The 57,671-nt window shown below is 61.8% G+C and carries 48 protein-coding genes, 2 tRNA genes and 2 pseudogenes (1 of these 52 running past the window's edge); 29 read left to right on the forward strand and 23 right to left on the reverse strand.

What is annotated here, in order from left to right:
- Nucleotides 1-260, reverse strand: the 5' portion of a protein-coding gene (locus ACYSM9_RS09655; RefSeq protein ID WP_461856757.1) for a hypothetical protein. It extends 190 nt beyond the left edge of the window; the window shows 260 of its 450 coding nt (coding positions 1-260); the start codon lies at nucleotides 258-260; the stop codon falls past the left edge of the window.
- A gap of 1,593 nt (nucleotides 261-1,853) precedes the next feature.
- Between ACYSM9_RS09655 and ACYSM9_RS09660 the strand changes: the two are divergent.
- Nucleotides 1,854-1,946, forward strand: a pseudogene (locus tag ACYSM9_RS09660) (hypothetical protein); the annotation flags it as partial.
- 112 nt (nucleotides 1,947-2,058) lie between these two features.
- A complete protein-coding gene (locus ACYSM9_RS09665; protein ID WP_461856800.1) occupies nucleotides 2,059-2,148 on the forward strand; it encodes a hypothetical protein in 90 nt (29 codons plus the stop codon).
- Nucleotides 2,149-2,917: 769 nt separating this feature from the next.
- Here ACYSM9_RS09665 and ACYSM9_RS09670 read toward each other — a convergent pair.
- The 8 genes from ACYSM9_RS09670 to ACYSM9_RS09705 all read right to left on the reverse strand — a co-directional run bounded on the left by ACYSM9_RS09670 (nucleotide 2,918) and on the right by ACYSM9_RS09705 (nucleotide 11,022).
- Nucleotides 2,918-4,282 (reverse strand): MFS transporter, encoded by a 1,365-nt coding sequence (locus ACYSM9_RS09670; protein ID WP_461856758.1) that lies wholly within the window; start codon nucleotides 4,280-4,282, stop codon nucleotides 2,918-2,920.
- Between the two features lie 33 nt (nucleotides 4,283-4,315).
- Nucleotides 4,316-5,425 (reverse strand): zinc-binding dehydrogenase, encoded by a 1,110-nt coding sequence (locus ACYSM9_RS09675; RefSeq protein WP_461856759.1) that lies wholly within the window; start codon nucleotides 5,423-5,425, stop codon nucleotides 4,316-4,318.
- A gap of 72 nt (nucleotides 5,426-5,497) precedes the next feature.
- Nucleotides 5,498-6,877: an MFS transporter gene (locus ACYSM9_RS09680; protein ID WP_268003023.1), complete on the reverse strand. Its 1,380-nt coding sequence runs from the start codon at nucleotides 6,875-6,877 to the stop codon at nucleotides 5,498-5,500.
- A gap of 172 nt (nucleotides 6,878-7,049) precedes the next feature.
- A complete protein-coding gene (locus ACYSM9_RS09685; protein WP_461856760.1) occupies nucleotides 7,050-7,928 on the reverse strand; it encodes an alpha/beta fold hydrolase in 879 nt (292 codons plus the stop codon).
- A 5-nt stretch (nucleotides 7,929-7,933) separates the two neighbouring features.
- Nucleotides 7,934-8,308 carry a hypothetical protein gene (locus tag ACYSM9_RS09690; RefSeq protein ID WP_268003021.1) on the reverse strand — a complete coding sequence of 125 codons (375 nt, stop codon included), beginning with the start codon at nucleotides 8,306-8,308 and terminating at the stop codon, nucleotides 7,934-7,936.
- Nucleotides 8,301-9,206 (reverse strand): NAD(P)-dependent oxidoreductase, encoded by a 906-nt coding sequence (locus ACYSM9_RS09695; RefSeq protein WP_461856761.1) that lies wholly within the window; start codon nucleotides 9,204-9,206, stop codon nucleotides 8,301-8,303. The genes ACYSM9_RS09690 and ACYSM9_RS09695 overlap by 8 nt, the downstream gene beginning before the upstream one ends.
- On the reverse strand, nucleotides 9,203-9,601 hold the full coding sequence (gene pcaC / locus ACYSM9_RS09700; protein WP_309108648.1) for a 4-carboxymuconolactone decarboxylase: 399 nt from the start codon (nucleotides 9,599-9,601) through the stop codon (nucleotides 9,203-9,205). The genes ACYSM9_RS09695 and pcaC overlap by 4 nt, the downstream gene beginning before the upstream one ends.
- Nucleotides 9,598-11,022, reverse strand: a complete 1,425-nt coding sequence (locus tag ACYSM9_RS09705) for an NAD-dependent succinate-semialdehyde dehydrogenase (protein WP_461856762.1) — start codon at nucleotides 11,020-11,022, stop codon at nucleotides 9,598-9,600. The genes pcaC and ACYSM9_RS09705 overlap by 4 nt, the downstream gene beginning before the upstream one ends.
- A gap of 281 nt (nucleotides 11,023-11,303) precedes the next feature.
- On the opposite strand from ACYSM9_RS09705, the gene ACYSM9_RS09710 reads away from it, so the two are divergent.
- Nucleotides 11,304-12,197, forward strand: coding sequence for a LysR family transcriptional regulator (locus ACYSM9_RS09710; RefSeq protein ID WP_268003017.1), 894 nt, complete (start codon nucleotides 11,304-11,306; stop codon nucleotides 12,195-12,197).
- A gap of 126 nt (nucleotides 12,198-12,323) precedes the next feature.
- Here ACYSM9_RS09710 and ACYSM9_RS09715 read toward each other — a convergent pair whose 3' ends face one another.
- From ACYSM9_RS09715 to ACYSM9_RS09750, 8 genes are all read right to left on the reverse strand, one after another.
- Complete coding sequence (locus tag ACYSM9_RS09715; protein WP_268003016.1) at nucleotides 12,324-12,533, reverse strand: hypothetical protein; 210 nt, start codon at nucleotides 12,531-12,533, stop codon at nucleotides 12,324-12,326.
- Nucleotides 12,534-12,623: 90 nt separating this feature from the next.
- Nucleotides 12,624-12,929, reverse strand: a complete 306-nt coding sequence (locus ACYSM9_RS09720; RefSeq protein ID WP_268003015.1) for a putative quinol monooxygenase — start codon at nucleotides 12,927-12,929, stop codon at nucleotides 12,624-12,626.
- Nucleotides 12,930-14,493: 1,564 nt separating this feature from the next.
- The gene (locus ACYSM9_RS09725) at nucleotides 14,494-15,243 is read right to left on the reverse strand and encodes an SDR family NAD(P)-dependent oxidoreductase (protein WP_268003014.1); all 750 of its coding nucleotides are present in this window, start codon (nucleotides 15,241-15,243) and stop codon (nucleotides 14,494-14,496) included.
- A gap of 141 nt (nucleotides 15,244-15,384) precedes the next feature.
- Nucleotides 15,385-16,380: a Gfo/Idh/MocA family protein gene (locus ACYSM9_RS09730; protein ID WP_268003013.1), complete on the reverse strand. Its 996-nt coding sequence runs from the start codon at nucleotides 16,378-16,380 to the stop codon at nucleotides 15,385-15,387.
- Nucleotides 16,380-17,279, reverse strand: coding sequence for a sugar phosphate isomerase/epimerase family protein (locus tag ACYSM9_RS09735; protein ID WP_461856763.1), 900 nt, complete (start codon nucleotides 17,277-17,279; stop codon nucleotides 16,380-16,382). The genes ACYSM9_RS09730 and ACYSM9_RS09735 overlap by 1 nt, the downstream gene beginning before the upstream one ends.
- Nucleotides 17,276-17,851, reverse strand: a complete 576-nt coding sequence (locus tag ACYSM9_RS09740; RefSeq protein ID WP_268003012.1) for a VOC family protein — start codon at nucleotides 17,849-17,851, stop codon at nucleotides 17,276-17,278. The genes ACYSM9_RS09735 and ACYSM9_RS09740 overlap by 4 nt, the downstream gene beginning before the upstream one ends.
- On the reverse strand, nucleotides 17,848-18,843 hold the full coding sequence (locus tag ACYSM9_RS09745; protein ID WP_461856764.1) for a LacI family DNA-binding transcriptional regulator: 996 nt from the start codon (nucleotides 18,841-18,843) through the stop codon (nucleotides 17,848-17,850). Before ACYSM9_RS09745 ends, ACYSM9_RS09740 begins: the two co-directional genes overlap by 4 nt.
- Nucleotides 18,830-19,738 carry a Gfo/Idh/MocA family protein gene (locus tag ACYSM9_RS09750; RefSeq protein ID WP_461856765.1) on the reverse strand — a complete coding sequence of 303 codons (909 nt, stop codon included), beginning with the start codon at nucleotides 19,736-19,738 and terminating at the stop codon, nucleotides 18,830-18,832. The genes ACYSM9_RS09745 and ACYSM9_RS09750 overlap by 14 nt, the downstream gene beginning before the upstream one ends.
- 231 nt (nucleotides 19,739-19,969) lie before the next feature.
- Between ACYSM9_RS09750 and ACYSM9_RS09755 the strand changes: the two genes are divergently transcribed.
- The 24 genes and pseudogenes from ACYSM9_RS09755 (at nucleotide 19,970) to ACYSM9_RS09870 (ending at nucleotide 50,043) form a co-directional block, all read left to right on the forward strand.
- Nucleotides 19,970-20,617, forward strand: a complete 648-nt coding sequence (locus tag ACYSM9_RS09755) for a bifunctional 4-hydroxy-2-oxoglutarate aldolase/2-dehydro-3-deoxy-phosphogluconate aldolase (RefSeq protein ID WP_268003009.1) — start codon at nucleotides 19,970-19,972, stop codon at nucleotides 20,615-20,617.
- The gene (locus ACYSM9_RS09760; RefSeq protein ID WP_461856766.1) at nucleotides 20,614-21,228 is read left to right on the forward strand and encodes an AAA family ATPase; all 615 of its coding nucleotides are present in this window, start codon (nucleotides 20,614-20,616) and stop codon (nucleotides 21,226-21,228) included. The genes ACYSM9_RS09755 and ACYSM9_RS09760 overlap by 4 nt, the downstream gene beginning before the upstream one ends.
- A gap of 277 nt (nucleotides 21,229-21,505) precedes the next feature.
- Nucleotides 21,506-22,921, forward strand: a complete 1,416-nt coding sequence (locus ACYSM9_RS09765; RefSeq protein ID WP_461856767.1) for an MFS transporter — start codon at nucleotides 21,506-21,508, stop codon at nucleotides 22,919-22,921.
- A 183-nt stretch (nucleotides 22,922-23,104) separates the two neighbouring features.
- Nucleotides 23,105-23,917 carry a sugar phosphate isomerase/epimerase family protein gene (locus ACYSM9_RS09770; RefSeq protein WP_461856801.1) on the forward strand — a complete coding sequence of 271 codons (813 nt, stop codon included), beginning with the start codon at nucleotides 23,105-23,107 and terminating at the stop codon, nucleotides 23,915-23,917.
- Between the two features lie 172 nt (nucleotides 23,918-24,089).
- Nucleotides 24,090-24,881 (forward strand): SDR family NAD(P)-dependent oxidoreductase, encoded by a 792-nt coding sequence (locus ACYSM9_RS09775; protein WP_461856768.1) that lies wholly within the window; start codon nucleotides 24,090-24,092, stop codon nucleotides 24,879-24,881.
- 446 nt (nucleotides 24,882-25,327) lie between these two features.
- Nucleotides 25,328-26,140 (forward strand): DeoR/GlpR family DNA-binding transcription regulator, encoded by an 813-nt coding sequence (locus ACYSM9_RS09780; protein ID WP_461856769.1) that lies wholly within the window; start codon nucleotides 25,328-25,330, stop codon nucleotides 26,138-26,140.
- A 2,075-nt stretch (nucleotides 26,141-28,215) separates the two neighbouring features.
- Nucleotides 28,216-29,724, forward strand: coding sequence for a glycoside hydrolase family 32 protein (locus ACYSM9_RS09785; protein WP_461856770.1), 1,509 nt, complete (start codon nucleotides 28,216-28,218; stop codon nucleotides 29,722-29,724).
- Nucleotides 29,724-30,720 (forward strand): annotated as a pseudogene (locus tag ACYSM9_RS09790) (aldo/keto reductase family protein). Before ACYSM9_RS09785 ends, ACYSM9_RS09790 begins: the two are co-directional and overlap by 1 nt.
- 259 nt (nucleotides 30,721-30,979) lie before the next feature.
- Nucleotides 30,980-32,050, forward strand: a complete 1,071-nt coding sequence (locus ACYSM9_RS09795; protein WP_461856771.1) for a LacI family DNA-binding transcriptional regulator — start codon at nucleotides 30,980-30,982, stop codon at nucleotides 32,048-32,050.
- 78 nt (nucleotides 32,051-32,128) lie between these two features.
- Nucleotides 32,129-33,802 (forward strand): ABC transporter substrate-binding protein, encoded by a 1,674-nt coding sequence (locus ACYSM9_RS09800; protein WP_461856772.1) that lies wholly within the window; start codon nucleotides 32,129-32,131, stop codon nucleotides 33,800-33,802.
- A 186-nt stretch (nucleotides 33,803-33,988) separates the two neighbouring features.
- Nucleotides 33,989-34,966, forward strand: coding sequence for an ABC transporter permease (locus tag ACYSM9_RS09805; protein ID WP_461856773.1), 978 nt, complete (start codon nucleotides 33,989-33,991; stop codon nucleotides 34,964-34,966).
- Between the two features lie 32 nt (nucleotides 34,967-34,998).
- Nucleotides 34,999-35,925: an ABC transporter permease gene (locus ACYSM9_RS09810; RefSeq protein ID WP_461856774.1), complete on the forward strand. Its 927-nt coding sequence runs from the start codon at nucleotides 34,999-35,001 to the stop codon at nucleotides 35,923-35,925.
- On the forward strand, nucleotides 35,922-36,875 hold the full coding sequence (locus ACYSM9_RS09815; protein ID WP_461856775.1) for an ABC transporter ATP-binding protein: 954 nt from the start codon (nucleotides 35,922-35,924) through the stop codon (nucleotides 36,873-36,875). The genes ACYSM9_RS09810 and ACYSM9_RS09815 overlap by 4 nt, the downstream gene beginning before the upstream one ends.
- Nucleotides 36,872-37,945: an ABC transporter ATP-binding protein gene (locus ACYSM9_RS09820; RefSeq protein ID WP_461856776.1), complete on the forward strand. Its 1,074-nt coding sequence runs from the start codon at nucleotides 36,872-36,874 to the stop codon at nucleotides 37,943-37,945. The genes ACYSM9_RS09815 and ACYSM9_RS09820 overlap by 4 nt, the downstream gene beginning before the upstream one ends.
- Nucleotides 37,946-38,253: 308 nt before the next feature.
- Nucleotides 38,254-39,687, forward strand: coding sequence for a glycoside hydrolase family 32 protein (locus ACYSM9_RS09825; RefSeq protein WP_461856802.1), 1,434 nt, complete (start codon nucleotides 38,254-38,256; stop codon nucleotides 39,685-39,687).
- Between the two features lie 98 nt (nucleotides 39,688-39,785).
- The gene (locus ACYSM9_RS09830) at nucleotides 39,786-40,757 is read left to right on the forward strand and encodes a PfkB family carbohydrate kinase (protein ID WP_461856777.1); all 972 of its coding nucleotides are present in this window, start codon (nucleotides 39,786-39,788) and stop codon (nucleotides 40,755-40,757) included.
- 64 nt (nucleotides 40,758-40,821) lie between these two features.
- Complete coding sequence (locus ACYSM9_RS09835) at nucleotides 40,822-42,282, forward strand: extracellular solute-binding protein (protein ID WP_461856778.1); 1,461 nt, start codon at nucleotides 40,822-40,824, stop codon at nucleotides 42,280-42,282.
- On the forward strand, nucleotides 42,279-43,208 hold the full coding sequence (locus tag ACYSM9_RS09840) for a carbohydrate ABC transporter permease (RefSeq protein WP_461856779.1): 930 nt from the start codon (nucleotides 42,279-42,281) through the stop codon (nucleotides 43,206-43,208). The genes ACYSM9_RS09835 and ACYSM9_RS09840 overlap by 4 nt, the downstream gene beginning before the upstream one ends.
- Before the next feature lie 8 nt (nucleotides 43,209-43,216).
- Entirely contained in the window at nucleotides 43,217-44,128 is a 912-nt protein-coding gene (locus ACYSM9_RS09845; protein WP_461856780.1) for a carbohydrate ABC transporter permease, read from the forward strand.
- A 1,231-nt stretch (nucleotides 44,129-45,359) separates the two neighbouring features.
- Nucleotides 45,360-45,521: a hypothetical protein gene (locus ACYSM9_RS09850; RefSeq protein ID WP_461856781.1), complete on the forward strand. Its 162-nt coding sequence runs from the start codon at nucleotides 45,360-45,362 to the stop codon at nucleotides 45,519-45,521.
- A gap of 59 nt (nucleotides 45,522-45,580) precedes the next feature.
- Nucleotides 45,581-46,969: a hypothetical protein gene (locus tag ACYSM9_RS09855; protein WP_461856782.1), complete on the forward strand. Its 1,389-nt coding sequence runs from the start codon at nucleotides 45,581-45,583 to the stop codon at nucleotides 46,967-46,969.
- 86 nt (nucleotides 46,970-47,055) lie between these two features.
- Nucleotides 47,056-47,823 carry an AAA family ATPase gene (locus ACYSM9_RS09860; protein WP_461856803.1) on the forward strand — a complete coding sequence of 256 codons (768 nt, stop codon included), beginning with the start codon at nucleotides 47,056-47,058 and terminating at the stop codon, nucleotides 47,821-47,823.
- On the forward strand, nucleotides 47,820-48,872 hold the full coding sequence (mcrC, locus tag ACYSM9_RS09865) for a 5-methylcytosine-specific restriction endonuclease system specificity protein McrC (RefSeq protein ID WP_461856783.1): 1,053 nt from the start codon (nucleotides 47,820-47,822) through the stop codon (nucleotides 48,870-48,872). Before ACYSM9_RS09860 ends, mcrC begins: the two co-directional genes overlap by 4 nt.
- A 784-nt stretch (nucleotides 48,873-49,656) precedes the next feature.
- Nucleotides 49,657-50,043, forward strand: a complete 387-nt coding sequence (locus ACYSM9_RS09870; RefSeq protein WP_461856784.1) for a hypothetical protein — start codon at nucleotides 49,657-49,659, stop codon at nucleotides 50,041-50,043.
- Between the two features lie 1,453 nt (nucleotides 50,044-51,496).
- Here ACYSM9_RS09870 and ACYSM9_RS09875 read toward each other — a convergent pair.
- The gene (locus ACYSM9_RS09875; protein ID WP_461856785.1) at nucleotides 51,497-51,655 is read right to left on the reverse strand and encodes a hypothetical protein; all 159 of its coding nucleotides are present in this window, start codon (nucleotides 51,653-51,655) and stop codon (nucleotides 51,497-51,499) included.
- 12 nt (nucleotides 51,656-51,667) lie between these two features.
- Nucleotides 51,668-52,039 (reverse strand): hypothetical protein, encoded by a 372-nt coding sequence (locus ACYSM9_RS09880; RefSeq protein WP_461856786.1) that lies wholly within the window; start codon nucleotides 52,037-52,039, stop codon nucleotides 51,668-51,670.
- A gap of 210 nt (nucleotides 52,040-52,249) precedes the next feature.
- On the opposite strand from ACYSM9_RS09880, the gene ACYSM9_RS09885 reads away from it, so the two are divergent.
- On the forward strand, nucleotides 52,250-55,180 hold the full coding sequence (locus ACYSM9_RS09885; protein WP_461856787.1) for a DNA methyltransferase: 2,931 nt from the start codon (nucleotides 52,250-52,252) through the stop codon (nucleotides 55,178-55,180).
- Between the two features lie 94 nt (nucleotides 55,181-55,274).
- Here the strand turns inward: ACYSM9_RS09885 and ACYSM9_RS09890 are convergent.
- The 4 genes from ACYSM9_RS09890 to ACYSM9_RS09905 form a co-directional block, all read right to left on the reverse strand.
- Nucleotides 55,275-55,348, reverse strand: a tRNA-Met gene (locus ACYSM9_RS09890).
- Nucleotides 55,349-55,408: 60 nt separating this feature from the next.
- Nucleotides 55,409-55,479: transfer RNA gene (locus tag ACYSM9_RS09895), tRNA-Thr, on the reverse strand.
- A gap of 205 nt (nucleotides 55,480-55,684) precedes the next feature.
- Complete coding sequence (locus ACYSM9_RS09900; RefSeq protein WP_461856788.1) at nucleotides 55,685-56,131, reverse strand: hypothetical protein; 447 nt, start codon at nucleotides 56,129-56,131, stop codon at nucleotides 55,685-55,687.
- Between the two features lie 7 nt (nucleotides 56,132-56,138).
- Nucleotides 56,139-56,834: a hypothetical protein gene (locus ACYSM9_RS09905; RefSeq protein WP_461856789.1), complete on the reverse strand. Its 696-nt coding sequence runs from the start codon at nucleotides 56,832-56,834 to the stop codon at nucleotides 56,139-56,141.
- Between the two features lie 427 nt (nucleotides 56,835-57,261).
- Here ACYSM9_RS09905 and ACYSM9_RS09910 point away from each other — a divergent pair, with 427 nt between their 5' ends.
- Entirely contained in the window at nucleotides 57,262-57,522 is a 261-nt protein-coding gene (locus ACYSM9_RS09910; RefSeq protein ID WP_461856790.1) for a hypothetical protein, read from the forward strand.
- The last annotated feature ends 149 nt before the right edge of the window (nucleotides 57,523-57,671 follow it).

Consider the following 57,671-nt stretch of genomic DNA (forward strand, 5'->3'; position numbering starts at 1 on the left):
TCGGATACGAAATTTGGCGTGTAGGCCGCTTCCCACGTCTTCGCCGCCTGCTCTTCCGCAAGTCTCTGCTCCGGCGCGAGCTCGCTACCGTACTCATCGATGTGAAAGAACCGCACGGCAGCCCTGCCGAGTGCATCGGCAGCCTTACTAACATCGTCGCTCACCACGAGAAATGCTGGAGATGTTTCCCAGCCGTCGCCGAGACTCGCTTCGTACTTCTCGCCTTGCCGGTCGAAGATGTCCGGCTCAGCAGTCACCACAGGAGCCTCTTCCAGCGCACTGCCACTGGAAGCACCCACTGGCGCTGAGGCCGACGGCTGCTGCGAAGCAGGGGGCTGTGCGCTGGCCGACCCTTCGATTGTTGCGGTTGGCGACGCTGCAGGGACTGCGCGATGAACGTCGGTCACGGCCCCAGTGTTTGGCGAAAGCGAACAGCCCGCCGCAACAAGACAGAGCCACACGATCGCCGACACGGCCACGGGCGCACGCCACCCTGTGCGTGCCGTAACTCCTATGGTGGGGCCGTCGCGCCAATGGGAGGGGTCATAGCCATTGATGCCGAGCAAACGTGTCACCGGCTGGCCATTGGGCTCCCCGACGGCGGTGTTATGTGAACCAGCAGCATCATGTGAAACGGCAGTTTCTTGTGAGCCGACAATGTCTTTTGAAACGGCTTCGTGCTTGCCTACGGCGCCGTCCGAGTCCAGTTCCCGACCGTCCTTCCGGACATCCCTGGCCCGCTGCCTCACAGCCATGTCAGCTCTCCCATCGCAGACGAGGGTCCGGCTACCTGACCCACTAGTGGCAACCCTAGACCCGCGCCGCCGCCCAAACCGCTGGACCCTATCAAGAAATGTGCAATTTCTCCCTGCCAAACCGACGGGAAATGCCGTCAAGCATCCTCGTACATCGTCCGATTAAGAATCCCTTAAGAGCTTTGAATCATCCTTGAACACATCGGACCCCATGGATGCAAAACGTAAGCGAAGCAACCAGTACCCAGCCGATGACCAGCCATTGAAATCGCTGATCATGGTCCATCAGCACGCTGATAAATCGTTCCAGCCATATCAACCACATTGATCCGAAAGGATGAAGATGTCGCAAACAATTGCTACTAAAGGAATCGCTGCTTCCATGCTCATAACAGGACTGGTGAGCTCGGGTCTGCTTAGTTTTGCACAACCCGCGCATGCCGGATACTGCACATATAACTGCCCAACCGGAAGCTCGGGTACTGGCACCGTCGCTCCGCCCAAAACGCCGGTCATAGGTGTCGCAACGTCGGGTGTACCCGGCGGGGCCATCACAGCGACGGCCAACTGGAGCGCTCCGCCTGCCGATTCCGATCCCGTTTTTCGGGCGGAGGTCAATGGCTATCGAGTCCTCGCAAAGCGGTGGCAGCCAGTTTATGACACGAACACTCAAACAACACGATGGGTGGTTGTAGGCACTACGACTTCAGAGGTTCTCGCCTCATCGGTTTATGCCACTCCCCCAAAAACTCTCTCCATGACTCTTCCAGGAACCGGCACGTACTCGTTCCAGGTCCAAGCGATGAGCGGAGCGGGCGATAGCCCCTACTCGGCTGCTTCAAATCTTGTAACGGGCCAGTAATCGAATTGCAGCATACTAATACGAAGACGGTCGGTCCGGCTCTAGGCCGCGGCCGACCGTCACCCGCGCCCAAGCTATGCTGGCACACAAGAGATCAACGAATCTCGGGTCAAACATCGTCAAATGAGTTGGTCAGGACCGCGGAGCCGCAGTGGGTAGCGCCGTGCCAGTTCCGGTACCGAGCGCCGAGATTCCAAACGAACAAGACTGATTCTTGTTGGCTTAGCAAATGTTCGTTGCGAATTACCTCTTCGGCTCTGGCCCTGCGCATCCTGGAATGGAGCCACCGGAAAGAAACCCTCGTCGTCTGCGGACCCTCCGCAACAGGGAGGACCTTTCTCCCTCGAAGCCTCGGCCAGCAGGCCGTCGAAGAAGGGATGCGCGTCGCGGCTTTGACGAGCTCATGCCCAAACCCTCGCCACCGCGACCGTCGACCGGCTCCTGCACCACGCCCACGTCTGCCAAACAACTGGCGATTCCATCCGCCTCACCCAGGCCCTGGCCGGAAAGGGCGTCATGCCGCTGAACTAAACCCCAAACCGGTGGCCAGCACACCCCACCCCGAACTCGGGCAAACCTCCTGGCCACCCCTGGGCAGCTCTACTGGCCAGTGGTGGGCAGAAATGCTGGCCAACTATGGGCACTTCCCAATGGCCGTTGACAGCGGGAGGCCGAAATGCCAAGCTCGCCAAGTGACCTCTTCACCCGAGGAGATCAGGCCGGACGTCACACCATCTATGGCCTCTTCACGAGATTTCGACGTAAGCGATGGATAAGTCCGCGCATCAGGCCAAACGAGTTGCGTTGACGGGCCAGCGTTAGGATCACCTGAACCCAACCGCGCTTTCGGCATTTCCTGACTTAAGGGAAAGGCCCCGAGGTAGCCCGGGCACTGTGTTGACCCCCAACGCAGTGCCGGGAGGCTAATCGGCCGCGTCGCGGTCTTAACCAGCCCCGTGGATGGTCAGCCTGGTGAACGAAGCCGGGGGCTTAGGCGAGAAACCCCTTCAGTCCTGGACGCGGCAACAGTTCGGTGTTGCCGTCCATGCGACCCGCATGCGCAAGGTGTGGAGTTTGCCGATAAATGGCGGCGTTTTGTGATCGATCTTTGTCGCACTACTGCACCGGCTGCCTTGAATCTCTAGGGTTTTGAGGCGCAAGGGTTTCGAGACAACGGGCTGGTCGAGAGGTTAGAGGTTATACGGAACAGACGACAGCCGGCCCCACCCTCCGGCTTGCCGTGCGGGAGCAAGAGGGTGGACCGGCTAGTTCGGGTCTTACCTGGATGCGGCAGCGGACTTCAGCGGGTGCGTGTTCTGTTTTTACCTTCGTCGGCGAAATTCTGTGGGGACTTTCCGATGGTGTCCAAGTCGAGGTCCTTTGACTCCTTGGCTGCGGCGACCGCGGTGACAGCGATGAGGGTTGTCAGGACGATGATGGCGACCAGCGGCCAGGTACCGCCTGACCAGAGGACGAGGGCGCTGGCGATGACCGGGGTAAACCCGGCCAGAAGGATGGCTGCGGTCTGGTAGCCGACGGAGATTCCTGTGTAGCGGACTTCTGTGGGGAACAGTTCGCAGTAGAAGGCGGGGAGCACGGAGTAGACGGCGGCGTGGCCGAGGGTGAGGAAGATGGCTACGCCGGCGATGATCGCGAACGGGTTGCCGGTTTGGATCATGGCGAAGATGGGCCAGGCGCTGACGATGATGACTCCGGCGCCGAAGAAGAACGTGTTCTTGCGGCCGATGCGGTCGGAGATGGCGCCGAAGACCGGGATCATGGCGATGTTCAGTGCCGAGCCGATCATGACGGCCACCAGGCCGTAGGATGCCGGCAGCTTCAGCGTTGTGGCCACGTAGGAGAGCAAGAAGACGGTGAAAAGGTAGTAGTTTCCTGCTTCGGCAAAGCGTGAAAAGAGGGCAATGACCAGGGACCTGCGGTGCTCCTTGAAGACAACCGGGATTGGCGCTTTTTGCTTTTCCTGTTTCTGTTCGGCTTTGGCGGCGAGGAAGGCTGGGCTTTCGGAGGCATTGAGCCTGATGTACAGGCCGACAGCAGCCAGCAGCACGCTGAGAAGGAAGGGCAGGCGCCAGCCCCACTCGATGAACTGGTCCCCTGAGATGGCCTGGGAGATGGCGACGGCTCCGGTGCCCAGGAGCAGGCCGCAGGAGACGCCGATCTGGGGCCAGGCTCCGAAGAATCCGCGGCGTCCCTTCGGGGCGTTTTCGACGGCGATGATCGCGGCGCCTCCCCATTCGCCGCCGACGGCGAAGCCCTGGGTGAGGCGGAGGATGCACAGCAGGACCGGCGCCCAGAAGCCGACGCTCTGGTAAGTGGGGAGCAGGCCGATGGCGGCCGTGGACGCGCTCATGATGAGGAAGGTCAGGATCAGGGTGGATTTGCGTCCGATCCGGTCACCGAGGTGGCCGGAGACGAAGGCGCCGACGGGACGGGCGAGGAAGCCGACGCCGAAGCTCGCGAGTGCAGCGATCTGGGATACGCCGGGTTCGGTGGAGGGGAAGAACAGTGTGCCGAAGACGAGGGCGGCGGCGGTGCCGTAGACGGTGTATTCGTACCATTCGATGATCGCTCCGACGGTGCCGGAGATCAGGCTTTTGCGGCGGATCTGGTTAGGGGTCAGGCCGGCGAGGTGCGCTGTTGTCATGCAGGTTCCATTTCAGGATTGTGGGGCGGCAGGTCAGGCAGTTGTCTCGTCGATGAGTATCGCGGCGCGGGTGACTTCGCGGGCGAGTGACTTTTCGAGGGCCTCTTCGACACCGTCGAGGGTGAAGGTCGCGTCGATCATGGCATCGAAGGGGTACTTGTCTTGGTGCTCCGCGAGGAAGGCCAGGGACTTGTAGAGGTAGCGGCCTTCATAGCGGTCCACGTGCTTGATGGTCAGGGCTTTGCGGGTGACGTAGCCGGGGTCGAACGGGATGGCCCTGCCGGGAGAGAGGTTGCCCATCACCAGGTAGCGTCCGCCGCGGCGGATCTGCCGCAGCCCCTCGGCGAAGGCATCGGGGACACCGGTCAGCTCAATGGCGACGTCGGGGCCCTGGCCGCCGGTGAGGCGCTGGATAGCGGAGATCCTGTCCTCGAGGTCCGGGATTTCTGCCATGTTGATCGTGTGGGCGGCCCCGAAACGCCGGGCCTGTTCGAGCCTGGGTTCGGAAGGGTCGATGACGATGACGGTCGCGCCGCGCTCCACGGCGACGGCGACGGCGTTCAGGCCCAGTCCGCCGGCCCCCTGGATGAGCAGGGTTTCGCCGTACTGCAGGCCGATCTGGTCGATGCCGAAGGTGACCTGGGAGAGGGCGCAGTTGGCGCTGGCGGCCACGGAGTCGGAGATTTCGTCGGGGACTTTGTAGACGTGTTGGCGGGGGTGGATGTAGTAGTGGGTGCCGAAGGCGGCGTGGAAGTGGGGCGCTTCGGTGGGCTGTTTGCCAAAGAATTCGTAGGCGTTGTCGCACAGGTTGGGCTGTCCGCCCAGGCACCTGGCACAGCGGTCGCAGGTTTGGAAGTAGGTGGCGACGATGCGGTCTCCGGGGCTGAGTGGTTGGCCAGCGTTATCGGTGGGACGGCCCTCGCCGATGGCGGCGACGGTGCCGACCATTTCGTGGCCGAGGCCGCCGCTTTTCTTGACGGGGTGTTTGCCGTTCCAGATGTGCAGTTCGGAGCCGCAGACGTTGGCTCTGGTCACTTTCATCAGGATTGCCCCGGGTTCCGGGGCGGGAAGCGGGTACTCGGTGTAGTCGAGTTCGCGTGGGCTGGTCATGACGGCAATGCGGCCGTAGGCGGTTTCAGGCATTGGGGGTCCGTTTCGTTGGACGGCAGTTGCCGGGGGCTCGTGGGCGCCCCCGGCAACTGCCCGCATGTGTTGTTAGTGGGCTGTCTCGTCCGCGGGTGCTCCGCCGGCGACGGCCGGAATGTGTACGGGGTCCGCGACGTGCTGGTGCTTGCGGGAGAACAGGACCGCGACGCCGGACAGGACACATGGGATTGCTCCGAAGAGGAACGCTGCGGTGGCCCAGTTGCCGCCGTTGGAGAGCAGGGTTGCGGCCAGGGCGCTGGAGATGATGGCGCCGATGGGTCCTACTGCTGCAACGAAGGTGGCTCCGCGGCCGCGGATGCGGGTGTCGTAGCTTTCGCCGACGAAGAACAGGACGCAGGAGTACGGTCCGATGAGGAAGAACGTTCCGAGGCTGTAGAGGGCGACAACAGTCCAGAAGTCGCTGGGTCCGAAGATCATGGCGGTGAAGACGATGCCACCGGTGATCCAGCCGAATGCGATGACGTTGCGCCGGCCGAACTTGTCGCCGAGGAATCCGTGGGTGAGGTAGCCGAGGTAGGCGATGAGGTTGGACATCAGGAGGATGGCCAGGGAGTTGGTGAAGGACACGTTGTGGACGCTGACCAGGACGGTGGTGCCGAGGACGCTGAAGACCTGGACGGGGAAGTAGTTCAGGATGTGCCCCAGCGCCAGGGACAGGGTCGTGCGCAGGCTCCGGCCGCGGAAGACATCAGCGAGGGTGCTGCGGGTTTCGTGCTCTTCGATGCCGAGGGCCGCGGAAAGGTGTTCTGCGTCGGCGTGGTGGCCGGCCTTCTGGAGCTGGCGGATCTTTTGGATGGATTCGAACTGGGGTGATTCGCGCAGCTTGCGGGCCAGAGCCGCGACGATCAGGGACGGGACCGCTGCGAAGACGAAGCAGCCGGCCCAGCCGATGGTGGGGAGCAAGACGGCGGTCAGCGCTGCGGCGAGGATGGCGCCGATGGGCCATCCGCCCTGGACGAGGGAGTAGATGAAGCCCTGCCGCTTCTTGATCCGAGGGTCATCGGACGCGCCGTAGAGTTCGCTGAGGTAGGCGCCGTTGACGCCCTGTTCGGACAGGCCCAGGCCGCTGAGGGACCGGATGGCGACCAGGGCCGCGACGGGAACAATGCCGCCCAGGGCGGTCAGTGCCGAGGCGATGCCGGCTCCGGCGGTGGTGAAGGCGAGCCCTGCCTTGCGGCCGAATTTATCGACGACGGGTCCGGCGAGCAGGCCCAGGGCGACGGCGCCGACGGACATCCAGGTGACCATGGTGGCCTGTTCGGCTTCGTTCAGGCCGAGGTCTTTGCCGAGTTCGGGCAACAGGGTGCCGAAGAGGATAAAGTCGTAGACCGCGAACGCCCAGGCCAGGAAGGCCAGGATGGTCGCGAATTTGATCTGCCGATTAGTGACGTGCGCCGGCCGCCAAGCCGTGCTGTTTGTTGAGGACATGTTCCAGCTCCATTGATGGGTACTGATGAATGTGATGGGGGTTACACCTGTTTTTGGGCGTGACTGCCTAAGGACGTGGCGGCAGCAGGGCCCTGCAGTGCGGTGATACGCCGAATGGTCGGCGCTGTGTCCGGCGGGCCGGTCAGTTCCGGCCCGCCGTTAAGGCCGGGTCCTAGGCGGACTTACCTTCGATTTCTTCGAGGATCGGCAGGAGGAACTTGCGGAACTCGTCGTAGTTTTCGGTGACCGGGAAGTGGCCGAGCTTGGGCATTTCCCAGAACTTGGAGCCCTTGACCAGGTTGGCGGCTTCCTTGGTGTCGGCCGGGGAGGTGTTGGGGTCGTATTCGCCGGTCAGGAAGTAGAGCATGCACTTGCTGGTGTCGATTGCTGCGGCTTCTTCGGGGCTGACGTTGTGGTCGTAGTAGTAGTAATAGAGGTCGCCGGCGAAGATACCGGGTCCGCCGCACTGGTACTCCCACTGGATTTCTCGGACGTTCTCCTCCGGCGAGTACGGGGAGATGTTCAGGAGCATCGCCGCGCCGGTGGAGGTGCGTGAGACGTTGGGGTTGTCGAACTCGCGGCGGATGCCGTCCATGCCAACCTCCACATACTCGGCCGCGGAGCGAAGGGCGCCTTCGACGGAGATGGTGGCGCGGTAGCGGTCGTTGAAGTTGGAGGCCAGGTCGATGGCCAGGTGACCGCCCATGGAGCTGCCCATGTACACGGGCCGGTCCAGTTCCAGTGCTTCGGAGAGCGCGTTGGGGAAGGCCATCATGCGGGACTTGGTCATGTTGTATTCGCGGGTCCACCATTTGTCTCCGTGCGGAGGCAGTGATTTGCCGTGGAAGGGCAGGTCGAAGGCGATGACGCGGTAGCGGGAGGTGACTTCTTCGTCGTTGAGCAGGTGCCGGTACTGGCGGCCGTCGGAGCCTGCGGTGTGCCCAACGATCAGCGGGATGCCCTGACCGGCTTCTTCGTAGTAGACCCGGTATTCGATGTCCTCGACGGTGAGGTAGACGTAGCCACCCTTGATGGGTTCGAACTTTGCCATGGCTGTTACGCTCCTTCGCGGTTGAGCTGGCGGAAGATTTGCATGAGCCGGTTCAGCGCCGGCAGGTAGGCGTAGAGCTGGTGGGTGTTACTCAGCAGCACACCGTGCTTGGCCGAGGAGCTCTGCAGGGACTGGAAGAAGGGCCGCGGATGCTCGGCGGTCATGTCTTTCCACTGCTCGTCGGTGCCTTTGATCCAGATCGCCGCGTCCTGCGGGTCCGTGTCGGCGGGTTCGACCGAGAGGAACTTCCCGTCGTCGTAGGCGGCCAGCCATGCCTTGTCGCCGATGGAGACGTGCAGTTTGCCGGTGTAGTAGCGCATTTCGCGGTTGAACTCGAAGTCCTTGGTCGCGGTCTGCAGCACTTGTGCGAAGTCACGCATGGATTTGCCTTTCATCATTAAAAGCAGGGGTGGTGGGGGTGGCGAGGTATTCATACATCCTCGTGTGGTCTTCGGCACCGTGACCGGCGTCGAGGACGGACTGCCAGATGGCTTCGCAGTCGTGGCTGAAGCGGGCATCAACGCCCAGTGAATCGGCGAGGGCGGTGGCGATCTTGATGTCTTTGGTCATCAGCCCGATCGGGAAACCCGAACCGAACGTGCCGGACAGCATGAACTGTGCAACCTTGTTCTCTGACGTGTTGCTCCGGCCCGAGGAGGCGTTCAGGACCTGGGTCAGGGTTGCCGGGTCGATGCCGAAGCGTTCGCCGACGCGGAGCGCTTCGACAGTGGCGGCTACCGAGGCGGCAGAGACCAGATTATTCAGGGCCTTGGCCGCGTGGCCGGAGCCGGCGTCACCAACGTGGATGACTGATTTACCCAGGACATCGAAAATATCCGTGGCCTGGTCCAGGTCGTGCCAGCGGCCGCCGACCATGATGGCGAGTTGACCGTCTTGGGCTCCGCGCACGCCGCCGGAGACGGGGGCGTCCAGGTACCGCATGCCCCGCCGTTCGAGCCGGGCGCGCAGGTCGCGGGAGCGGATCGGTTCGGAGGAGGACATGTCGATGAACAGGGTGTTCAACGAGGCGGCCGCGGCCACTCCCCCGGTCAGGACTGCTTCGACGATGTCGGAGTTGGGCAGCATCGTGATGATGATGTCGGCATCCTGCCAGGCTTTTGCGTCCGTGGCCGCCCGTGATGTGGGGTGCTGGTCCTGGAACCGCTGCACGGCACCCTGGTCGCGGTCGTCCACGATGAGGCTGTGGCCCGCAGCGGCGAGGCGGGAGGCCATGGGGAAACCCATGTTGCCCAGGCCGACGAAGCCGATGGTGCTCATGCTTCGGCCTCCATCTCCTTGAAGACCTCACGGGCGAGGCGGAAGCTCTCCAGGGCGGCCGGGGCGCCGCAGTAGATGGCGACCTGAAGGAAGACTTCCTTGATCTGTTCCTTGGTGACGCCGTTGCGGACCGCGCCGCGGACGTGGACCTTCAGTTCGTGGGGCCGGTTCAGGGCGCTGATCATGGCCAGGTTAATCAGGCTACGCTGGGCGCGTTCCAGGCCTGGGCGGTTCCAGACATCGCCCCAGCAGTACTGGGTGACAAGTTCCTGCATCGGCATGGAGAACTCGTCCGCGCTGTCCAGGCTGCGCTGGACGTACTCGTCGCCGAGGACCTCCCGGCGGGTGGCCAGGCCCTTGTCAAAGAGTTCCTGGTTGATGGTGGTGGTGCTCATTGTGCTACTCCTTGTGCTGCTTCCTTGGCGGCGTTTAGCGGGGTCTGGTCCCAGACGGCCTGGATGTTGGTGAATTCGTGGACGCCCAGGTAGGAAAGTTCGCGGCCAAAGCCGCTCTTCTTCACCCCACCGATCGGGATGCGCGGGTCCGAGACGGAGAGGCCGTTGATGAAAACCCCACCGGCGTCGATCTTCCGGGCCATGGCCCGGGCCTTCGCATTGTCGGCGGTCCAGATCGCGGCGCTGAGCCCGAATTCGGAATTGTTGGCCTTTGTCAGGGCGTCCTCGGCGTCCTCGGCAGCGATGACGGTTGCCACCGGGCCGAAGATCTCCTCTTTGAAGGCCGTCATGGCTTCGGTGACGCCGGCCAGGACCGTCGGGGCGTAAAAGGAGCCGGGACCGGGGATGCGGTGACCGCCGGTCAGGAGCTCGGCGCCTTCAGCGACGGAGCGCTTGACCTGGTCATCCACGTCCAGCAGGGCCTCTTCTTTGGCCATCGGGCCGACGAAGGTGTCCGGGTCGGTGGGGTCACCGACCTTGAAGCTTTCAACCCGGCGGGCGAGCTTGGCGGTGAACTCGGCATAGACGGGCCGTTCGACGATGATCCGCTTGGCCGAGATGCATACTTGGCCTGCGTTCACCATCCGGCCGGTAGCTGCGGCGTCGACGGCCCTGTCCAGGTCGGCGTCGGCCAGGACGATGAACGGGTCCGATCCCCCGAGTTCGAGGATGACCTTCTTAAGCGCTCGGCCGGCTTCGGCGGCGACGCTCTGCCCGGCGACGGTCCCGCCGGTCACTGCGACGCCCGTGATCCGCGGGTCGTGGATGATCGCAGGGACCTGGTCACGGTCGCAGTTCACGACGGCGAAAGTACCCCTCGGGAGCCCCGCCTCCTGCCACAGGGATTCCAGCGCCAAGGCGCAACCGACCACGTTTGAAGCCGGCTTCAGGAGGTAACCGTTGCCGCCCAGGATGATCGGGGCCGCGCCGCGGAAGATCTGCCAGACCGGGAAGTTCCATGGCATGATCGCCAGCACCGTGCCGGTGGGCAGGTAGGAAACGTAGGCTTCCGGGCCGATTGTTGTTGGCGTGTCGGCCAGCATGGCCGGGCCGTTCTCTGCGTACCAGTCCAGCATGTTCGCGCACTTGGTCACCTCAGCCTGCGCCTGCGTGACGGGTTTGCCCATTTCGGCTGTGATCACCCCAGCGAGCTTCGCCGTGTCTCGGCGCAGCAGTTCGGCAAGACGGCGGAAAACCTCAGCACGCCGGACCGGGGATGTCTCCCGCCACTGGGCAAAACCTTCGGCGGCGGTCTGGACAACCCCCGCGACGCCCCGCTCATCCAGATAGGGATAGGCCGCGACCTCCTCGCCGGTGGCCGGGTTCGTCGACTTAGCAACGGCAACTTCGATGGTGCCCATAATTGTGTTCCTTCAAGTTCGTATGTGATGGGACTAACAACGACTCTAGAAGCCCGGGACACTTTGATAAATAAGAAGTTTCCGAAGCTTCACTTCTCAAAAACAGAAGGGTCTGGAGCGTACTTCGGGCTTCCCGGTTTGCCCTTCTCTCTCAGGGCGGCTTGCGACCGAAGAGGCAGGTATATGGGCCCAGTGCGGTTGAAAAGAATCTCGAAGACTGTCATCATTCTGTGAACGTGATGCTTCGGTGTGCATCACTTCGCTCAGAGAGAATGAGGACGATGGAGATCTCGCAGCTGGAAATCTTTCTTGCCGTGGCGGAGACGGGCAGCATCACCAAAGCCGCCAACAAGCTTCTTCGTGCCCCCTCCAACGTTTCGACGCGTATTCAACAGCTGGAGCGGGAACTTGGTGTCAAGCTCCTGGTCCGGGATAAGCGGCAAAGCTCCCTTTCGGCCGATGGGGAGATCTTCCGCGATCATGCCCAGAAGATCATCGACCTGTGCAACGACGCTAAAGCCTTCACGGCACAGGGCGAGCCCCGCGGCAAGTTCCGTCTCGGCGCCCTTGAAAGCACGGCTGCAGTCCGGATACCACCCATTCTGGCAAGCTTCCATCTCCGCTACCCCGCCGTTGACGTGGAACTCGAAGCCGGCTCCTCGGGAGTTCTGTTCGACCACCTGTTGAACGGGCAACTCACGGCAGCATTTTCTGACGGAAAGCCGGCTGTACCTTCACTCACCGGCATCAGGGCCTTTGCGGAGGATCTGGTCATCCTCACTCCGCAGACTGTCACCGAGATCAATGACGACTTCAAGGCATCCCACCCGACCGCCTTCATGTTTGGCACCATCTGCTCTTACCGCCAGCGCTTTGAGGACTGGCTCGAGTCTCAAGGAATGGTCCCGGGACGAATCGTCGAAATCTCCTCGTACTACAGCATGCTCGCCTGCGTCGCGGCCGGCGGTGGCATCTGCATGATGCCCAAATCCCTCCTCGAAACGCTGCCCGGAGCAAGCCGCGTCCAGGTTCACGGGATAGAAGGCACTCTCGGCACCGCGGAAACCTGGCTGATGTGGCGGCGGGACTGCCGGTCCGCGAACCTCAAAGCCTTCATCACCGAACTCAAGGACCACCTCAACCCGGCAGGGCAGACCGTGTCTGCGGCTGCCTAAGGGCCGTCACCAGGATCCGCAGCGTCGGACCATCGCTACTGAAAAGCCCCGCTATGTTGCCGGCATTGGCGGCGCCCCTCCGGCTGGCTCCGGACAGACAGTACTGCTGCCGCCCCGGCCACGGAATCACGGGAAAGCAGCGAGCTCGACGCCTTCCCTGTGGTCAAAGGCACGCCGTTGCCCGCCGTCATCGATCACCCATACAACGGCCGAATCAGCCGTTTTCGTATCAATCGTCGCCGGGTAGCCTTGGCGGCCGGGCTCCGTCACGACCACCTTGTCTTCCGGGGACAGGCCGGACCAGTCCCGCACGAGGCGGTCCTGATATGCCGTCACGATCTCGGCTCCATAAAAGTAACCGGCATCGACATTCCCAAGCCATCACACCAGGCGTCGAGCACTGCACCTGCCAGTCGACGGATCCGTTCACGGAACTTCATGCGGCACATCCTCTGAGGTGTAGGTGGAGACGTGGCGGTAAACTAGCCGGGGAATGATCTGACGGACGCCTACGTCCAGGAAATGTGGACTTTCCCTGTGCCGGTCGAAATCTTCCGCCTCGTGGTAGGACTCGAGAATCACGATCTGTTCCGGATCCTCCCCGCCGCGATAAAAGTCATAGGAAAGGTTGCCCGGTTCCCTGCGGGTAGCGGCTGCCATTTGCGCCAGGAGACCGAGAACGTCCTCCGTCATCCCCTGCTTGACGCCATACTTGGCGACTACGTTGAACAAAAAACTCTCCCTTGAGCATGGTGTGAAACAGAATCGGGACCTCCGTCCGGTGACACCAGAATATTTGGGCCCCAGACTTCCTTGTAGACGCACTTTGCCAACATTTACTTCTCCCAAAGAGAACACCTCGCACTTAGAAGGATGATTCGAACCGGGCACCGGGGCGAAGGAGCAGAGCCTGGGCCTCATCGAGGCGCTTCGTCTAAACGAACTTCTTAAGGCCGTTTTGGCAGGAGCTGCAGAGAACCAATTTCGAGGCGTCTCGAAACCCTTGCGTTTCAAGACAGTCGACCGGCGCGTGCCGTGAGTGTGTGCCTCGAGCGGTGCGTGCTACAGCATCTGAAGGATCGGCCTAGCGATCGAGGGTGGCATTTAGCGCTGCGAAAAGACGGCCATTTATTGCTGCGGCGCACAGCGCAAAAAGCGCCGAAGACAGCAGACGTGAATGTTGACTCTGTCAACACCATCTTTGACAGGACTACGGCCGGGATGGGACTCCCAGGGGCTCCCACGATCGCACCGAAGAATTGCCTGCACAGAAAATCGGCGCGGTCATGTCGTCTTCGATCTCTCGGCACATGAATAGGTGTAGGCCAGCCTGGGCATACCCGACAGAACCGGAAGGAGGAACAGCATAACCACATGTCAGCAGGCGGAGCGCTCACCAGCCAGGACACTGAGCCCGCCACCCCCCACACCTGCATAGGCTCCGCGGCAGCCAGGCCAACGCCCGCACCCCTAGCGTCAGAGGCGCACCAGCGCAAGCTTTGTCAACACATCAAAGCAAAAAGCTCTCTGCCGAGGGAATATGCCGTGCCCGAGGTGGGACTCGAAACTGAATTCCCGCCCTTGCAATGACCGGGCATCCGCGAAAACATCCGGAATCCGGAGCAGTCCGGAGCCGGTAGGAGACGATCCGAAGCTGAGACTGTGGACAATGTGCACACACCCCGATTTCACCTCCTGCCGACGATCAAACCAGAAGACCGCGCTCTCCGACGAATGGGTACGTTCCTCTTCCCGGTACCACGAGGTGCCGAGGCGCAAAACCCTGCTATGCAGTGATTCACCTACGAGGAAGAATTACGCTGCTGGGCAGACAGGCTTGGCTAGCTTTGGAAGTCTGCTCGCAGTAACCAAACCTGGTCCTCCGAAATTGATGCCTTTGTTCACGCTGGTACTCCGGACACGTCCCGCGCTTGTCAGGTGTGGCTGGAGATCCAGTTCGACAATGGGGTGCCAGTCATCGATTGGCGGGACGCCTGGCAGCCACAGCGGCTGATAATGTATGTTCCCCGAGACCGAATTGCGGACTTATGCGGGACGGGAAGAGCCATACAAGATCGGTCCCTTGCAGGCTGCAAGGGACCGATCTCTTGTGGATATAAGGCGAATGCAAACACGGATCCTCGAAAAGCTCACACTCAAAAGACCGTCAGACTTCCTCGGGATCAGCACGGAGAACAGGCACCAGTACCTTCGCCAGGCCAAGTTTTCCTGCGCCTTACCCTTGGCTTGGTACCAGATGTCCAGTTTGCCTCAATGGGGCGACGGGCTTAGCTATTCAGGTGCCCATCCCGAGGTGAGCGCCGCCAGCCACATCCAGAGACACGCCGGTGATGTAGCGGTTCTCCGGGTCAGCGAGGAAGAGGATGGCGCGGGCAACTTCGTCCGACTCGGCGAAGCGGCGCATCGGGAGCTGCGCTGCCCGTTTGGCCCTGTTCGCCGCCGCATCCGGTCCTGAGTCTTTTGCGAATTGTGCCCACATGGGAGTGTTCACCGGTCCCGGTGCGATGGCGTTAACCGATATGCCGTCGGGGCCAAGCATCTCGGCGAAGGACCACATGATGTGAAGTACCGCGAGTTTGCTTGCATTGTAGGGCAAGTAGTTGAGGCGGGCTTCTTTGGCTGCCACGGAAGAGAGGATCACGATCGCGCCCCGAGTTCCAGTCCCGCGCATTGATTGTGCGGTTTCCCGGACCATGGAGAACGTTCCGGAGCCGTTGATCCGCATGATGGAGTCGAACTCTTCGGTCGTTGTTTTCATGATGTCGGCCGTCGGGCCCAGGACGCCCGCTGCGTGGACGAGGGCGTCAATGCGCCCGTACTTCTCTGTGGTGTCGCGGACGACTGTGGCGCACTGTTCTTCAGAGGTGATGTCGAGCGGGAAGAAATCGGCCAGCTCCTGGCCTTCCTTTGGCGCGCGGTCGGCACCGATGACGCGGGCCCGTTCGGCGTTGAGTGCGTCGACGACTGCATTGCCGATTCCGCCGCTTGACCCGGTTACCAGAACAACTTGGTCTTTGAGGCTCATCTGACGACTCCGCTCGTCTCTTGCTGCCCTGCGGTTGGCTTATGGGCTGCTCGTTTCATCTTTCCAGGTCCTTAGTTGAGGTGTTGAAGCGCGGGTTGTTTGCCATCCCAAACCAGGGGATGGATCACGTGCCCGTGCTGTTTAGCTGTTGCCGCTCGTGGCGTGGCTTGCCCATAGCCGGCCTTCTTGTTCTTCTGTGGGCAGTCCGGAGGCGGCAAGGATCCGGTCGAGCAAACGCTGGGTATGAACAGCTTCGCGACCGGACGTGAGCGGCTGTTCGCGGTCAGCGACCCGGTCCAGGAAGTGGTGGACGGCGGCGGAGAATCCGAGTGTATCGGTCGCTGTTGCCCAGCCGTAGGCCTCGGCGCTGAGTTCGCGTGATGTGGTGACTCCTTTGACGGTGGTCGACACGGTCTCGGGTGCACGCACTTCCACGGTCTTGCCGTCGCCGTAGGCGTCGAGTTTTTCGTTCCAGGCACCTGCTGTTCGGGCCGCCATCAGTACCCCCGTGTTGCCGGTGCTGAAGCGGATCATGGCTGTGGTGCCGTCTTCTTCCCACGGATCATTACCGGCCGCGTGGGCGGTCACGTCCACGGGTTCGCCGCCGCAGTACCAGCGCAGCAGGTCGACCATGTGGATGGCGTTCTCGAATGTGGCGCGGTATTCCGATCCCGGGCGGTTCTTTTGGGCGACGCAGAAGGTAGCGCCCTTCGTGCCAAACACTTCGCGGCCGGCGGTGTAGACGGGTGCGTAGCGGCGGTTGAAGTCGACCATCAGGATGCGGCCGCGTTCGTCGGCAAGGTCGGCCAGACGCTCGGCATCTTCCGTGGCGGGCGCCAGCGGTTTCTCACAGAACACATCGACGTCGTTCTTAAGGCACAATTGGACGGCGTGGGCGTGTTCGGAACGGGGTGTGAGGACAAAGACGGCGTCCAAATCCTGGGCGTCAAGCATGTCTTCCACGGACCGGTAAGCGGCGCCGAACCCCCAGCGCCGGACCAGGTTGCCCGGGTCTTCGCGCCGGGATACCAAGGCTGCCAGCTCGATATCATCGCGCTGGACGAGTGTGGGCAGTTGGGCGATGGTGGCGATGTTGCCGGCGCCGATAACGCCGACGCGGAGGCGCTGGCCGTTCATCAGGCGTTCTCCATTTCTGCAATTTCCGCGAGCATGACGCGCAGTGCGTTCGCGGATTCCCGGAATCCGTCCTCGGGGGCGGGAAGGTCTTGCGGGTGCCAACGGTATTCGTACTCGATGCTCAACAGGTCGTCGTAGCCGTGTCGCAGCAGGGCCGCGAGGATCTGGGGCCAGGGAAGGACACCGGTGCCGATCACCTGCGATCGAACGGCACGCTCCGATGCGTCGACGCGGGCTGTTTCCGTCGCGCGGAAGGCTGCGTTGGGGTCTGTGAAGACGAGGTCTTTCGCGTGGACGTGACCGATGAGGTCGCCTTGGACGGCAAAGGCTTCCTCGACTGATTCATCGTGGGTGAAGGTGAGGTTGGCCTGGTCGTAGAGGACACGTATGGCCGGGTGGGCAATCTCCCGGACGAGCGCGGCAGTTTCTGCCGCGGTCTGGGTCATGGTGCCGAAGTGGTTTTCCACGCACAGCCGCACGCCGGCCTGTTCCGCTTCGGGTGCCAGGACCTGCAAGGCCTCCCGGAGTTTCTCCCATCTCCGGTCGTGGTCGGTGTCGCCCGGATGCCAGGCTCCGGCGTACACGCGGACCCGGTCGGCGCCGAGCAGATGCGCGGTTTCAATCGCGCCGCGGAATTCGTCGACTCCCCCGCGCCACTCATTCCCGTCGAGGGAGTTAATGGCGGTGGTGTAGGGGGTAAGACCGATGATGGGCAGGCCCTCGCCTTCTGCGGCCTTCAGTGCCTCCAAGGCAGCGCGGCGGTCTCCCTGAGGCAGACCTGAGGTGTAGCCGTCCTGGTAGATGACTTCGGCGGCATCGAGCCCCGCGGCCCGAAAAAGCTGTAGCGCCTGGGGAACCGTGTGGTGTGGAGTGCCCAGTGTGTGACCTGCAAGCCTCATTGTTGAATGTCCTTCCTGGAAATGTCTTGTGTGGCCGTCCAGTCCGCTGGACCGACGAGCCGGGGTGGGGATGCGACGCGGGAGCGGTCGACTATTTCCATCAGCAGCCCCCACGGGGTAACGAAGTAGGTCCAGCGGTTGCCCGCCACGCGCGGACTGTCGCCCGCGACTTCCTTGCGCTCCCCCAGTACGCGCACGCCGGGCGTCTCCTGGAGCACGCCGATCGCTTCGTCGACGTCATCGACCACGAAGCACAGGTGGTGCCCGCCGGCGTCGCAATGCCGTGGCGCGGTGACGCGCCGCTCAGCGCTGCTCCACTCGAACAACTCGATGTTCAGGTTTGGGGGAAAACGGAGCATAGCGAGAGTGAGCCGGGCATCGGCAGGGACATCGAAGTTCGCGGGCATGAACTTTTCGTCGGGTCCGCGCTCGGAACGGTACAGCTCTTCGGCACCGAGCACCTCGACGAAGAACCTGATGGCGTCCTCGAGGTTCGGAACGGTCAGCCCGACGTGGTCGGTGTACTGCAACCCAGGCAGCCGCCGACGGGCCCGCGTAGTGGTTTCGGTCATTTGCGTGGTCCTGCCGTTGAGGAGCGCACCAACAGTTCAGGTTCCAGGACGACGTGGTCCACCGAGCCGTTAAGATTCTGCTTTTCCGCCAGTTCGATGGCGATGTTTCCCATGTCTGCGATCGGCTGCCGCACGGTAGTCAGGGCCGGGTTGAACCGTGCCCCCAGGGCCAAGCCGTCAAAGCCAATGACCGACACATCCTCCGGCACCCCCACGCCGCTTTGCCCCAAGGCCGAGATCACCGCGAAGGCGACCATGTCATTGGCGGCGATGATCGCCGTCGGCGGATTTTCCATCTCCATGTAGTGTTGCGCCGCCCGGGCTCCTGCGTCCGGATCGGAGCCGCTGTCGAGAACAAGCGGTTTGCTGTCACCCTGCGCGGACAGCTCCAAGTAGGCGTCCATCCGGTCCTGCGCGGTGTGGGTTCCTGCGATGCCGGAGACGTAACCGACGGACGTGTGCCCCAACGACCGCAGGTGCTCCAGGGCCAAGGTGATGCCGCGGCGGCTGTCGACCGTCACCGTTGGAACAGATGAATCCCCTTCGACCCGGTCGATCACAACCACCCGGTGGCCAAAATCAAAGCGCTTCAGGGCCTCTGTGTCGACCTTCGTTGAGGGAGCGACAATCCCGAAGGGCGCGTACATGGCCTGCATCGCGGTGAAGTACCCCTCGGTCTTGGCAGGGTCACCGTTGGTGACGCACAGCAGCAGCTGGTAGCCGCGCTCATCGGCCGCCTGCGTCATGGTCTTGGCGAGTTCTGCAAAGAACGGGTTCGTGATGTCGGGCACGATCAGGGGGACGAAGGTGCTGGTCTTTCGGCGCAGCGCCTGGGCCAGCGGGCTCATGGTGTAACCAAGCCCTTCAGCGACTCGTAGGATGTGTTCGCGGGTTTCGCTTTTCACCGCTTCCGGCCGGGAGAATGCCCGGGACACCGTTGAGCGGTGGACACCGGCAGCCTTCGCGACGACGTCAATGCTAAGGTCGGCCATTTTCTTTTCCTCCGTGCTGGTCGTCATATGCCTGCCAAATCGGGCGCATCACATCTTCGAGCTGGGCCAGCGTAGTCAGGCCCCGGAATCCATCTTCCAGCGTCCGGGCTACGCTGCGCACGAACGGATCGTAAAGGGGGTCGCTGTCCACGTCGATCCTGTCGACCTCCGTGGTGCCGTCCAATGCCGTGAACGCAGCTGTGCCGTCCGAATTAACGGCGGCGAACCCTGCCTCACCGGCCGAGGTAAAGCTGCAATAGCGCTTCAGCGGCGAACCAGGGAAGGCATAGCCGACCTCCACGATGGCCTCGCGTCCCTCCGGGGTGGAAATGATGAGACTGGCGTGATCCTCAACAGCCTGATTGTGAAGAACCGATGAGAGCCGGGAGTCCACATGGGCTGCTGACTCACCGCTGCCCTGAAGGAAGAGGTCAACAAAATGCGGCGCCAGGTTGGCAAGGCAACCCCCGCCGGCCTTATCGGGGTCGAGCATCCAGGGATTGGCGTTCTCGAGATACCGGGATGGTGGGCCGGCAATGAATGTACTTCGTTGGTAAGTGGGTCGGCCTGCCTTGGCAAGCCAGCGCTGTGTGGGCCCGCCGCGCTGGACCAACGGGACAGTGACAGGGACGCCAGCTGCCTCGGCGGCTCGACGCACAGCAGAAAGCTCCGCAAGGGATGTGCCCAGCGGCTTTTCCACGACGAACGGTATACCGCGCTCGATCAGCGCGAGACACTTCTCGGCCATACCGTCGTGGGGGCCGAAGACGTAGGCAAGTCCAACGTCGGGGAGATTAACCAGCTTCTGCCAGTCGGCTTCGACCGGCGCACCCCAGCCTTCGGCCAGGTCCTGCACCTGCACTCGTAGTACGTCGTCGTCACCGACTCCGACCACCTCGTGTTCTTCGGCAATGGCCCGCGCACAGAGCGGAACATGCCAGTGGGAAGCACCCAAAACGATTGCGCGTATGTGTGTCAACCGCAATACCCCCTTGTATGAGATCGGTTGCTGAGATCGGTTGCAATAACACTATGGATGGTGGCAGAGTTTGTCAACGGATACCACATACCGACCCGTGCCGGGCCACCCGGAAAGTCCCGGGCACCCGGCCAATGAGAGGCCATCATGTATAGGAAACTTCGCACCCTGCAAACCATCGAGGAATCGGGCGCCGTGCTTATCGTGCGACTGGAAAACGCCGACGTCGCAGAACGCGTGGCGGAGGCGGCGATCGCCGGAGGCTTCCGCGCCCTGGAAATCACGCTCTCGATCCCGGGCGCCGTTGAGGTGATCAGCCAACTTTCGACCAAGTACAGGACCGATGGAGTAGCGGTCGGAGCCGGAACGGTTCTGGATGAACACTCAGCCTACGAATGCATCCGGGCCGGCGCCGATTTCCTGGTCAGTCCCCAGTTGAATCCGGCAATGATCCGCACCGCCAACCGATACCAGATACCGACCATCAGCGGCGCCTACACACCCACTGAGCTTGTCAACACGGCGGAGGCAGGCGCTGACATTCTCAAACTCTTCCCCACCGAGGCCGGCGGCATCCCCTACGCCAAGTCGGTACTCGCCCCGCTTGCACACCTGCCCATCATGCCGGCCGGCGGCGTCACGGTAGAGAACGTCGGCGAATGGTTTGCCGCCGGCGTGGCCGGTGTCGGCGTCGGAAGCTATGTGACCAAGGCATGGCAGCCGGACGGCGACTTCTCCCGCGTCACCGAAGCCGCAAAAGAGTTCCTCTCAGCGGTAGCAAAGGCACGCCAATGACAGCTCCGCAAGTCTTCATCGTCATTGGCCCTGCCGGCTCGGGAAAGACAACGACTGCCCAGCAAACAGCAAAAGAGCATGGGGCTGCATACCTGGACAAGGACAGGGTCAGTGGCCGCTTCGTCGAATTTGCTCTCACCGCGGCCGGGCACGACCCCACCGACCGCGAGTCCAACGACTTCTACCGCGACAACTTGCTGCCCCTTGAGTACGAGACCCTCATGGATGTGGCAGGGATAAACCTGCGCCTCGGTCGATCCGTAGTCCTCGACGCTCCCTTTGGAGCCTATTTCCGGGAACCCGACTACCTACGCCGCGTGGCAGAAGAATTCCAATGGCCATCGCCGAAGATCACCGTGATACGGGTCCGGGTCCCCCGAGACGTTCTACGTACCCGGCTCGCCCTGCGGGGCCTTGACCGGGACCAATGGAAGCTTGCGCATTGGGACGAGTACTGGGCCTCCTACGGCAGCTTGGACTGCACATGGTCAGGCGTCACATTCCTGGATCTCAATAACGAAAAGTCCCTGCCGGTTCAGCCAGAACCCTTGCAGGCCACACGCTCGGTTGATCCCCCACCCCCACCGCTCACTGCCCGTGAGGGTTTCTGACCCAGCTATTTGCAACCCAGAAAATACCGTTGACAGGACTGTCCAGTCTCCGTATTGTTGCTTGCAACCGATCTCAGCAACCGATCTCATTCGTGAGGTTTACTGCAACCGATCTCAGGGAAAGACGCCCGGACCAGCTTCTTTCCCACAGCAAGTCAGGCAACGCCTACGCGTTTCGACGGCCGGGCTACGGCCGGACGAAACCGGGACCCATTCAGAGTGGTCCGCGCAAATTCCATTACCCCTCCGCAGCAAACGTGAAAATATGGAGAGTTCAATGAAGACCTCAAAAGAAGCCATCGGCAGTCCGCACCCTACGGGGCTTTCCGAAGCGCCGGGGCGCCCTCGCCGCAACGTCAATATGGTGGCGGGCACGATCGGCCACTTCGTGGAGTGGTACGACTGGTACATCTATGGGCTGCTCGCAGCAGTGTTCTCAACCCAGATATTTCCCAGCGAATCCCCGTTCGCATCCCTCATCGCAGCACTGCTCACCTACGCGGTCGGGTTTGTTGTGCGCCCGCTCAGCGGAGTCATCATCTCTCCGCTGGCTGACCGTTTCGGCCGACGGCGTATCCTCACACTGTCCATCTCCGGCATGGCGATGGGTGCGCTGATCATCGGCCTCACCCCTTCATTTGCGACCATCGGCTATGCAGCACCGATCCTCTTCCTGGTGGCACGCATTCTCCAGGGAATTTCCGCCGGCAGCGAGGCACAGAGCGCCATCGCCTTCATGGTCGAACACGCTCCCGCAAACCGGAGGGGCCTGTTCGGTTCCTTCTCCAACACTGCCAGCGGCCTGGCGACTCTCGCAGCGACCGGCGCCGCAGCAATGGTGACGTCAGCCTTTGCCCCGGCCGACCTCGCCGCGTGGGGTTGGCGCATCCCATTCATCGCAGGCGGCATCCTCGGCGTCGTCGGCCTCATCTTGAGGGCCCGGGCAGAAGAGACCCCCGAGTTTGAAGCAACTGCCCTCGTCGATCAAAAGTCCGCAGCAGCCCGCCTGATGGACCTGCTCCGCGAACACCCCAAGGCACTGCTGCAGGCAGCAGCACTCTCTGCCCCGGCCGTGGCCTACTACACCTGGGCCACCTTCCTTCCCACCTACGCCAAGCTGACCAGCGGCCGGGACCTGGCCTCCACCCTGACGGGGAACGTTATCGGGCTGGCCCTGCTCGTTGTCATCGTGCCGGTCTGCGGTGCACTCTCTGATCGACTCGGCCGACGCAAAATCTTCCCCATCGTCGGAGCCATCGGCATGATCGTCCTCTTCTACCCTCTGCTCCTTCTGCTGAACCAGCCAGGCTTCGGCGTCTACGTCCTGGTATCGGCCTCCGGTTGGGTGGTTCTCGCTATCTGGCAGGCCGTCTACCCGACCATCCAAGCCGAACTGTTCCCGGCCGCGGTCCGGGTATCTGGCATCGGGTTCGCCCACCAAATCGTGATCGCAGTCTTCGGCGGCACCGCGCCATTGATCGCCGCTGCATTCGTCGGCGCCGGCCAACCCATGTTGGTCGCGGTCTACATGATCGTTGTTGTTGCCCTCTGCCTTATCGTCTACTTCACCCTCCCGGAAACCGGCAGCCGGGCCGGACGCGCCACCGTGGCACTGGCCGACGCCGAGGTACTCGAAGGCGAACACCTCCTGCTGGGCACTTCGTCGGCCACCGAGGGCAAGCGTTCCCGCTAGCCACGCTTGTCCCTGGGACGCTGCGGCGGCTCGATCGGGCCGAGCGGGTCTACCCCGCTGGCCCGGTCGAGCCGCCCGGCGCGTTTCGATCCCTTCCGCAGGATAGACACCCACGGCGCGTTGTAAGCGGAACACTTCTTCTCCAGAGTCGAAGAGCAGAAAGGATGCCTTCAAGTGAGCCAAATGATTATCAATACTTTCTCCTACCTATGGTCTGCTACGGCGATCGATGCGATAGCTGAATTGGTCGACCACGGGTATGAAACCTTCGAAGTCCCGATCAGCTCACCGCATTGCTGGCCGGATGACATGTCCTACCAGGAGCGTTCGGCGACTCATGCCAGGCTCAAAGAATACGGCGCCAAAATCAGGTCGCTGAACGCCGGCGGGTATGACATCAATCTGGCCAGCCCGGGCGCCAATATGCGACGCAAAAGCATCGAGCACATCAAAGCGGTGATCAACCTGGCCGCAGCCTGGGATGTCCCCGACGTCGTGATATCCCCCGGTACACGGCGCCCCATGATCTCACCGTCACTCGAAAAGACCTACGGGTGGATGTACGAGAGTCTGGAGAATCTCATCCCGCTGGCCAAGCAGGCCGGCACCCGACTACTTTTCGAAAACACCCCCTACTGCTACACCCCTACCATCGAGGACCTGGCAGGCGTCGTCAGCACCATCAACGACGAAGCGGTGAAGATCGTGTACGACGTCGCCAACGCTGCCTACATCCGAGAAGACCCTGTAGAAAGTCTGCGCTCCCACCACCACGCAATAGGACTGGTGCATATATCCGATACGGGCACCGAAACCTGGGGCCATGATCCAATCGGCACTGGAATGATCGACTGGCGTGGACTGGGTAAGGCCGTCAAGGAAACATGTGGAGTCGATAACGTAGTCCTTGAGATCATCCGGGAAGAAAACCCTGTACAGGAATTCAAGAAAGCAATGCAGGACCTCAAAAATCAAGGCTGGGAACTGGAAAGCTGACTTCCCGCATCGCGAATAGCGTTGCGCCCCGAGTAGGTTTTATTTAGATATGCAGGCGGGTTCCAGGTCGGAGTGAACTGCAAAGCGACGCAAGTTTGCAGCCTCTGGCTGCCGATCAAAACCCGCAGCCAACAATGACCCCTGTAAGACCCAGTTGAAAGGAACGTGTGCAATGAGAGCACTCGTCAGTGGCGGAACGAGCGGCATAGGCGCAGCTGCATGCGTGAGAATCGCGGAGGCGGCTCTAGCAAGAGGCGAGCACCCAATGATTGCAGTGGCTGGACAGGAAGCCAACAGCAGCCAAGAACAAGTCGTTCGGTCAATCCAGACAATGGGCGGCACCGCCATCGCATTGGCAGGCGACCTCGGTGATCCCAATGTTCCAAGCCAACTGGTGGAAGCTGCGGCAACCAAATTCGGTGGCCTCGACACGTTGATAGCCAACGCCGGAATCGCCAACCCTGGCGCCATCTGTGACGTGTCCCTCGAAGACTGGGACAACATGTTCTCCGTCAACCTCCGAGGCGCCTGGCTTCTAGCCAAAGCAAGCTACCCGCACTTGAAGCAGAGCCGCGGTGCCGCTTGTTTCACCTCTTCAATGTCCGGCCAGCAGCCGCACGCCGGATCTGGCGCTTACAGCCCCAGCAAGGCCGCGTTAACGATGCTGGCCCAAACACTCGCATTGGAATGGGCGCCTGACGGAATCCGCGTAAATGTGGTCTCCCCCGGCATGACCCACACACGCATGACCGAAAAAATGTATGAAGACCCTCAAATCAAAAAGGCAAGGGAAGATATTATCCCGCTGGCAAGAATTGGCGAACCCATGGACATTGCCAACGTGATCGAATTTCTTGTCAGCCCGCTTTCTGGTTATGTCACCGGACAAGACATCTGTGTCGACGGCGGCTTCTCCAAGTCTATTCTCAGCCACATTCCTGGTCGACCCAGCTCCAAATCCTGAAGCCCCGGCTGTGCCGGCACCCCCGAAAGTGGCGCAGCCGTCGCCCCAATGCGGCAGCCCCACCACCGGCGACGCCATACCCAGGCGATGCCGTGACCGGCAGTAGCGGGCAGAGGACGGTAGCGCTCGGGACGATCCCGCTCGGCCGGCCCAGCGGTGACGGCGCCCGCCGCCGTACCGCCCGGGAAGCTGACGGTAGCAGGCCTTGCCCGACGAGTCCCTACTGCCACACCGGTCTCACTAAGTGCGGTGATCCAGCCCGGCGACGACCCTAGAGCCCGTCCGATAAGACGCAAGTGCTTCAGGTAAGAGTCTTCTGGGCGTGTCGCGCCCTCAGTTGCTCTCGGATCCCCAGTGGTCGCTGATCGGAGCTACCGCCACAGCCGACGCGTCGGAAAGTCCGCAGCAGCCCTCAATAGGAGAGCGCCCCACAAAAGGACCCCAACGTGAATCAAGCGGCCAGACCACTTATCCCGGAGCAGCGCCGTCAGGAAATTCTGCGGCTACTGCGGCGAGAAGGCATACTCAGCATCCGTAGCCTCACCGATTACATGAGCGTTTCCCATATGACCGTCCGACGCGATATCACTGCCTTGGAAAATTCAGGACAAGTCGTCTCCGTACAGGGCGGAGCCCGTCTCGCAGAACGGACAGGCAATGCCTTTCCCGGGGAGCGGGAGTTCACTGCCCAACTCGAATTGCCCCGCAAGCAGGCCATTGCACAACTCGCCGCCCGGTTCGTTGAGGACGACATGGTGATCTTCCTGGACGCCGGCACCACCTGCCAGTCGGTGGTAAATTACCTCGGCGCGCGCAAGAATCTCACGGTCGTCACCAACAACTTTCACGTCGTGACCAGCTTCTACGCCCACCCGCACGTCCAGGTCATTCACACCGGGGGCGCCGTAGATCCATCCAGCGGTTCCAGCGAGGGACGCATCGCAGCCGACACAATCAAAGGCGTCAATATCGACTTGTCCTTCCTCAGCACCGGAACCTGGAACATGCAGCGAGGGGTCACAACCCCATCAATGGACAAAGTGGAAGTCAAACTCGCCGCCCTCCAAGCCTCCACCTCCTCATTTCTTCTGGGCGACAGCACCGAGTTTGGAACGGTCTCAAAATTCCGCGTCGCCGCAATTGGGAAACTGGATGCAGTCGTCACTGACGAACAGCTCTCCCAGGAAATACAGGAGAATATCCGCGATCTCGGTGTTGCAGTCCATGCGGCTTGCCTGAGCAAGCGCAGCTTTCTGTAGGCGCGACCCTTCGAATCGAGGTTATCCAGATAAATCACACCCGACCCGGCGTCAGTCAGGTTGGGGTGCCACAGTCAGACTTGAGTCCAATTCGGACTTCTTGGGTACGGACTTCGAGACGACTTATGTTCCAAACTGGAACTCTTACGCGTCTGGCAAGCAGGCACGGCGGTTACGTGACGAGTGCCGTCCGCAGTCTGGGCAAGCCCTTCCGCAGCACCGCCGTTGCAACCTTGCCGGCAGGGTGATTCCCTGATTGCTCCCGGTCTCGCAATTTGCAAGTCAAACCAGTTGCCCCGAGATGACCCCGTTCTGAAAGCGACGGCTAACTCTTATAGATCCCCCCACGGCGGCCTCTAAAGGCGAAGAACCAACACGAAGCCGCAAGTAGCCGCGCTCGGCCACGACGCAAATATGCACGTTCCAACCTTCTAGCTGGCAGTAAGGTCGCCACCAATGGTCGACGTCGCATCCAGGACAATCGGTGCCGATGTGAGTAGTGGCTGTGGCTCCCCGGGGGCGGAGGTTCTGGGCAGCACCTCTCGGATGGCGTCCAGCGCCAGGAGCCCCAATGAAGCGGCATCCGGCACCCGCCCACAAAAGCACACGTAAGTGTGGACAGTGTCCACACCCTCTTTGACAGCACAAATGTCGGCGCATTGCCGCCTCGGGCCGTCCTGAACCTGCTTCTACAAAAACCCTAGGTCGAGGTCGTAGCAGTCATGTCGTTCCCACTCCCCCGGCTACATGAGTAGGTGTAGGCCACCCGGGTCTACCCAATAGAACCGGAACGAGGAACCTCAAGAACCCAGTCACAGCAGGCGGAAGGCCCACCAGCCAGGGACCTGAACCGCCACCCCACACACGTGCATAGGCTCCGCGGCAGCCAGGCCAAAGCCCGCGAACCATCCGTCAGAGACGCCTCAGCGCAAGCTTTGTCAACACATAAAAGCAAAATCGCCTCTGACGAGGGACTATGCCGTGCCCGAGGTGGGACTCGAACCGTCTTCCAGCCCCTGGAAACACTGGGAACCCGCGAAAACGTGCAGAATCCGAAGCAGTCCGAAGACAGTAAGACGCGCTCCAGAGCCGAGAGTGTGGACAATGTCCACACTCTTTCTTTTGGCTTGTGACACCCTGCTGAGGCTGACGGAATCACCATTTTGAAACTTCAAGCAATCCGTGTGCTAAAAGTCGGCATGTTCCTGCTGCCGCCGATGGGTTTTCGCGCCAAGGTTCCTTGCCAAAGAGGACTTAGCTGGAGACCAGTTCCGGCTTGCTGATCGTGCAGTGACAGGGATGTATGCTTTAGCGTTCAGGTTGAGTGCTTCTTAGGCCCCGAAGGCGCCAGGTTGCTGGTCGCCAACTGACGCAGGCGCCACCGGCGGAATTCGATGTCGTCTTGGCCGCGGCTCCTGGGGGCGTTTCGTGTCCAGTCAGCGCCGAAAGTGATGGATGACCCACGAAGCATCAAGAGACTCATTGACACCGATCAAGTAACGCGGGTAACTTAGATCACGATCGAAGGTAACGCGAGTTACCGGGGATCCCACGACAATCCACGACTAGCGTCAATCGTCCAGTTCAACGGAGACTTCTGGAGCATCAATGGCGGAGAACGCCTACTTAAGCCGGGCCCCGAATCATTCAGGCCTAACGTTGCCAGGAAGCTGCTGCTACACGTGGGGGTTGAGGACCCCTCGTAGACGCGGGTCCTGGTAAACAAGCACCCGGGAGTCCCTCCGCCTTTATAGCAGGACAGCCGACCACTGCCATCCGTCAGTTGATCGGCTGTCCGCTACGAAACGCTCTTCGGTCTGACCGCGAAATCAACGTCGAAGAACACAACCCAACCCACCCCTCACCTTGCTGATGAAGACAGGAAGAGATCACTCATCATGACACAAACCAGATTCGTTCTTCAGGTCGGGCCTGGCGTTCGCCGAACGCGATGAACCCGAGAGCACCCGGCTCCTGCAACCGCAGCCCTTTCGAGATCGCGGTGCTCCCCTTACGCCAGCCCATGCTTCCACCACAGGTCCGCGGACCTCACGCACGGCCATGAAAAGAGAACAATGAACAGCGTTACCACCACCGTTGATACCTACAGGCCGGCCATGCACTTCGCCGCCAAAGACACGTGGCTCAACGATCCCAACGGGCTTGTCTTCCACGAGGGCACGTACCACCTGTACTACCAGAACAACCCCTTCGGAAACGTCCACAGCAACATGTCCTGGGGCCATGCAACCTCAACCGACCTGGTCAGTTGGAAGGAACAACCGGTAGCGATCCCCTGCGATGACGTCGAGGAAATCTACTCCGGCAGCATCGTGGTGGACGCTGACAACACCAGCGGATTCGGCGCGGACGGGAAGGCTCCGCTGGTGGCTATCTACACCAGCGCGTACAAGCCGGGCTCCCTGCATCAGGGCACCCAGGCCCAGTCCATAGCGTGGAGCACGGACGGCGGCTACACCTGGACCAAGTACGTCGGAAACCCGGTCCTGACCCGGAACTCACCCGAGTTCCGGGACCCCAAGGTCTTCCGCTATAACGGCCCCGCGGGCAGCTACTGGGTCATGGCGGCCGTGGAAGCACACGACTTTACCGTCCTGCTTTACCGCTCCAACGACCTCAGGAACTGGGAATACCTCAGCACCTTCGGTCCCGCCAACGCCACCGGCGGGATTTGGGAATGCCCGGACCTCTTTGAGCTGCCCCTGGACGAAGACGTGGCAGCAATGAAGTGGGTGCTGACGGTCAACATGAACCCCGGCGGCCCTAACGGCGGGTCCGCCGGGCAGTACTTCGTGGGAGAGTTCGACGGCGTGACGTTCCGTTCCGAAACAACCCTCACCGAGGGGATGCAGGATCCGGAGCGCGTGCCCGACTACCAGTGGCTGGACTGGGGCCGAGACTACTATGCCGCCGTCTCGTTCAGCAACGTTCCGGACGGACGGCGGCTAATGATCGGCTGGATGAACAACTGGCAGTACGCCAACCACATCCCCACCTCGCCCTGGCGCAGCCCTATGAGCCTGGTCCGGGACGTATCCCTCGTTACCGTGAACGGGCAACCACGGCTCGTGCAGAACCCTGCGCCGGAAGTAAGGGCAACGTCGAAACCCGGTCCCGTGCACCGGGTCACCGTAGACGGGCTGACACCGGTTGAGGGCGGTGCGGCAGTACAACTTATTGACGTCACCTTTTCCCCTGGTGACGCCGAGGAGTTCGGCCTACTGGCCAGAGGGTCAGCCGACGGGACGGTCGGGACACGGATCGGGATCCGGCCCCGCAGCGGGGACCTCATCGTGGACCGAACCCACTCCGGTGACACCGGCTTCCACGAAGCCTTTTCCTCCACCAGCCGCGCCCCAATTGCAGCAGCGGGGGATGGTAACTACACCTTGCAGATCTTTATCGACCACTGCTCGGTGGAAGTGTTCGCGAATGACGGGCTCGTCTGCGTGACGGAATTGATCTTCCCGGATCCAGCTCATACATCCCTCGCCCTCTACTCAACCGGCGGCACAGCCAACGCCGTGCTTCAACTCACGAACTTCGGAAAGGACGATGCCTAATGGAATACCGCAAGCTGGGATCCTCCGGCATGTACATCAGCGAAATCGCCTACGGAAACTGGGTCACCCACGGTGAGCAGATCGACCAGGCCGCTGCGACGCAATGCGTCAAGCAGGCACTGGAGTTGGGCATCACCACCTTCGACACCGCCGACGCCTATGCCGGAACCCGGGCCGAGGAAGCCTTGGGTGAGGCGCTCAAAGGAACACGCCGTGAAAGCGTGGAGATCTTTACCAAGGCCTACTTCCCTACCGGGGATGGCCGGAACGACCGTGGCCTGTCCCGCAAGCACGTCATGGAGTCCATTAACTCGTCGCTGCGCCGGCTCCAGACTGACTACGTCGACCTGTACCAGGCGCACAGATACGACTACGAGACCCCGCTGGAAGAGACCCTGCAGGCTTTTGCCGATATTGTCCGGGCGGGGAAAGCCCTATATCGGGGTGTCGGAGTGGACGACGGACGAGATACGAGCCGGTGGTGCCCTTGCCAAGGACCTCGGGGTCCAGCTCATCTCCAACCAGCCGCAGTATTCGATGCTGTGGCGCGTCATCGAGCAGGAGATCGTTCCCCTGAGCGAAGAACTGGGCATTGGCCAGATCTGCTGGTCCCCGCTCGCCCAGGGAGTACTCACCGGCAAGTACACGCCCGGCGCGGCGGCCCCGGAAGGCTCCCGCTTCCGCGGCGACCACGGCGAGCTGAAAAATGACCACCGCTTTCTCAACGAGGACATCCTCACCCGCGTCCAGAAACTGAGACCCCTGGCCGAAGAGACCGGACTGTCCATGGCAGCCTTCGCGGTCGCATGGGTGCTCCAAAACCCCAACGTCTCGGCAGCCATCGTGGGAGCATCCCGGCCCGAGCAACTCGTCGACAACGTCCAGGCCTCAGGAGTCAAACTCGACCCGGAACTGCTCCTGAGGATCGATGACATCCTCGGCCCTGTCGTCGAAAAAGACCCGGGGAAGGTCGAGTCCTTCAAAACCCGCCCCTAACGGCCGAACGTCCCGGCCGGAAGACGGCGGGGACGTCCGCGCACCAGCGGCTATTCGTCCGGAGTGCTGCCGCAGCGCCCCGGACGAAGAGCGCCGAAGCCCAACCCGCCACTGAAGAATTGTGTTGACACCTTCTAGTAACGCGGGTAACTTGGATCACAGCACGAAGTAACGCGAGTTACTTGATTGACAACACCACCACATTACATTCGCATCAGCACTGGCAACCCCAACTCAATGAAGACCCCTGGAGCATTCAATGGCGAAGACCGCCTCCCCCGACAAAGCCGGCGCCACCCGGCAGCGTGGCGTCACCATGAATGACGTAGCCAAGCATGCCGGAGTGTCCCGGACAGCCGTTTCATTCGTGCTGAACAACCGCGAAGACGCCAGCATCTCGGAGGAGACCCGGATCCGCATCGCTGACGCGGTTCAGGCCTTGGGCTACCGTCCAAATGCCGGGGCGAGGGCGCTGGCATCCCAGCGCAGCGATTGGTACGGCATCGTCACGGAGATCGTCACCGCACCCTTCGCCGTGGACATCATCAAGGGTGCCCAGGACCAGGCCTGGATTGACCGTCGATTCCTCCTGATCGCCCCGTCGGACCAGGGTGATGCGGCCGGCCCCAACCAGGGGATGGAGGATGCCGCTGTTGAGAAGCTGCTGGAGCAGCGCGTGGAAGGGCTGCTCTACGCCGCAACACACCACCGCGGTGTCCACGTGCCCCGCAGCGCGCACGAAGTACCCACGGTTCTCGTCAACTGTTTCGACCTGGACGGGAAGCTGCCCTCAATCGTCCCTGACGAACGCGCGGGCGGCCGGGCCGCCGTCGAGCGCCTCCTCAGGGCCGGCCACACCAAGATCGGTGTGATCAACCTGGACCCGCGCATCCCGGCAGCTGTCGGGCGTCTGCAGGGGGTACGGGAGGCACTGGCCGCCGCCGGCCTGGAACTTGATCCGGAGCTCGTAGTGGCAGGGTATGCAACCGCAGACGGAGGCTACGAGGCTGCCTGCCAAATCCTTGACCGGTACCCAGCCAAGGACAGGCCAACCGCACTTTTTTGCCTCAATGACCGCATGGCCATGGGCGCCTACGACGCCATCAAAGAACGTGGCCTGGCCATCCCCGGTGACATCGCCGTGATCGGCTTCGACAACCAGGAACTCATCGCGGCCTACCTCAGGCCAAAGCTGACTACTGTTGCGTTGCCGTTCGAAAAGATGGGCGCTCTGGGAGTCCAGACGCTCGCCACCCTTACAGCCGGACAGCCGATCACTGCCAATCAGCAGTTGGTCGACTGTCCGCTGTTAGAACGCTCTTCGGTCTGACCGCGAAATCAACGTCGAAGAGCAAATCCCCACCCACCCTTCACCTTGCTGATGAAGACAGGAAGAGATAACCCCATCATGACACAAACCAGGTTCCTCAAGTCCGCCCGCATCGCCGCGGCCGGACTGGCGGTAGGCGCAATGCTGCTGACCGGCTGCGCCGCCACCGGCAACAAGTCCGGCGGCACCGACGCCGCGGCCAATGCCAACGCGTTCCTCACCATTCCCCGTGAAGACATGGGCACGTTCGTGCAGAACTTCAACCCGTTCGCACCGACCGTCAACCCCATGGTCCAGCAGTCCATTTACGAATCCCTCCTGGTCTTCAACCCGGCCCAGGGGGACACCGTGCCGTGGCTGGCCACCGACTGGAAGGCCGCGGACGACGGCAAGTCCATCACCTTCACCTTGCGTGACGGGGTGAAGTGGTCCGACGGCCAGCCCTTCGTTGCCGACGACGTCGCCTACACGTTCGAACTTCAGAAGAAGCTGAAAGGCGGCTACGAGTACCTCGACGGCGTCACGGCACAAGGCAACAAGGTCACGTTCAACTTCAACAAGCCCTGGTCCCCCGCCCTGTACGACGTCGGCCAGCTCAGCATCCTGCCCAAGCACATCTGGTCCGCACTGGCCGACCCCGAGAAGGACGCCAACGCCAAGCCTGTGGGCACCGGACCATACACCGAGGTGGACAACTTCCAGGCCCAGTCCTTCGTGCTGAAGAAAAACCCCAACTACTGGCAGCCGGAGAAGCAAAAGATCGCCGGCATCAAGATGCTCGCATTCGCAGGCAACGACGGCGCGAACCTCGCCGCCGCCAACGGCGACGTTGACTGGGCCCCGCAGTACATCCCGAACATCGAAAAGACCTTCGTCTCAAAGGACAAGGACCACCGGCACTACTGGTTCCCGCCGACGGGCGCCATGATCAACTGGCAGCTCAACACCACCAAGGCGCCCTTCAACGACGTTGATGTCCGCAAGGCACTGAGCATGGCCGTGGACCGGGACCAGGTCACCAAGATCGGCATGAGCGGCTACGCCCAGCCGGCCGACTGCACCGGCCTGTCCGGTAACTACGAGACCTGGAAGAACACCCAGGTCAAGGACAGCTGCACCTGGACCAAGCACGACGTCCAGAAAGCCAACGACCTGCTGGACAAGGCGGGCTACCCCAAGGGCCCCGACGGCAAGCGGACGCTCAAGGACGGCAAACCATTCGAGTTCAAGATCTCCGTCGGTGCTACCTCGTCCGACTGGCTCTCCGTGGCCAACGTCATCTCCCAGAACCTGGCAGAAGTCGGCGTGACCGCGAAAGTGGACTCCCCGGACTGGGCCGCAGTGGTGTCAGGCTACGAAACGGGTGACTTTGACTCCGGCATCGTCTGGAGCGCCAACGATCCGAGCCCGTACAAGTACTTCAACACCACCATGGGCACCACCTCGGTGAAGCCGGTCGGCACCAAAACCTCCGACAACTACCACCGTTTCGGCGACCCCAAAGCCGATGCCCTGCTGGCGGACTTCGCTGCAGCGACTGACCAGTCCAAGCAAAAGGACATTGCCAACAAGCTGCAGGAAGAATACAACGACGTCGCCCCACTGGTGCCGCTGTTCTCCGGCCCGGAATGGGGTGCGTACAACGACACCCGCTTCACCGGCTGGCCCACCCAGGACAACCCTTACGCCACCCTCTCGGTTCGCGCACCCTCCACGGTTCTTGTGCTGACCAGCCTCGAACCGCGCAAGTAGTCCCCACCGCCGCCCTGACCTCGCTGCGCTTCGGCCAGGGAACCCGGGCGGCGTGGGCCCACCTCCCACCGAGCCTGAAGCCCACCTGGCCTCACGCCACCTAACGCCCGACGGCCTGGCCTATGCCATCAGCCGGCCGTCGGGCGTACCCCACAATCTTTACCACTCCCGAATTGGAGGGAAACCGTGCGCTTCATCCTGCGCCGACTGGGTTTCTACCTGCTCGCCTTCTGGGCATCCATCACCCTGAATTTCTTGCTCCCGCGCTTCATGCCCGGGGACCCCGTATCACGCATGTTCGCCCGCTCCCAGGACAGAATGCAGCCCGAACAGCTCGATGCCCTGCGCAAGCTGCTTGGCGTGGACGACCGGCCCATCTGGGAGCAGTACGCCGGCTACCTCCAGAACATCCTTACCGGACAGATGGGGGTATCGATTACACGTTTTCCCACCCCCGTCACCGAGGTCATCTCGTCCCAGATCGGCTGGACCCTCCTGCTCGGCGGGGCCGCACTGGTGATTGCTGCCGTCGTAGGCAACCTGCTGGGCATCCTGGCAGCATGGCGCCGCGGCGGCGCCATCGACTCGGCCCTGCCGCCCGTGCTGGTCTTCATCGGATCATTCCCCTACTTCTGGCTAGCAATGGGCGCCCTATACCTGTTCGGCGTCGTGCTGGGCTGGTTCCCGATCCGCCACGCATTCACCGACGGACTTGAGCCGGCGTTCACTGCCGAGTTCATCGGCGACGTAGCCGCCCACCTCGTACTTCCGGCGCTGACCATCGTCCTGGTCTCCATTGGCGGCTGGATGCTTGGCATGCGGAACACCATGATCGCCACGAACTCCGAGGACTACATCACCATGGCCGAAGCCAAGGGCCTGCGCCCCGGGCGGATCATGCTCCGCTACGCCGCCCGGAATGCCATGCTGCCCTCGGTGACCAGCTTCGGGATGGGCCTGGGGTTCGTCGTAGGCGGCGCCCTCCTCACCGAGGTCGTCTTCGCCTACCCCGGCGTCGGCTACCAGCTCCTCAACGCCGTGCAGGGCCTTGACTATCCGCTCATGCAGGGCCTGTTCCTGACCATCACCGCCGCCGTGCTGCTGGCGAACTTCCTGGTGGACGTCCTCTACGTTCGCCTCGACCCCCGCGTGCGCAGCAACTGAACAGCGCGTACCCAGTAACCAAGGGACCGACCATGACCAGCGTTATCCTCCAGCAGCCCACCGAAGCAAAAGCTGCCCGCAAAACCAACCGCGGCTTCATCCACGGGCTTATCATCAACAAGAAGGCCATGACCGGCATGGCCATCATGCTCATCTTCATCGTCCTGGCCCTGGCCGCGCCGGTACTGTTCCCGGGCGACCCCTCCCGGATCACCGGGATGGCCTCACTGGAACCGGACAGCGAACACTGGCTCGGCACCACCGCCAAGGGCCAGGACGTGCTTGCCTTGACCATCCACGGCGCCCGGAGTTCCCTGCTGGTAGGCCTTACCGTCGGGCTTGCATCCACCTTCATCGGAATCCTCGTCGGCCTGGCATCAGCCTATTTCGGCAAATTCATCGACGAAGCACTGTCGCTGCTGACTAACGTCTTCCTCCTCCTTCCCGGCCTGCCGCTGCTCGTCATCCTGGCCGCCTTCCTGCCACCAGGGCTGGGCACCGTCATCCTGGTCCTCACCGTCACAGGATGGGCCGGATCAGCGCGCGTTCTCCGGTCACAGGCGCTGTCCATCCGTTCCAAGGACTTCGTCGCTGCCGCCGTCGTCTCCGGTGAACGGGCCGGCCGCATCATGTTCCGCGAGATCCTGCCGAACATGGCATCGATCGTAATGGGAACACTGCTCGCCTGTGTCATCTACGGCATCGGGGCCCAAGCAGGCCTCGAATTCCTTGGACTGGGCGACGTCAGCACCGTCTCGTGGGGCAATAACCTCTTCTGGGCCGGCAATGAAGGCGCCCTCCTTACCGGAAGCTGGTGGGTCTTCATCCCCTCAGGCCTGTGCATCGCGCTGGTGGCGTTCGCCTTGGCCCTCATCAACTACGCCGTCGACGAAGTAACCAATCCCCGGCTGCGGAAGACCCGCAAGCCCGCCACCACCGAAAGGAGCGCGGCACAATGACCGTCTCCCAAACCTCCTTCGGCTCCCACGAACCGGTCCTCGACGTCAGGAACCTCACCGTCCAGTACATCGGCGACACCCGCTCGACCACGGCCGTGGACAACGTCTCCTTCAGCATCGGCGCCGGCGAGGTGTTCGGGCTGGCCGGCGAATCCGGTTGCGGAAAGTCCACCATCGCCAACTCCATCATGCGGCTGCTCAAGGACCCGGCAAAGATCGCCGCCGGCAGCATCTCCTTCGGCGGAAAGGACGTGCTGGCCATGAACCAGGACGAGCTGCGCCGTTTCCGCTGGCAGGACGTCGCCATGGTGTTCCAGTCCGCCATGAACTCGCTCAACCCGGTACTCACCATCGGGGAACAGATGGCCGACATCTTCACCACCCATGCCGGCTATTCGCGCAAGGAATCCCTTCGACGCGCAGCACAACTGCTGGAACTCGTCAGAATCGATCCGGCGCGCCTCAAGTCGTACCCGCATCAACTCTCCGGTGGGATGCGGCAACGGGCCGTGATCGCCATGGCCGTAGCACTCAAGCCGTCACTGCTGATATTGGACGAGCCCACCACGGCGCTGGACGTGGTGGTGCAGCAGGAGATCATGGCCCAGATCAAGGACCTCCAACGCGAACTGGGCTTCTCCGTCCTGTTCATCACCCACGATATGTCGTTGATGGTGGAACTCTCCCACCGCATGGCCGTCATGTACGGCGGTCGGATCGTCGAGACCGCCAAAGCCCACGACATCTACACCGCCCCCGGGCACCCCTACACCCAAGCCCTCATGGGCGCGTTCCCGCCGCTCATCGGCCCGCGGATCCCGCTTAAGGGCCTCCCCGAAGGCGTGAGGTTCCGGAACATCCCGGACCTCACCGAAGTCGCGCCCGGCCACTTCGTGGCCCCGTTTGATCCCGACGCCGAAGCCGCCGTCCTTGAAGGAGCAGCACAATGAGCCACGCCGTCCACTCCCCTGCCCGGCCAAACGTGCCGGTCCAGACCCCGGCCCTTGAGGTGCGCGGACTGGGTAAGTCGTTCCACATCGGCGGCTTGTTCTCCAGCCAGTCCGTCAGGGCGCTCCACCGCGTGGACCTGACCATTGGCCGTGGAGAGATCGTGGCACTGGTCGGGGAATCAGGCTCAGGCAAGAGCACCTTGGCCCGCTGTGTCGCCCGGCTCGAGAAACCCAGCGAAGGTGCGATCCTGGTCGACGGCGTCGACGTCCTCAAACGTGACAGGTTCCAGGCCTCACGGGCGTTCCGGTCCCAACTGCAGATGGTCTTTCAGGACCCCTTTGGGTCGCTGAACCCCGCCCACCGGATCGAGCACTTCCTCCGGCGGTCGCTCACCATCCACGGCAAAGGCGGCACCGGCCAACGCGGTTCAGATGAGCAGACCAGGCACCGCCTCGAAGAGCTCATGACCACCGTCGGCCTTCAGCCCGACATGCTCGACTCCTACCCCCACGAGCTCTCCGGCGGTCAACGCCAACGGGTCGCGATTGCGCGGGCCCTGGCCGTGGAGCCAAACGTCATCCTCGCCGACGAACCAACATCCATGCTGGACGTATCGGTCCGCATCGGAGTGCTGAACCTGATGCGGAAACTGCGCGACGAGCAGGGCATCTCCATGCTTTACATCACCCACGACCTCGCCTCCGCCCGGTACCTCGCAGACCGGACGGCCGTCATGTTCGCCGGCGAAATCGTCGAAGAGGGCGAATCACTGGACCTGCTGGCCAACCCAGCCCACCCCTACACCCAACTGCTCGTCTCAGCCGTCCCCGACCCGGCCCGGGCCGGATCCTACGACCCCGTCCACCGCGCCCAGCTACGGCAAGCCGTCATGGCTTCCACCACCTGCGCCTTTAATAACGACCCCGACCAGCCCTGCTCGTCCGAAGAACCCGTACGACACCAGGTGGGCGACCCCTTCAACCGACACTGGGTCCGCTGCCACCTCTACCGCCCACGCGCCGGCGCCGGCGGCCATGCACTGGCGACAGAACCACAGCCTGCAGACTGAACTTCCGGAATTTTCCTGACTGTCCTCACAGCAGGACGAACCTCAAATCCAAGCCAAAACAGCGCCCGCTCTGCGCTGCCCAAAAACATCATCATTCACGCCTTGGCAGCACCGCAGCTGCCCACCGAGAGGTAACCATGAAAGAATCACCCGCCGTCTCCCGGCGCGCCCTCCTGACCGGAAGCGGAGCCGTCGCCCTCACCGGATCGCTCGCACTCTCAACGTCCTTCGCCGAGTCAGCGACGGCGGCACCCCCGAACGCTCGTGACACCACCCCGGCCAAGCCGCCCTTTAAAGGACCAACCCGTATGCGCCCGACCTATCACTTCAGCGTCCCCGACAACTGGAAGAACGACCCCCAGCGACCCATCTTCATCGACGGCGAATACCACTACTACTACCTCTACAACGGCGATTACCTGCAGGGCGGCGGAGGCACATCGTGGCGCCGTGCCACCACCACCGACCACGTTTCTTTTCGCGACCGTGGCATCGCCATCCCCAAATTCAGCAACGACAACGGCGACTGCTGGTCAGGATGCCTTGTCATCGATGAACGAAACACCGCCGGATACGGTGAAAACGCCGTCATAGCCCTCGTGACGCAGGCGCCCCAGGGCCGCCAGGCCCAATACCTTTGGTACTCCACGGATAGCGGGCGCTCGTTCCAACCCGGTGGGACGGCACCGGTACTGCCGAACCCCGGCGTACCGGATTTCCGCGACCCGAAAGTGATCTGGGATGCAGACCGGAGCCAGTGGTTCATGGTCAACGCCGAAGGGCAGAAACTCGGCTTCTACACGTCTCCCAACCTGCGTTCCTGGCAGCGGGTCGGCGAATTCGTCCGCACGGACCTGGGGCTGCTTGAGTGCCCGGATCTTTTCCGCATGACCGCCGACGACGGAACGTCGCACTGGATCCTGGGCACCAGCGCCAACGGCAAAGGCCGCGGCCTGCCGGCAACCTACGCCTACTGGACAGGGGCCTTCAACGGCACTGCGTTTGCCCCCGACCATGCCGAGCCGGAATGGCTGGACTACGGCTATGACTTCTACGGGGCAGTCACCTACCCCCATCACGACTCCTCCGGCGCCGAGGATGCCACCCTGCGCCGGGCGCTTGGATGGTCGAACTTCTGGGACTACCCCCACAACACTCCGACCCTGGCTACCGACGCGTACAACGGCGATGACATGATCGTGCGCGACATCCGCCTCAAGAAGGCCAACGGAAGCTACCACCTCGTCTCAACCCCCACCGCCGGCCTGGCCAACTACGTCAAGCGCACCCACCGTCTCGGGGACGTCACGGTCACGGGAACCCATGACCTCAATATCAGCGCACTGGCCTACGACCTGACCTGTGACCTGGTATGGGACCCGGCCTCCCCTCCGTCCAACATCGGCCTTGAGATCTGCCGTGCGGCTGGCGGAGGCCGGCACGTCGCCGCCGGCGCGTTCCTCCGCGGCCCCTTCGCCTACGTCAATCGGCGACCCACCATCAACCCGACCGGTGGGGAAAGCCAGACGCCCATCGATCCCTCGGCGGGACGCCTCACCCTCCGCCTCCTCGTGGACAGTACCAGCGTGGAAATGTTTGTCGGAGACGGACGGGTGGTGCACTCACACCGGGTGTTCCCCCTGGAGGGTGACAACACCATCCGGCTCTACGCCAACGATGGAACGGCCACCTTCGGCAACCTCACGATCAACGAAATCAACGAGATCAACGCGGCGACTTAGCCCGGCCCGAGACGTTCCGGCAGGTCATTCCGCCGCCGCAATCACCCGCCTCCGGAATGACCTGCCGCTCCCCTACCAACACTGCCCGAGAGACAATCATGGAATACCTCCAAGCAGCCCGCCCAGACGGCCAACAGCTTTTTGACGCCGTCGTTGTCGGTGAAGCGCTGATCGATGTGGTGACCACCCCAAACAGCCAGGTGGAACACCCCGGCGGATCACCCGCCAACGTCGCCTACGGCCTCGGGCTCCTGGGCGTCACCACGGGCATGCTCACGGCCATAGCGCCCGATGCCCGGGGAACATCAATAGAAAACCACCTCCACAGGGCGGGAGTTACTCTTCTGCCCGGATCAAAATCCCTTGCCCGTACGGCGACAGCCACCGCAACCCTCGGACCCGACGGATCAGCCGAATACGACTTCGACATCCACTGGGACCTGCCAACAGCAACACCTGCCTACTTCCCCAAAATCCTGCACACCGGTTCCATAGCCACCTTCCTGAACCCCGGGGCAGGTGCCGTCAAAACCCTGCTCGAACAAGCCCACAAGCATTGCACGATCACCTACGACCCGAACATCAGGCCAGCCCTGCTTGGCAGCCACGCCGCAGCGAAGGCAACCTTCGAAGACATCGCCGCACTGACCGACGTCGTCAAACTCAGCGACGAGGACGCCCACTGGCTATACCCCGCGAAAACACTGGAAGAAACCGCTGAGCACATCCTCCGGCTCGGCGCCGGGCTGGCAGTGATAACCAAAGGTGCCGCCGGCTCCCAATTCACCTCCCCGTCCGCGAGCATCACCATTCCCGCAGTCAAAGCGACGGTGGCAGACACCATCGGCGCCGGCGACTCCTACATGGCAGCACTCATCCTGGGCCTGCTCACCCGCGGCACCGAGGGCTTTGCCCCCACCGTCATGGAGCAGCTGGGACGCACCGCAGCCGCAGCAGCGGCTATCACCGTGCGGCGCGCCGGGGCGAACCCGCCGACCCTGGACGAACTGACATCTGCTGTCGAGGCACCTGCCTCCGCACCACGAGCTTTCGCATGCGATCGGGCATAAACAAAACAACCCTGCGGGCAACAAAAGTAAAGCACCCCGTTTACCCTGTTAGGAGGAGCCAACAATGACGTCTGAAAAGACACCGGGGCACCAAGCCCCTGCGCATGCGCTGCGGTCCAGCGGCAGGTTTGCACAACTGACCCGGCGTTCCATGCTGGGCCTGACCGGGATCGCCGTGGCGGGGACGACCGTGGGCGCCTGGCCGCGGCTGACCGGCGCTGACATTCCAGGCCGGGGCAGCAAGGCCTTGAACATCGCCATCCTGGGGACGGCAGCGGATGCTGCGGGCCGCCAGGGCCTGATCCAGGCCTTTACCGCCGCCCATCCTGACATTCCCGTACAGCTGCAGGCGATTCAGGGTGCGGACTGGAAGGACTTCTTTTCCAAGATCCTGACCATGGTGGCTGCCGGGACACCCCCGGATGTTGTTTATGTCGCCACCGAGGGAGCCCAGCTCTTCGCCGACAAGCTGGCCGAGCCGTTGGACAGTTATGTCCGCCGGGACGCCGCGGCGATGAGCGATTACTTCGACGACGTCCATCCCAGCCTGCTGGAAGCCTTCATGTACCAGGGAAGCCTGTACCAACTTCCACTGGACTGGAATGCGGCGAACATGTACCTGAATACCACCACCTTTGCCCAGGCCGGTCTTGATCGGCCAAAGGACGATTGGACGAAGGATGACTTCAGCGCCACGTTGAGGGCCCTCCGCAAGGCCCGCCCAGCTGATTTCACCCCGTACTACTGGACCAACCGGCTTTTTGGCGGAGTCGTACCGTGGCTTTACGCCAACGACACCAGCTTCTTGTCCGAAACAAAGGCTCCCGGCGGCGACTGGCTTTGGGACCGCTTCTACCCCAACGACCCTGCCCGGGCGACCCGCGGCGGCGGATATCAATGGCTGGCCCCCAACGCCGAGGACCGGCGGGTGGTCGAGACCTTCGACTACCTGCGCGAGCTCGTAGCCGAAGGACTCGGCGTGCGTCCCGAATCCGGGGGCGGCAACGCCCTGGTGGGCCTGTTCGGCAACAACCGCATCGGCACCACCCCGGCAGGAGGTTACTGGGCGCAGGGCCTGCACGAGGCCGGGATGACCGCCGATCAATTCGATGTGCAGTTCTTCCCCCGCTGGCGGACCCAGCGGCACCAGTTCGGCGCTGCCGGCTACGCGATCATGCGCACGGCCAAAGACAAGGACGCGGCATGGGAATGGGTGAAGTTCTGCTCCACCCGCGAAGCGATGCAGCTGGCCATTCCCAAGCCGAACACCACCCCCACCCGCCGCTCGATGGTCAACGAGTCCTTCTACGCGGCCACCGGGCCACGGCACTGGAAAGTCTTCTACGACACCCTGGACAGGTTCCCCACCTCCGGCCCGATCCCCGCGCCGCCGCAGCAGGCCGCCGTCGAGACTGCCCTGATGAAGAACGTCTCCACCGCGGTCAGCGGCAGCTCCGCCGATGTACGGGCAGCGATGGGCAACCTGCAACGCGACCTCGAACTTGCCTTGAGGAGGAACTCATGACCACCACGTCCACCGTCCCGCGGCCAACGGTGAAACCACCGGCCGTGCGCCGCTCCTTTGTCGAGCGATGGCTGGCGAGGATCTTCCTGGCTCCCACCGTGCTCGGGATGGCCCTCTTCACCTTCCTGCCCATCATCGCGTCGCTGGTCCTGGCCTTCTTCCGCTGGGACATCATTTCAGCACCAGAGTTCGTCGGTTTCGCCAACTTCGCCTCACTGGCGCAGGACCCCACCGTCCGCGTGTCATTCCTCAACACCATCGGGTTCGTAGTTGTCGCGGTCATCCTTCAACTGGGCATCGCGCTTGGCCTGGCTGCCATGCTGCAGGCCAGGATGCCGTCCTGGCTGAGGGTGTTCCTCCGTTCCACCTTTTTCTTCCCCCTGGTCCTGTCCGCCGCGTCGGTGTCCATCTTCATGCGTTACATGTTCAACGAACAGTTCGGCGTGGTGAACTGGCTCCTGTCACTCGTCGGGATCCCCGCTGTGCCCTGGCTGACAAGTCCCACGGCATCCGCCGCCGTCGTCGTCCTGGTCTACGTCTGGCAAAACTTCGGGTTCTCCTTCCTGCTCTTCCTCGGCGCCCTCACCAACATCCCCAGAGAACTGCACGAAGCAGCGAACCTGGACGGCGCCACGGGCTGGAAACAGTTCAGCAACGTGACTCTTCCGCTGATCAGCCCCACTGTGCTCGTGGCTTCCGTCATGGCCATCATCAGCGCCCTGCAGGTCTTCGACCAGCCGTACGTCCTGACCAACGGTGGTCCCGGCGATTCCACCCGCACCGCCGTCATGGTCATCTTCGAATCCGCCTTTCAGCAACTGGAATTCGGCAAAGCCTCAGCCATCGGCCTGGTACTCACCGTACTGATCCTTGCCGTGACCGCCCTGCAATTCCGCCTTAGCCGCCGCTTCGTCTTCTACCAGTGAGGTCCCCCATGTCCAGCCCGACCCTGCAGACCGGGACCGGCAAGCATTCCGGTCCCACCGCCGAAACGCCGGTTACCCCTAAGCCCTACCGCAACCGCCGCTTGCCCGCAGCCGGCACGGTCGGCAGATACGCGGCGTTGGCCGTGGCAGCTGCGCTGACCCTCGGCCCTGTCCTGTGGACCTTGTCCACCTCCCTGCGGACGCCGTCGGAATCCTTCAACCTGCCACCGTCCTTCCTGCCCATCACCCCCGACTTCACCGCCTACCAGGAGGTGTTCAAGCAGATCAACATCGGCCTCCTGGTCCTGAACAGCGCCCTGGTGACCGGTCTGATCGCACTCGGCCAGATGGCGTCCGCCACCCTGGCCGGCTATGCCTTCGCCCGTTTGGACTTCCGCGGCAAGAACGCCATCTTCTCTCTGGTGCTGGCCACCATGATGGTCCCGGTGCAGGTCACCATCGTCCCGGTGTTCATGCTGATCCGGGGCATGGGCCTGTCCGACACCCTGCTGGCCCTGATCCTGCCGGCCATTCCCACAGCATTCGGCACCTTCCTGATGCGCCAGTACTTCCTGGGCCTGCCAAACGACTTCGCAGAAGCAGCAGCCCTGGATGGTGCCGGACCGTGGCGGATCTTCCGTTCGGTCTACGTCCCCCTGGCGGTCCCCGGCATGGCCATCGTCGGGATCCTAGCCTTCAACTTCCACTGGAACGAGTTCTTCCGGCCGCTGATCCTCACCATCAGCGAACAGAACTTCACCCTTCCCCTCGGCCTGGTCACGCTCCAAGGCAACCTCGGCACCGGCAGCATCTCAGTCGTCCTCGCCGGCGTGATCCTATCCATGCTGCCCGCACTCGTCGTCTTCATCTTCGGCCAACGAACCCTGCGCGAAGGCCTCACGGCCGGCGCCAGCAAGTAGCCGTGCCGTAAAAAAGGAACACGTCCACAGGGCTGGTGCACCCTCTCCGGATGGCACGGCGAGAAGTTGCCGCGTGAGAGGGGTGCCGCCACCCCGCACACGATACAAGCAGCAACCATGGCGGCTGTAAGGACTGGCGGGAGGGGGCGCCGCTGCAGGACAAGACGTGCGCGAGAAAAGGCCGTTAAACCAGATATAGGTGTGGACACTGTCCACACCCCCTTTGGCAGGACAATCGCGAGCCTGGCTCTCTGCGTCGCCCTCATTTCGCCTATTTCGTCTGGCCGTGTATCAAGATGAGGGCACGTCATGTCGTTCCCAATCCACCGGAACATGAATAGGTGTAGGCCACCCCCGCCCACCCGATAGAACCGGAACGAGGAACCACAGAACCCCAGCTCAGCAGGCGGAGCGCCCACCAGCCAGGACGCTGACCCCGTCACCCCACACACCTGAATAGGCTCCGCGGCAGCCAGGCCACAGCCCGCAACCCAACCCGTCAGACGACGCGACCGCAAGCTTTGTACACACGTCCAAGCAAAATCGCCTCTGACGAGGCAAAACACTGTGCCCGAGGTGGGACTCGAACTACATTCCCGGCCTTGAAATCACTGGGAACCCGCGGAAACATACGGAATTCGAAGCAGTCCGATGGCGCTAGAACCGGATCCGAAGCCAAAAGTGTGGACATTGTCCACACTTATTTTTGAGCCACCCAGTACCTGGTCCGCTCGCCTACAACACATCCAAGGATCACCCCGCGCAGGACCTTCGGTCTCAATGCTGCAGCCCTTGCCCGAAGGAAGTGGCCCTTCCGATGATGCTCTCAGGTTCGCAGCCCGCTCCCCGCTCCCCGTCCCAGCCGGAACTCAGCGGCCCACACCCCGCATGCGTCGGTGAGGACGTGCGGCAGCAAGGTCCAACGTCGGCCCTTCCCGTGCCATGCGGCTGCCGCGGAGCCGCCACCGACAATCGCCGCTCCAAGGACAAAGCGCCAACGGCCACTCTCCGAGGGCAGGATGATCTGCTGAGCGAGGTACCACAGGGCAAAGCCAGCCAGCGGCCAGAGAAAACCGAGGGCGAAGTCCTCTCCGAACTCGGCCACGACATGCCGCGCCACAGCAGATCTTCGCGCACGGAATTAACGACGGCACTGCATACCATCACGGAGGCCACGGACGCAGTCACCCGTTGCCGGTTTGGGACCAGCGCTTGTACGAAGGCTCCCGCTATGGGCACGACCATCATGCAGGAGTACGCGTCCGGCACCGTTGTCACGTCCAAGAGGCTTGCGAACAAGATCGCGGCCGCGAAAGTCTACGAAGCGGCCATGAAGAAGGCCGGCGGAGGAGTTCCCGTGTCGGTGCAGGGGTTGGCCCGACGGGCCAGTTGACGAGCGCTGCCGCCGCGGCCTTGCACGCGGTACAGGCACCAATCCGGCAGAATGCAGGTATGCCCGAAAAACACTTCGACACCGACGCAGAGGCTCGGGTCACGACATCACGGCCGGCACCTGACATGGCGATCGCTAGTGAGGCCGGTGAGGTGATCGCGCACATGCTCGGCGACGGACGGTCTGTAATCGACCCGACGGCGACAATCTGGACGGCCGAGGCGGCCGAGGACCTGCGCTCGAGGATCGGGGACAACCCAATCCTCGGGGCTGATCAGCGCCAGTGGGACAAGTTCGACCAGCAGCTTGAGGGCGCGTCCCGGGAGGTGGTGCTCCTCGCAGCCGAGCTCGTGTTCCTGCGCGAGCATCCGCTATTTTCGGCCAGGCCACAGACCCGGCGCGCCCACGTCGAGGGGGTGCTGGCCCACCTCCGCTCCCCCGTGACGATCCCGGAGCCGATGTCGGCCTGGCTGGGCCGCCCCGCCGGGACTGCAGGGTTCGAAGGGGGTATGGGGTACAACGGCGCGCTGTGGCGGCACATCATCTGGGCCGCGACCTTCGTGCGCCACTGGAACGGGCTGGCGGAGGCGGAGCGCGCGGCCGCTCGCACCGATCCGTGGGAGCTGCAGCGCGTCATGCTCGCTTCCGGCAACGACCGGTCCGACATTCGCAACGCGCTGCAGTTTCTCGCCCGCCCTGACACATTCGAACCGATCTCATCGGCCCCGATGAAGTCGAGGATACGCAATGGCTTGGCCGATCGGATTGGCGGTGCGAAGGGGAACGACCCGGCCTCGATCGATCGCGACCTCCTCGCGATCCGCTCGTCCCTCAGCGACGAGGTTGAGGGGCCGTTCCACTTCTGGACGCCGGCGGTGGCGCAGCTCTGGGACCCATCCCGGAGCGAGCCCGCCTCGTCAGATGCCGGGACTGCTGAGCTGGGAGATCCCCGTCCACGTCACTACTGGCTCTACTCCCCCGGCGCGCAGGCATCGGAATGGGAGGGGTTCTCATCCGAAGGCATCATGGCGATCGGCTGGGACGAGCTCGACGACCTCAACACCTACCCGAGCCGTGAAGCGATACGCCAAGCACTCGACCCCGAAGGAACCGGCGGGTCGCTGAGGAACGACGTCCTCGCGGTATGGCAGTTCCAGCATGATATCGCCGTGGGCGACATCATCTTCGCCAAGCGCGGACGAAAGGAGATCCTGGGGCGTGGCGAGGTCACCTCCGCCGCCCGGTTCGAGCCCGACCGCGGCTCGTACATTCATGTCCGTTCTGTGGAGTGGACGCACACCGGGTCCTGGGATCACCCGGGAAACGCCGCACTCAAGACGCTCACGGACATCACTCCCTATCAGGACTACGTCGAGCAGCTCGAAGCGCTCGTCACCGGCGAGGACCTGCCAGCCCTGCCCGCCACGACGGCGCCGCTGCCACCTTAGGACGGGCCGCATTCCTAAGGGAGGTTTACCTGCCCGAGGAACGGTACGAGCGCCTCTGCTCCCTACTGGCGCGCAAGAAGAACGTCATCCTCGCGGGCCCGCCGGGCGTCGGGAAGACCTTCGCCGCCAAGAGACTGGCGTATTCGATCATGGGCGAGAAGGACCCTAGACGCGTCCAGATGGTCCAGTTCCACCAAAGCTACTCGTACGAAGACTTTATGATGGGGTACCGCCCCACAGAGACGGCCGGCTTCGTCCTCGCCGAAGGACCGTTCTACCGGTTCTGCGAAGAAGCCCGCGCCGACGACGCCGACCGGCCGTACTTCTTCATCATCGACGAGATCAATCGCGGCAACATCTCCAAGATCTTCGGGGAGCTGCTTATGCTCATTGAAGCCGACAAGCGCGGGCAAGACCTCCGCCTCCTGTACAAGAACGAAACGTTCTCCGTTCCCTCCAACGTGCACATCATCGGCATGATGAACACCGCCGACCGCAGCCTCGCTGTACTTGACTACGCGCTGCGCCGTCGCTTTGGCTTTTTCGAAATGGGGCCGGGCTTCGACTCAGAGGGGTTCACCCGCTGGCAGCAAGATGCGGGCAGCCCTTCGCTCGACAGCGTCGTCGCGGCGGTCGTCGACCTCAACAAGGCGATCGCCGCGGACCCCGCACTCGGCCAGGGCTTCGCGATCGGGCACAGCTACCTCTCGCGACCCACGGCCGGCGACAGCGAGGACACCTGGCTCTACTCGGTCGTTGAGGACGAACTCATCCCCCTCCTCGACGAGTACTGGTTCGACGAACCGGCTACGGCCGAGGAATGGGCAGTCAGGCTCCGGGCCGCGCTCACATGACCAACCGCTCGATCGCCATACGCAATGTCTACGTGATGATGGCTTACGCCTTCCGGGCGATCCAAAGCGACGGGAGCGACCGGATCGCGGCCGAGACCTTCGACCACCTCCACGACCTGCTCGCGGAGATTCTCGTGCGCGGCGCCGGCGCACAGGTTAAGCGCGGCCTCCACCGCGACTACCTGCGGCGCAGCGACGACTTAGCCACCGTGCGCGGCCGCATCGACGTCGCCCGGACCGTGGCCACCCGCTCCAAGGTCCGGGGCAGGCTGGTGTGCGAGTTCGACGAGTATGAACCCGACACGCCCTACAACCAGGCACTGAAGTCGGTCATAGTCCTCCTCATCCGCCACGGGGAGGTCTCCACGCCGCGCAGGGATGCGCTGCGTCGGCTCCTGCCATACTTGGACGCGGTCACGCTGGTCCCGCCGACTTCGATCCGCTGGAATGGGCTCACCTACCACCGTGCCAACTCCTCGTACCGGCTGCTGCTCGGTGTCTGCGAGCTGGTCGTGCGCGGACTCCTGCCCACCAAGGCTGCAGGTGCAGCAAAGCTCGCTTCATGGGTGTCTGACGACGCGATGAGCAGCCTGTACGAGCGCTTCCTGCGCAGCTATTACGCCGCCCACCACCCCGAGTTCTCCCCCGCCGCGTCGAGCGTTGCCTGGGACTTCGATGAGACGAGGGCGCTCGGAGCCGAGCAGCTCCCGGCAATGCGCACCGATGTCACGCTGCGCCGTGGACGGCGGACGCTGATCGTCGACGCAAAGTACTACAGCCGATCAATGCAGGTCGGCATGTGGGGAAAGGCGACGATACATTCGGCGAACCTCTACCAGGTGCTGACCTACGTAAAGAACGCCGACGTGAACCACGACGGATCGGTCAGCGGCCTGCTGCTGTACGCACGTACCGACGCTCCTGTACAGCCAGACTTGGATGTATTGATTCAGGGCAACCGGATCGGCGCTCGGACGCTCGACCTCAACCAACCGTGGGTCGAACTCAGGGCGCAGCTTGAAGACTTAGCCAGATGGCTTGAGGACTGACTTCAGCGCCCAATCGCTGACCCGTCCGGTCTTTTAGCAAGAGCAGTCGGTAATCCCTCGGCCATCGCGCAGGCCATCTCCCGAAGAGGTGGCCGTCATTCTCAGGAACATCCTTCATGGACCGCCGCTGTGAGACCGGATTAGGAGACACGATCAGCGGCTGAGTCTCGGTGAACTCACCCCGTCTCGGGAAGGTGATATCGACGAGACGGGACACCACGGCAAATTAGGCAACCGCTATGAGGAAGGTGACGCTGTGTTCACCGCCGACAAAAGGAGGCCCGGGCACTTTTAGCCCAACTCGCAAACATTGATTCCTGCCCGGAGCATGTTGTCGGCATGTTCGGACCAGTCAGAGTCCAAAGAATCGAAAATCACTTCGCCGTCTCCCTACAAGTACACGGCAACCCATTCGTGATCCGACTTGTCGAATGCCTGCAAGTAGTTCGGGAGATGCCCCGTCACATCGCTTGGCCCTTCCACATTAACTTGGAAAACGGCCGTAGCCACGTATCTTGACTTGATGAACCACATGAAGAAGCGGTCCGCAACTCCCGGCTGTCCATTGCGGGAACAGCTTTCATCTTTCAGTTCACCCCTAGGCCCCCGTCTCGCGACTGAAAACTATGTTGAAAACGGACGCGAACTTCCAGGTGCGCGTAATAATTCACTAATTTGACTTGACACTCGACGCGAATCATTCGCCCTGTTAGCGTGTGGCTATCGCGAGGATGAGATCTGAATGTTGCTCAAACAAACGTTGTAACCAAATGGGGGATTTAGCATGATCGATGCCAATACGATTGAACTCTTCCTCAGGAATGATGAAGATATTCAGATTTCCGACAAGCTTGATGAGGGCACATTCAGGATCAAGACCCGCATCCCTGACTCGTCGGTCTTTGCGGGCGAGGACGCCGAGATGATCGTCACCATCCGCGTGAATCCCGAGTTCGTTATGCTGCTCTCGAGGGTCCAGGAGGACCACCTGGGGTTCGCATTGGCAGCCTGTGAAAACTCCAACGCCGTAGGACTCATTTCCTTCGGCGACGGCTTCATGATGCGAGCCGCTCTCCTGTCGAAGTTCTCCGAACCCGTAGCAATCAATAATTTAGCGCGAGCCCTTGCGCTGGCCAAGCTTGAATACGAATCGTATGTTCGGGCTGGCTAGCTATCCGTGTTCCGTGTGGCAGGCCCACTAAAGTCCGGGATGGATCTGAATCACTTCTAACTGGCCAAACACCGTAGGAGGAAACGATGAGCTGGACCTGTGATCGTTGCCGGACGAGCAACAATGACAGCCGCTATCAGTGCAGCAAATGCAACAACTTCAACGCGACAGCCTCCGAGGCTCACACCCGCTGGAAGGACTGGACATGCTCTTGTGGCCAGGAAAACGGCGGCGGGTTCAAGTCTTGCTACCGGTGTGGCTCTAAGAGGCCCTGATAATCGCTGAGTGCGGGTCGCGGGCGCTCGGGATTTTCGTCGAGGCCCTGGAGCCCCTCGCCGCGGGACTCATCGATTGTGCCCCCGTGGAAAATTCGCTTACGCCCTCAGTGTCACACGTCGTGAGGGAGATGCCAACTTCATCCTGGATGAAATATCGCGCCCAGTCGATAGCCGCCTATTGCTGCCCCAGCGTCCTTGAGTTTTTGACGGCTTGAGGCATTTCTAGGCGGCGTCGACGAGGAGAGCAGAGGAAAGTTGGATGGTCAGAGTCTTCCCGATCAGCGTACCTGGTGGGCTCACATTAGACGGAAACACCAGGCCTCCAAGTCTTAGCTACCTCTGCCCCGTCGTGGCCATCAAAAAGAGGCCGAGGCTGCCCCTGCCTTTCGCGACATCGATTCTTAGGGCGGTGAGCGGGGCCATTAACTTCTTTCATATTCGATGGCCGTGACTTTGGCAGCCGTCTTTTGCGACGCCGACGGTGATTGGTCCGCTCGATCTAAGTCGTGATCGCCAGACGCCTCTTGAGCCACGACTGAGGGCAAGGAAGTTCTTCTGCAACAGGAATTAAGAACCACTCGTACGCGTCATTGTCCGCGCACATACCGACGCTGCCCCTCGATCGGGTGAGCCCGCAGCGAGACAATGTGATTCAACGAACCGGCGTGACAGAACTGAGACCCGCGGTCCGAGAGGACCACGGCCGGCGCAAGAAGGTGGGCACCTGCTACACCCTCCAGCGCGTCGACGGCTAGCCCGACGAGAGTATCACGTTGCTCCCACGGTCCCTGCTGCAGCTTAAGTAGGGGCGACGAGGCCCGGGGAAGGAACGATGAATAAGTGGCACTCCCCTCTTTCTTTCCACGCCTTAGGGTCAAGTGCTTGTTCATATTTGCCCTGTATCCTAATGTAATTTTTGTGATATTCGTTCATATCTGAGGGGGCAACTCATGGCACAGGATTCCTCGACGGAAAAGGGTGCAAACTTCAAATGTAAGCACTGCGGCGGCTACCACGGAGGCCTCCGGTCAACAAAAGTCTGTCCTGAATGCTACGACAAAGGCAAGCGTTAAAGGGCAAGGCCTGTCTAAAGGGAAGGAGAGCCAAACCGGGCTCTCTTTCCCTTTATTGGCGGCACCAAAAGAGCCCCGCTGCTGGAGCCCTTCTCTTTCTAGCTAGTCCTTCTTCTTATCCTGCCGCGGTGGATTTGTAACGCCGTAGAGCTTCGTTGTCGTGGTCTCGTCCGCGCTGAAGTGCGACTTCCTGATGGTCGTCGGGATCTCGTTACGGGGTACTTCGTACTTGGGCTTGTCGCTCTTCTTCTTGTCAGCCATTGGGGTTTCCTCCTAGATACAACCGCATGCGTGCAGCCCAGCAATTACAACCATTGATAGCCACACACCGAGGAGGATGCTGTAACCGATCATTAGTCGCAGAGCAATCTTATCGAGCAGCGTCATTTCTCCGCTCAACGCCTGGATGCCGTCCATCACGATGCGGTGCTGAACCTGGAATGGCTCTACCGTCAGGTACTTGTCGAGGAGGTCCTTGGGGTCGCTCTCATCACCGCCTGCAGGCCACATGGTCCAGAGACCGACGGCTGCAGCCACCACAGACAGGGCGACGCTGATGAATTGCCAGCCGTTCTGCAAACTTGTCGTCTGGATCGTCGCCAAGATGCCGGCTGCGGTGACCAGGACGGCAGCTCGTGTGTGCATAGCGTTTCTTCGGGCAGCGATGGCTGCACGCTGACGGTCAACCTCTTTGTGGACGAGCTCGAGTTGCTCCGTTGGAGGCACCGGATCATCTGATTCGGTGGATAACGTGACCAGAGGCTGGAAATGAAGACGGACTGGAGGCATGGAAAAAACTCTAAGGCCTCTGTCATACCAAGCTGGTCGGCTAAACATACGTGGCATGGAAGGGCAGTGAGAACCTTCAGCATTAGGATGAACTCTGGTCGCGAGCTTATCGACGACTTTGAATTTTGTACCGGGGGTCATCCTTTGCCAAACCTTTCTCCTGACGAGCTGCGTCGTAACCTCGAAGCACTTTTTACCTACCGCATGCAAAATTTGACGGGTGATGAAAAGGGTGAGGCCCAGATCTTCTGTGAGCGCTTGTTTCAAGCCTTTGGTCACGAGGGTCTGAGAGAAGCTGGTGCCACGCTTGAACAGCGCGTCAAGAAGCTGGACAGCAAGGGCACGGCCTTCGCCGATCTCATGTGGAAACCCCGCGTCCTTATCGAGATGAAAAAGGCCGGGCAAGACCTGTCGCGGCACTTCCGCCAGGCGTTCGACTACTGGATGGTGGCCGTTCCTAACCGGCCGCGCTACGTGGTCCTTTGCAACTTTGATGAGTTCTGGATTTATGACTTCGAGAACCAGATTGAAGAACCCGTCGACAAGGTCCTGCTCAAAGACCTAGCGCAGCGTTCCAGTGTCCTCGGCTTCATGCATCCGGTCGACACCGAGCCTGTGTTCCAGAACGACCTCGTTGCGGTTACCCGCGCGGCGGCGGGCAAGGTTGCCAAGGTCTTCCGTTCCCTGCATGGCCGCGGCATCGAACGCAATGCCGCGCAGCGTTTCTGTCTCCAGTCGGTCATGGCCATGTTCGCTGAAGATATCGGGCTAATGCCGCAAGACGCCTACTCCAAGCTCCTGCGTGAGGCTAAGAGTGGCGTTGACGCCTACGACACGATCTTTGGGTTGTTCCGGGAGATGAACACTCCAGGTAACACGCCTGGTGGCCGTTTCAAGGGCACCCCGTACTTCAATGGTGGCTTGTTCGCTGACATTATCCCGCTCGAACTGACCGATGAAGAACTCGACCTTATGCGGGCCGCCGCGTCGGAGCGCTGGTCTGACGTGCGTCCCGAAATCTTTGGCACCCTGTTTGAAGGCTCGATGGAAGACGGCGAGCGCCATGCAAGCGGCGCTCACTTCACCTCCCCCGCGGACATCGCCAAGGTGGTCATCCCGACTATCGTGACGCCATGGCGTCAACGACTCGACGCGGCAAAAGGCAGCATAGAAGCCCTCGAAAAGGAACTGTTTGCCTTATCGAATTTCCGGGTGCTTGACCCGGCCTGTGGATCGGGCAACTTCCTCTACGTCGCCTACCGCGAGCTTCGCCGCCTTGAAAAAGAGGCCCATGACCTAATCGCCGACCGGCGCCGCAGCGGTGCACTTGCTGCGCAGTCGCTGGCGTCGTTTGTCTCTACAGATCACTTCTACGGCTTTGACATCAATCCCTTCGCGGTTGAAATCGCCAAGGTAACCATGATGCTCGCGAAGAAGCTGAGCTCCGACGAGTTGCACGACGCACCGGAAGTGCTACCGCTGGAGAACCTGGACGGTTCGATCAAGGCAGCTGACGCCCTGTTTACGGTGTGGCCTAAAGTGGACGCCATCATCGGCAACCCGCCGTATCTTGGCCGGCGCAAGATGGTCAAGGATCTCGGCGCCGTCTATACCAATAAGGTGACTCAGGCGCATCCGAAGGTTGCAGGCGTGGCCGACTTCGTCTGCTACTGGTTCCCACTGGCTCACGACCGCCTGGAGCCGGGCGGACGGGCTGGCTTTGTCGCGACGAACACCATCCGGCAGAACGCTTCACGGGAATCTTCCCTTGGTTACATCGTCGATAACGGCGGCATCATCACGGATGCCGTTTCCAACGAGCCGTGGTCCGGTGAAGCGGGCGTCTCAGTCTCCATCGTCAACTGGGTCAAGGACGGCCACAGCGTCAAGGTTCCGGAGACCAAGGTCCTCTGGCTCGAAGAGGGCAACGTCCGCCTTGAACTGCCAGAGATCACCCCGTCGCTGTCTCCGGAAATCGACCTGCGTAAGGCGCACTCCCTGGCTGTGAATAAGAAGCCAAAGGTCTTCTTCCAGGGCCAGACTCCCGGCGTGACTGACGGCTACATCATCGAGGAAGCTGACCGCAAGGTCGCCCAGAGACTCATGATCGACTCCGCTCCCGTCGTCCACCCGTTCCTGGGCGGTGACGAGATCCTGCACGCGATGGGACCGATTCGGTGGGTCGTTGATATCGACGAGACGGACAGCATCAAGGCAGATGCCAGGTACCCGTCCGCCATGGCACACCTCCGCCATCTGGTTCTGCCACTTAAGGAAGCCCGTGCCAAGGAAGAAGCAGACCGCAATAGCGAGGTCCTGGCCGCCAACCCGAAGGCGCGCGTCAACCGACACCACGAAGGCTTCCTGAACTCCTGGTGGCAGTTGAACTACCGTCGCGCGGACATGCTTGAAGCCATTGCTCCCCTGGATCGCTACATTGCAGTCACGCGAGTTGCTAGTGATAAGCGGATGTCGGTCTTCACCTTTGTCGACTCGTCTCTGCGGCTCGGTGATTCAGCTCAGGCGTTCGCCTTTGATGATGACTATTCAATGGGCATCTTGCAGTCCGCCCTCCACCGTCAGTGGCTGGTCGAACGGTGCTCCACACTGGAGACCCGCCTTCGCTACACGTCGACGACGGTCTTCGACAGCTTCGCTTGGCCCCAAAACCCGACAGCCGTCGCAGTGGAAAGGGTCGCGCGGGCTATGGCTGCGATCGTCGAACTCCGCGTGGGATATTTGAATAGCGGGATTACTCTGGCGAAGCAGTACAACTCCCTGCGCACTGCCGGAAAGAACAAGCTGAAAGACCTGCACGATGAACTCGATGCGGCGGTCTATGAAGCTTTTGAGTTCTCGACGACGCTCGATCCCATTGCGCAGATGTTCTCGCTGAACCAAGAGGTGCACGAGCTCGGGAAAGACGCTCGTGGCCCTGGGGCAGCCGGTCTGCAGAACACCCGGTTCAGCAACTATAAGCTGGTGTCGACGCTGTAGGAACGGACTACCCCGGCACGGCCAGACCCCTGCCGTGTTTGCACGCTAAACCAAAAGCAGGCCAGAGGCTGGATGCCTCTGGCCTGCTTTTATGTAGCGGTGGGGAGGCTCGATCTCCCGACCTCACGATTATGAGTCGTGCGCTCTAACCAACTGAGCTACACCGCCATGGATGAGAAAAGCCTGCGTCAGCCGGCCTAAACCGCCCTGATACAGGCCCTCATCCAGAGCCCCCCACCGGAATCGATCCGGTGACCTCGTTCTTACCAAGAACGCGCTCTACCACTGAGCTAGGGGGGTAGGCGTGACAAGATGCACCAGGAGGAGTGACATCGATCCTGGTGCCGTGTAACTGCGATTCATGTCGGGAGGTTTCCCGCGCCTGAAAGTTGGAAGGTACGAAGTAGGCGACTGCAGCGATCGTCTACCCATCAAGGGCCGCCAGACTGGACGCGATGACTCGCGCAGGAGTCCCGTAGTGGGGAGAGAAGGGCTAGTGGTTCACTAGAACTTAGGCTCGATGCCGAGGAGCGCCGCAGCTCCTGTGAAGATCAGGCGAAGGATAATGAGCCCGATCATCGTGATCACGAAAAGTATCCCGGTCTGGATAATGAAGGCTAGGAGATAGGCGACTGCTGCACCGACCTTTCCGGTCAACACCGGGAAGCGTGCCTGGATCTTTTGGCGGAGTGGATGCGTCGGTTTCTTTTCATTCCAGATGACCGTGGCGATTACCATCAGGGCGACGCCGGTTACGTAGAAGGCATTCTTGAAGTTGTCCGGCGACTTGATGAAGCCGAGAAGAAGTGCCGCCCAGTAGCCGAAGAAGAGGACGATAAGGCCAGAGAGCGTGCGGGAACCTACATCACGCCAGAACTTCTCATCCCTGAACCACTCGCCGGGCCATTGCCAGGGACGAGCTGCCTTAGTTACCTGATCTGTTTCGCTCATGAAGTAACTACTGCGCCTTTTCTTGTGGCAGCTTGTCTAGGACTTTGGCAGTGAACTGGGAGACTTTCTTGCCAGCCTGCAGCCCGCCGCCGATACCGAGTCCCGCGAATATCTTGTCGATGTCCGGGTACTCCTCCGTGATGTTCAAGATGAAGCCGGTGATTGTCATGACCACGACGATGCGCACGAACCATACGATCAGGTGGCGTTCGGCGGTCGAAAGGGTAGCAAAAGCCGGCGCCTCTTCAATGGATTCTGCCAAGTCAGGGTGGCGGGCGAAGAAGTCTTCGGTCAACTCTTCTACGTCATCCTGGTCACCGAGCTGGCCCCGGAACGTGGCTGCATCAGCCAGGACGGAACTGAGTCCCGAAGTATCAACGGAATCGGCCAGGAACTTCGTGGCAGCACCGATAGTCGACTGCATCTGAAGGGCGAGAGCCAACGTGCCGTCGCTGTTGATAGTGGGACCCATAGTGGCTAGGGAGTCCTGAAGCGTCTTTACCATGCTGTAGATGCCGGAAGTCTGAAGCGACAGCTGGTCCTGAGGGTAGATGGCTGCCCTATAACTTGCCACGCTCTTGGAGAGCTGTAAGGCAAGCGGTTCGACCATCTTGCTGTAGTCGGGCATCTCGGAAAGCCTGGCGCTGAACTCACTCAGAAAGGCTTTTGCGCCTGGGGGAAACGGATCACTGGAAGTCGTCACGGTCTAAGCGTACCGACCGGGGCTGACACTCTGTGGACGCACTCTAGGTATTGAAGAAGTCGAGGTCCGGGCGCACAGTAAGAGGCAGATGTCCGCCCAGCAGCTTTTCACCTTACGACCGGATTTATCCTTTGTGTAGCTTCCATGCTGGGGGCGCGGTTCTTGCCTTCAGAGGGGACTACGTTCGGCCGATTGGTTTCGTCGGTATTGGCCTTCTCGAAGGCACGGCTGCCTTCGGGTGGTGGGCTGGTTCGTCCGAACATTACGAACAAGGGCTGGCGTTCATCGACGGGGGAGAAAGCGCTTCATCCGCCAGCACCAGGGCGGGGACATCTACAACATCAACAACAACGGCGCCTTTAACTGGGCACAGAACAGCAGCAACGTCACGCAGTCCAACACGCTTACGTAAAGTCAGGTCGAGGAAGTGGAGCGGATTCTCGGGCTCGTCCGTACGATGATGCACCCGCAGGTTATCGGTGTCGGAGAGGATGTCGCTGCTGCCACCAAGGTCATCGTTGGCGAAGTAGAAGAAGTTCAGTCATCGGCACCGAGCGGCGGACAAGTGAAGGCCTTGCCCATGAAGCTGCCCATGAAGCTGATGGAACTTGCCGCGACGGGAACAGTCCAGAACGGCGTTGATGCCCTGAATGCCATGATCCAACAGGGCATCAACGGAATCGGCTAGTTCAGCGGTATGCCCTCACGGTTATAGCGGTCAACTACTGACTTAGGCCAGGTGGAGCAGGAGTTCGGGCCACTGGGATCCGCGTCCCGCTCCGCCTGGTGGTCAGAGGCGAGATCTCTAATGCCGACGGTGAGTACGGCAGCTCGCCG

The sequence above is a fragment of the Arthrobacter sp. C152 genome, assembly GCF_054890965.1.

Excerpts from the sequence above, each read along its gene's own strand:
- ACYSM9_RS09735 (WP_461856763.1), bottom strand. The coding sequence starts at position 17,279 with ATGAGGCTTGCAGGTCACACACTGGGCACTCCACACCACACGGTTCCC.
- ACYSM9_RS09825 (WP_461856802.1), top strand. The coding sequence starts at position 38,254 with ATGCGCCCGACCTATCACTTCAGCGTCCCCGACAACTGGAAGAACGAC.
- ACYSM9_RS09870 (WP_461856784.1), top strand. The coding sequence starts at position 49,657 with ATGATCGATGCCAATACGATTGAACTCTTCCTCAGGAATGATGAAGAT.
- ACYSM9_RS09745 (WP_461856764.1), bottom strand. The coding sequence starts at position 18,843 with ATGGCCGACCTTAGCATTGACGTCGTCGCGAAGGCTGCCGGTGTCCAC.
- ACYSM9_RS09705 (WP_461856762.1), bottom strand. The coding sequence starts at position 11,022 with ATGGGCACCATCGAAGTTGCCGTTGCTAAGTCGACGAACCCGGCCACC.
- ACYSM9_RS09800 (WP_461856772.1), top strand. The coding sequence starts at position 32,129 with ATGACACAAACCAGGTTCCTCAAGTCCGCCCGCATCGCCGCGGCCGGA.
- ACYSM9_RS09670 (WP_461856758.1), bottom strand. The coding sequence starts at position 4,282 with ATGACAACAGCGCACCTCGCCGGCCTGACCCCTAACCAGATCCGCCGC.
- ACYSM9_RS09875 (WP_461856785.1), bottom strand. The coding sequence starts at position 51,655 with ATGGCTGACAAGAAGAAGAGCGACAAGCCCAAGTACGAAGTACCCCGT.
- ACYSM9_RS09755 (WP_268003009.1), top strand. The coding sequence starts at position 19,970 with ATGTATAGGAAACTTCGCACCCTGCAAACCATCGAGGAATCGGGCGCC.
- ACYSM9_RS09770 (WP_461856801.1), top strand. The coding sequence starts at position 23,105 with ATGATTATCAATACTTTCTCCTACCTATGGTCTGCTACGGCGATCGAT.
- pcaC (WP_309108648.1), bottom strand. The coding sequence starts at position 9,601 with ATGAGCACCACCACCATCAACCAGGAACTCTTTGACAAGGGCCTGGCC.
- ACYSM9_RS09690 (WP_268003021.1), bottom strand. The coding sequence starts at position 8,308 with ATGCGTGACTTCGCACAAGTGCTGCAGACCGCGACCAAGGACTTCGAG.
- ACYSM9_RS09785 (WP_461856770.1), top strand. The coding sequence starts at position 28,216 with ATGAACAGCGTTACCACCACCGTTGATACCTACAGGCCGGCCATGCAC.
- ACYSM9_RS09740 (WP_268003012.1), bottom strand. The coding sequence starts at position 17,851 with ATGACCGAAACCACTACGCGGGCCCGTCGGCGGCTGCCTGGGTTGCAG.
- ACYSM9_RS09845 (WP_461856780.1), top strand. The coding sequence starts at position 43,217 with ATGTCCAGCCCGACCCTGCAGACCGGGACCGGCAAGCATTCCGGTCCC.
- ACYSM9_RS09850 (WP_461856781.1), top strand. The coding sequence starts at position 45,360 with ATGGGCACGACCATCATGCAGGAGTACGCGTCCGGCACCGTTGTCACG.
- ACYSM9_RS09730 (WP_268003013.1), bottom strand. The coding sequence starts at position 16,380 with ATGAACGGCCAGCGCCTCCGCGTCGGCGTTATCGGCGCCGGCAACATC.
- ACYSM9_RS09880 (WP_461856786.1), bottom strand. The coding sequence starts at position 52,039 with ATGCACACACGAGCTGCCGTCCTGGTCACCGCAGCCGGCATCTTGGCG.
- ACYSM9_RS09830 (WP_461856777.1), top strand. The coding sequence starts at position 39,786 with ATGGAATACCTCCAAGCAGCCCGCCCAGACGGCCAACAGCTTTTTGAC.
- ACYSM9_RS09855 (WP_461856782.1), top strand. The coding sequence starts at position 45,581 with ATGCCCGAAAAACACTTCGACACCGACGCAGAGGCTCGGGTCACGACA.
- ACYSM9_RS09680 (WP_268003023.1), bottom strand. The coding sequence starts at position 6,877 with ATGTCCTCAACAAACAGCACGGCTTGGCGGCCGGCGCACGTCACTAAT.
- ACYSM9_RS09900 (WP_461856788.1), bottom strand. The coding sequence starts at position 56,131 with ATGAGCGAAACAGATCAGGTAACTAAGGCAGCTCGTCCCTGGCAATGG.
- ACYSM9_RS09685 (WP_461856760.1), bottom strand. The coding sequence starts at position 7,928 with ATGGCAAAGTTCGAACCCATCAAGGGTGGCTACGTCTACCTCACCGTC.
- ACYSM9_RS09765 (WP_461856767.1), top strand. The coding sequence starts at position 21,506 with ATGAAGACCTCAAAAGAAGCCATCGGCAGTCCGCACCCTACGGGGCTT.
- ACYSM9_RS09695 (WP_461856761.1), bottom strand. The coding sequence starts at position 9,206 with ATGAGCACCATCGGCTTCGTCGGCCTGGGCAACATGGGTTTCCCCATG.
- ACYSM9_RS09775 (WP_461856768.1), top strand. The coding sequence starts at position 24,090 with ATGAGAGCACTCGTCAGTGGCGGAACGAGCGGCATAGGCGCAGCTGCA.
- ACYSM9_RS09815 (WP_461856775.1), top strand. The coding sequence starts at position 35,922 with ATGACCGTCTCCCAAACCTCCTTCGGCTCCCACGAACCGGTCCTCGAC.
- ACYSM9_RS09820 (WP_461856776.1), top strand. The coding sequence starts at position 36,872 with ATGAGCCACGCCGTCCACTCCCCTGCCCGGCCAAACGTGCCGGTCCAG.
- ACYSM9_RS09725 (WP_268003014.1), bottom strand. The coding sequence starts at position 15,243 with ATGAGCCTCAAAGACCAAGTTGTTCTGGTAACCGGGTCAAGCGGCGGA.
- ACYSM9_RS09810 (WP_461856774.1), top strand. The coding sequence starts at position 34,999 with ATGACCAGCGTTATCCTCCAGCAGCCCACCGAAGCAAAAGCTGCCCGC.
- ACYSM9_RS09840 (WP_461856779.1), top strand. The coding sequence starts at position 42,279 with ATGACCACCACGTCCACCGTCCCGCGGCCAACGGTGAAACCACCGGCC.
- mcrC (WP_461856783.1), top strand. The coding sequence starts at position 47,820 with ATGACCAACCGCTCGATCGCCATACGCAATGTCTACGTGATGATGGCT.
- ACYSM9_RS09795 (WP_461856771.1), top strand. The coding sequence starts at position 30,980 with ATGGCGAAGACCGCCTCCCCCGACAAAGCCGGCGCCACCCGGCAGCGT.
- ACYSM9_RS09710 (WP_268003017.1), top strand. The coding sequence starts at position 11,304 with ATGGAGATCTCGCAGCTGGAAATCTTTCTTGCCGTGGCGGAGACGGGC.
- ACYSM9_RS09835 (WP_461856778.1), top strand. The coding sequence starts at position 40,822 with ATGACGTCTGAAAAGACACCGGGGCACCAAGCCCCTGCGCATGCGCTG.
- ACYSM9_RS09760 (WP_461856766.1), top strand. The coding sequence starts at position 20,614 with ATGACAGCTCCGCAAGTCTTCATCGTCATTGGCCCTGCCGGCTCGGGA.
- ACYSM9_RS09675 (WP_461856759.1), bottom strand. The coding sequence starts at position 5,425 with ATGCCTGAAACCGCCTACGGCCGCATTGCCGTCATGACCAGCCCACGC.